Here is a 57671-nt window from a genome sequence, read left to right on the forward strand (position 1 = left end):
ACCGCAGTCAGCTCGGTTTTTTATTGGAAATCGTCGCGGGCTTAATTGCTTATACATTCCAACCTAAAAAACCGAGCTTGAATTTACGGGATTGTGATATCGCTATTTTTAAACGAAGCTGAGGTTAACTAATATTTACTCCCGTCATCCTTACGATGTGATCCGCGCAGATGTTGTGATTGAACGTATGGAAAAGATGGCTAACCGTAGCTGTGGCTGCTATATGGATTATCTGCTCAAGCTTCCCCTGAAAGACCGCCCGACTTTTATCGGAGCAGCCAGCCGGCGCGGGATCATGCTCACATTGGCAGAAGAAGAAAGCTGTCACCGCGCTCGCAGAGAACTAGAGGCCGAACTGGCCGCCGATTACTGATATTCTGACGTACTGACACTTTTATATCCTCTGCCATGACACGCCCTTATCAATGCTAACGTATGCGTACATTAGCATTGATGCATAAACTGAACAAGGTAGGCCATGCGCTAAACATACAATAATTTCCGATCTCCAAGCTGACCCCTTATTGAATTGGTTGGTGAAATATTATTTTTGTTAATATAATATAGAACTCAATCGTATACATAGAATGATGTCTGTATTTTATGGTATTATAATTTCGTTATGAGGTAATTAAAAATTTTATTTTTAATAAATTTCAGATGAGATATCAATATATTTTGTTTTTATCAGAGATAACATCGTGGAAATAAGTTTGAGTTTGTTAGGGAAAAATGGAAGTTCATCAAGTAGATATATGGTTTCGGTTGATAAATCTTTGGGCCTTAAATGTGATTATATCGTTGAATTCAGAACAAGCCCTGAAATTATCGATTATTTATCTGATTACTACTCTGACCCGCAAGAATTAAATAATTTGTATATGGTTGATTTTTTCGATTTAGCCGCATTGACTGATACAAGCAGTAAAGGTCAATTCCATCACTATACAGACATGAAATATACACCGGACGAGTTGGAAACATTTTTTATCGATGGCATTGCTGCTGTTATTATTGACTTTGTGGAAATGACAGGTGCAAAAATTATATTCAGCGCGCCAGTCGATGAAGTGTTGGCAAGATATTACAACAGGTTGTTGAGAAAGTACGCACATACTGTAAACTATGTTTATCGAGAAGATATCAAAGATGAGGTTGGTTTCTATGTCATTGAAACAGTTTGAACGAATCAGGATAGGAATAAATTTTGATAAATCAGATGCTTATGAAAGAAATTTGAGGATACATGAGCAATGGGAAGCTGAACTGAAACAAGAAATAAAAGCTACCGGCTCTTTAGGAATGCCAGTGCGAGTTGTTCAACGGAGATTAAGCACAAGGGAATGATAGGCATGGCATTTTGTCACTTGTGTAACATCTCTTCTGGCAGCACTAAACTACACAATAAACCCTGGCATAAAGCCGGGTTTGTTGTGGTAGCTAAATTAATTAAAAAAATTAATATTTCCAATTTGTCTGGTGAACTTACGGAAAAAGACGTCAAAAAAGCCTTATAGAGAATTAGCCTTAAAATATCATCCTGACCGTAATCCAATTGGTTTGGAGTGGGAATATTAAGTAATTCTTATTAATTTTTGATGGAAAATATTGATAAAATAAATGAATATCAATCATATGATCCAAAATATCATTATATTTATTGCTCATATAGCAAGGAACTAGAGGAGGTTTTAAATAGTCTTAATGGTTTGTCGGACATTAAGATAGGCGGACGGAATGACGGACAAATGAGGCAAAATGGCACTGATTGGCTATGCGCGGGTATCGACGGCGGAACAGGACACCGCCTTGCAGACGGATGCGTTGCGCAAGGCGGGTTGCGAGAGAATTTTTAAAGACACGGTTTCCGGGGCCAGGACCGACCGCCCAGGACTGACTGCCGCGCTGGCCTGGCTACGCGACGGGGATGTGCTGGTCGTCTGGCGGCTGGACAGACTCGGTCGCTCGATGGCACACCTGATTGAGACAATCAGTGCGCTGGAGTCGGGAGGTGTCGGCTTCCGGTCGTTGACCGAGAGTATCGACACCACCACGCCAGGCGGGCTACTCATTTTCCATGTGTTTGGTGCGCTGAGCCAGTTTGAGCGTGACCTGATCCGCGAGCGCACCCGGGCCGGGTTGACCGCTGCTGCTGCTCGCGGGCGAAAGGGCGGGCGCAAGCCTGTTGTCACTGCCGACAAGTTGCAGCGGGCGCGTGAGTATATTGCCACAGGTTTGAACGTCCGCGAGGCCGCTACACGGCTCAGAATCAGTAAGACAGCCCTGTATGCTGCATTGCAAAACGGGAGTGAACAATGATGAGTCGCAAGCAAAGCAGTGCCTTCGTCACGACCAGAAAGGGCTTCTGCTATCTCGCGGTCAAAGTTGGCAGAAGCAATTCTAACATCATGCGTATTCGGAACTATACGCTTACGCCGCAGGACAAGCGTGACATGCGGCGGTTGTATCCCGACTATCTCTTTGACTGGAAGAAGATCAGCCAGCAACTTACTGAAAAGAGAGAGGTATGCAGAGCGTATCGCTCCAGGCGGCAAACTCCGCGGAGTACGGAACGCGCGCATCAGTCCCTTTTGTCATGGTGTCTTATGACCCAGGGACGCGCACGGTTTACGCATCCGACACCTGCGATTCATTGCCATTGCTTGACGCCGTCCTGCACATAGCACGTTCACGAAAGAAATAGTTCCGACAAGCAGTGGGAAAAGGCTAAAAATGTGTCCGGAAGTTCTTGACCGCTACAATTGAGGCAGCAACGCTGCCGTGCTCGCCCCGCAGGGGCGCTACGTTCATTTATTCAACAAAGCCCACCACCGACTGTTTGCAACAGTGCCCAAAATTTTATATTCGCACTTGCTGGATGTGGTGAGTATGTCTATATACTTAAGTATGGTAGCTATCAGCTTAACTGACGGAGTTTCACTAATATGCCTAAATATATTGAATCTTGGCCTGTTAAAATGGAAGAGCGCAAGCCAAGATTTCGGCCATCCTTAGATTTTATTAATGAAGATGCTGATATCAACAGGGTTATAGTCAGAGAGAGTAGAGACTCCCCGTTATCCGGTGTAAGGCAGAATGAGGTGGATCTGAGTTCTGTTGTTAATGGCGTTGAGCTGGATGAGTTACAAAGAGAGCTCCTGACTCATAATAAAATGCTCGAGGCGAAAATATCTCTAAGTATCATGGATCATCCGGGTAAAATTGGTGATGTCCTTGATCGTTATTCGGGTAAACTTTCTCAGGTATTTTCAGTTTTGAGAGACAGCCAGGAGATCCGTGACCAGCCGGTGACATTCAACAATCAACAAATGTCCCTGGGCGATGTGTTCGACAGAACTACATTCAGACCTCTTCATCCCTCTTCCGATCAGATAGGAAGGATGTCCGGAGGTAATCCGAGTGAAAATGATGTCAAAAACTGGTTAATAAAGTCGCTGAAACCGGATCCGAAAAACAGTGAGGACAAGCGCTGGAAATTATTTTTAACTAAGGTAAAGGGATTAAGTTCTTTCGGTACCACTGTATGGCAATTATTTACTAAACAAACTCCTAAGGCCAGAGCAGACAACCGGCAGGCCATCCTAAACCTGATTTCTAAAGCGGGTTTGGGAGGAACAGGAAGCGTCACAACAATGGAACAGGTACTCGATAACCGTTTTCAGGAATTCAGGGATAAAACACGTTCAATACTGTTTGACGATCCAATTAGCCGAGCCAGAAGCGAAAGGATGCCCTTAGGTAATGATGGTAATCCCATCCGCGGAAAATACTCAGATGCGAGCGACCTTGGCATGGGGTTTGGCCAGGTGGTACAGGAAGCAGAGAGCAGTAAAGTCACATTTTGGTTGTGGGATGTACTGGATGAGGGAGGAATAAACCAACAAATTAACGCTATCCCAAGGCAGGGGGCACCGATTGAAGATTTAAACCGGCCATTTATGCTTTCCCGAAATGAATTTGATGCGATACCGAAAAAATATCCAAAATCTACTCTTAAGGCGGCGATAGAAGATCACTATTTTAACCACGGAGTAGGCATTAACCGGTGGCAGCCTTATGGTATCTACGGCATGGATGCAAACCGCAATGGCTATCCTTCCGCGGGAGCGCAGTCAGGAGGTACCACCGACGTCATGCTGGGGCTAGCTATGCTCAATCTGAATGAGAGCTCGTCCATTTATGGAGAGTGGAATCGGGAAGCTTCCCGGCATGAGAACAAGAAAAAAGATGATGTGTTATGTATGACAACGGCAGTGGCGGCATTTATGAATTATGGTGGCTATCATACCTTTTCGGAAGTGCTGCCTATAGGGCAGTCTATTGCGGAAAATACAAAATTCGTTCCTACCGATGTGTCCAGAAGTTTTAAATATGGCAATCTTTATAAGGATATAATGGAGCTATATAAAACGTATGGAGACAAGGGCGAATATAAAAATCTAGAAAAATTTGAAGCGCGGCATCGTATGCCGACCCTGCCACTCCGATATAAAAATAGAAATAATATATCTCCTGATATATACCAGCCAGTCTATACTGAACATTATGGCTCGTGGAATGATCGTGGCTAATAATATTTTTTATAGGACGGAAGGTGACGTGTTTTCATAAGTCCATCCAGATAATATGATAACCTCGGGAAATAATAGTGCGTCTGGTAAACACCAGAGTCGCTGTCAGCGCTCTCTGTGATTGTTTATATTTTATTTCAACCAATCAATGTGGAGTTATATATGGGGTCGATTAACTGTGGTGATGTTCCTGGTCTCTCTCCGTTTGGAGCACGTAGAACGGTTCGTCGCATTGTTGCTGAGTCTGAGGTAAGTTCATGGATTCAAAAATCTATCTCTTTTGAGTTGATTGAAAATATTGGTGTCGTATCATCAGCCGGAGCCGGTCGATGCATCAGAATCAGTACCGCCGGACCAGTGATCAATACGGCCAGCTATCGTGGTGAAAAGGCCATTCCAGCGGACCCTCTTGCCAGGAAGCTGGCAGATCAACTTGCATGGTATAAGGAAGAAAAGCATAAGGCTTCCATAGTAGACAACCAGATGGTTTTTGATGATGCCCATCTGACAATTGAAGTAACGACCCCACAGGGGGGGAGACTGCTATTAATGGCGGGAACGACTGGTGCCTAATTGATTTATCACCAATAACAAAAAACAACGAAACCGATGTCAGTACATCTACGACGCTTGGAGCCAGTATTGGTATGTTTGGCAATGTTCCAACCGTGGGAATGGACTTCTCAACGACGACTTCCCATCAGTGGGCTCTACCTGACTACGGATTGTTCGCGATGGGAGGATTGAGTGGCAGCCGTGAGCCACGAGCGGTATGGCATGTTAAACGTTCCGATAACAAGTCAGATCCTAATATTGCCAGATCGTCTTTCGAGCCGCATTTTGAGGCGATTTTTGGTCTCCGTCACGGTGTGATGCCGAAAAGATATTCATCGATTTCGGTTATGCTGGATGTATCATTTCTTCAACATGTTGATCGTACCCCTATAGAAGATAAAATAAAGTCACTTCCTTTTGGTGGATTTTTCTATTTTCTTGAGCAATCATCGATAGAAAATGTCATACTTACGCATGTTGAAAAAGCTGTTATTCCTCCTCCAAAATTTACCAGACACTCTTTTATGATGACGTTTATAGTTGACTGGAAGCTTGGCACAGTCAGCGCGTGCGTACCCGATAGCCATATAGAAATCCTCAACCGTGGGATTACACCATTATGTAAGATTATCAATGTTGATGATCCGGATCGAAATAATAGTAACTGGTTTTTATCTTCGGATGAGGCCCAGGAATTACTGGCTCCTGCTATACAACCTGAAAGCGCTTTTACCGATCTCAGGCTGGAGTTTACTGAGGGCTCCGCAATTGGTGTTGCAAACCCTAGTAATCCATTTTACAGGAAAATGAATGAGCAGGAAAATTATGACATCCTGTTCCCAATTAGAGTATTGGCTGGGTATTCGGAAACGTTCTCTGTTTATCAGGGGTATCCAATTGCAAAAATCATAGAAGATGTGCAGTGGTTTCCGTTTAAACGTGCTGCCAGAATTAGTGTTATGGAAAGCACACAATCTGATGGCCATGGCTTAATTTGGTCAGCGCCGCACGGTTATAACAGGGACAGTGTCTGGATAAAAGGGGATGTATCCACAGGTGATAAACCGTTCCCGCATATACAACCTTACCATTATAGCTCTCAGGATCAAATTGGGCTTCCCGAGGTGCCGGACAGCTATTATCGATATAAGACTAATGAGAATGGTGTCCGTGAATGTATCTCTTTTAGAGATCGTATCTATCTTATTGACAATTCTGGTATTACAGAGTTTAACTCTTGCTTTAGCTTCCTCACAAGCGCGGTTTTCACTAAGGAACTCTCTTTGGGTATCTCTAAGGGGTGTTTTGTTATGTCAGCTGATAGCTTCAGAACGTCGCTCACAGAGAAGGATCTGAAAAATTACAAAACGAACGATGACCATAGCCTGGTCAGAGAAATAAACGATTTTATCTATGGCTGTTCGAGTACATGGATGCTGAGAATACATGATGCCATTTTAATATTTGCCGACGACATGGTCGCAAGAATATCTATTCCTGTTAAAAATAAAAAGCAGGATATTGATTATATGTCGTGGCAGGAGCTGATCGGTTTATTTATTGATGAAAATAGTAATCTTAAAAGTTCTCCTGTTATTATATCCAGTTTCAATATGCTCGCCAAAGTCCTGTCCCGGACTGGGGTGATAAAGCCAATAGCAGGATGGGTGGAGCCTGGTCTTCAAGGTTACTGGATAAAGGACACCAGAGAGATGTTATTGCAGAGAGAATTTTGATTAACCGTTAATCGACGAGTTTGCTTATTGGATGAGCAACCGAGAGCATAAAAAAGTGTGGGGCATTTATGTGGCAAAGCAGCTAAAGAAGCCACTTTAACGTATAAGTATTCATGGGCCGATAATGGGTAATAGCCCGGTTGAGTTGCCCATTTTACCGCTAAATAATTCAAGTGCCCCACAGATTTTTATGCTCTATATGAACGCATCCCGTTTGCAAGACAAAAATTACTCTGACATCGACGGTAGGTTGCAGCTCTATATCCGGCCTTATTACAGCCAGAGCTGCGGGCCTCGATGTAATCCGCTGACTGGCTCCTCACTCTCCTAACGAGCTTTACGCTCAGAGCATAAATCAGGTTTAGCAAGTCACGGTCTTACCTGTCTTTGTCATCATTATCATTGCCTTAGCAATCTTTCTACATTCATCCTTGTAGTTAAAAGTGAAAGTTGATCAGTGAAACACCTCAGTAAGGTCTGACACTGACGTAATCTTTTTGATATTCCTGCTGATGGGCGACCCATGCCCAAACGGTACGAGCCAGCTTATTGGCCATCCCCACTATCACTACACAGACCGGACGGCGTTTTTTCAGCTCCGTCACCCACGGCAGCGGTGTTTTTGTCAGTAAGGTGGCCACTCTTGCACCGTGAATAAACAGGGTTCTCAGATAGGTATCTCCCCGTTTACTGATGCCCAGTAATTTGACCCGGCCTCCCGTTCCCGTTTGTTTCGGCACCAGGCCCAAATAGGCCGAAAATTCCCTGCCCGACCGAAACGCTCTGGGATCGCCCATCGTTGCGATGGCGGCTGTCGCAATTAAGACACCGACGCCGGGAATTTTCATAATTCGCTGACAATCAGCATTCTGCTTTGCCCACGTCGTCAGTTGTTTTTCCACCTGTTCAATTTGTTCATCGATTTCGTTCAAACGGTGGTATTGCTTTTCAAGCAGATTGAGTAGGAATGGTGCCAGTTTTTCCTTTAGTCGCTCAAGGACTTCAGGCATGGCTTTATCCAGCGAGGTTCTGCCCTTATGGGGTCGTTTGGCGAAAGGGAAATTAAAGTACGCTAAGCAAAAAGTGTCAGGTTAAACTATACCCTATCCTGATGTCAGGTGCCTTATGGAAAGCGTGTCAGAATAGAATCTATTTTTGAATTTATTGACACTAATCATTAAAGGTCATAAAGTCTTTCCTGACATTACACAGGGGATTTTATGACCGGACAACGTATTGGATACATTCGCGTCAGCACTTTCGAGCAGAATCCGGAACGGCAACTGGATGGCGTCAAATTTGATCGAATTTTCACCGACAACGCTTCAGGCAAAGATATCAAACGTCCGCAACTGGAAGCGCTGATGAATTTTGCCCGCAGTGGCGATGCAGTGGTAGTACATAGCATGGATCGTCTGGCGCGAAACCTCGACGATTTGCGCCGTATAGGGGTTCCGTGGTCATTTCTGCAATAACACCCGCTAAGCGATTTTCACCCTGACGGAAATCACCTGTTTTTCGTTCAGGGACTAACGAGATGAATATTTTCGTCCAAATCCGGCGTTTTTGTATGCAACAAACACCGTCGGATAGTCGAATGGTACGACAAGCTGACTTCTGACGTTTTCCGTACATTTCAGATTCAGTATAACCTCGAATGTTTGGGAACGGTTGGGCTAACTCCTTGAATTTCTGCGAGCCAGCTTTTGTTACCGTGTATTGTTGTAGAAATTCCCACGGTGCCCCTACAGGCCCGTGGCGTGAAGCTGGCTCTCGGTGCCAGCCTCTATGATCCGGCTGACCCGATGGGCAAAATGTTCTTCAATGTGCTGGCGACCTTCGCAGAGTTTGAGGGGGATCTAATTCGTATGCGCACCCGCGAGGGAATGGCGATTGCGCGGGCGAAAGGAAAACTGCGGGGGAAGCAGCCAAAACTGTCTGATAAACAACAAAAAGAGCTGTGCCGGATGCATGAAACCGGTCAGTACTCAATCAGTGATCTCGCTGAGTTATTTTCAGTATCACGGCCAACAGTTTATCGGACTCTTTCCCGAGTAAAAAAGATTATTCAGCTTACAACCCTTGTGTAGAAAAAAATTAAAAGGCGGTTTACTTCATGAGTGTGACTATATTTAGAAAAATGAGAGGTCGAACTGTTCCTATTACTATTGATGAAGAGTATGCTTCTGAATATTTGGCAAAAGAATATAAAAAAACACCGAGACATCAGGTCAGCAGGAGTAAATTCGATACAACTATTTCTTTTACTGTACCTAATGCAATTTGCCAGAGTTGTGGCAAGAATGTTTTTTATTATGAAAATTCATATGGCTCACGCGTTCTATTTGACTCTCTGGGGCCTCCCTGGCCTATTCACCCGTGTTATAGCATGGAGACAATAACAAAAAATAAAGACAGTCATACTATTCCCTCAGATTGGGAACCTGTTTTTGTTGATAGGGGGGTTATCACATCTAATGGAGGGCTACGTGTTCAGGGGGAATTAGGTGGTGAAAATATAAGATTTTTATTTGAATCATTTGTTTTTTCAAAAATGAAAATCAATGTTAGTGATGTTTCCGGCCTGATTGTATTTGCTTCAAGAGCTAAAAGGAAAGTGCAAACACATAACGGGAAGAAAATTTTCATGAGTCGCTATGAAGTAGTCCCTGACACTGGAGTTAATGAAACTAAGGTACCAGAAAATAAAAATAGTTATGCAATAATTCAAGAAGCAAAGGGGGATGATTTCTCTATTCAGGTGGTTGAAAATGGAATTCCCGTTGTTAAATATGTTTTACCTCATGAGTCATATGAAAAATACTTCATAAAGAACAGTAAGTTAATCGTAAAAACCATCTTCGATAAAGAAATTAGAATCGATAAGGTTCGTTCTGATTCACACGGGATGTTTATTACACTGAATGAAATATCAAAGGATATACAATTTGCAAATAGTGAAAATAATAGTCAATGTAAAATTAACGAAAAGTCGTCTCATTTAGTAGGTATTTTGATAATAAAAAGCATTGAGATTGTTGTTGGTGATAATGAAAGAATGACTGCCATTGTTAATGGCAGTTTAAACAAAAAATTTAGAGTTACATACATTTTATCTGATGATTCCCAGGTTAATGAGATTTTTGAAGTATTTAGTGAAAGTTCATTTCCTGGCTTGATAAAAAAATGTTTCGTAAGAGACACTGAAGATAATATAACCTTAGAGGTGCCTGTTAGTGATGATAACAAATCACTTGCAGTATTTAATGTGCGGTATGTAAAAAAAAGTGTTGTTGATAAAATGATCCGATTAAAGTCAGAGGTTGATTTTTCAGAAAGAAATAAAACACTTGTCATCCATAGAAAGAAGAGAGAGGTCTCTCTAGAGGAACATATTGATAAGCTGGTAAAAACGATAAATTCATCTATGGCGGATGCTTTCTTTAATGCTAAGAAAAAATAGTATAACTGTACCCCCTGAAATTAAATATTATATTTGTATTTTCATGATTTATATTCTCGATTTGGATTTTTGATATTTTCATGTATTTTTAACACCTCAGCCCTTCAAATCCCTAAGTCAATTTAAGTTTTAGTCTGATTCAACGCCAAAATTTTGGCGGCTTCCCGCTTACAACCCCGATAGGTGACGGTTTTTGGCGTGTCGTGGCGCTGATCGGTAAACGTCTGGTCATAGTCAAACCCCGTCAGTTCCGCGGCGCTCAGCCAGGAATACCGGGGTTTGGGGAGCAACGGAACAGTAAACGCTGTTAAGCGGTCATTTTAAATAACCAAAAATAAACCAGCCAATTTACATCGCCGATTGCCATTTTTAGCTACCTCCTTTACGATAGCCAAATTAACTATACTCATCTTGGACGTATATTCATAATAGGTAATGTAAAACTCATAATTATTTGATTTTATGAATATTAGCCATTCTATTTAACCACTTATCAGTACTTATGGTTCCGTTGCTCCTCAAACCCCTTGAACCGCTGTGCGTTGGTCTTTATCATCAAGCGCGGCAGCGGATGGGAAAAGTACTGTGGCTGCTACGCAGCCACGCTCACGCCGTAGGCGTGCTACTGTTTTCGGAATTTATCAAAGTATCTCATACTCACATCTGTCAAGGTGGTTTTTAGATCCTCATTTAAGGGGTCCGCTTGGAAAACGGAAAATATCCCACGCTAAGACTGTTTTTTATACAAATCGATATCAACAGGGCGTAATGGCCGGTATTTTCCTACCCCCAGTTTGACATTATTACGCCAGACATAATCTCCACTCAGATTGATATGCTCCCATCCTAGAGGCGAAAGATGTGATACCAGGTGCTCATTAATCGAAATTCCTTTTCGCTTCAGAGAATCAATCGCTCTTTCTATATATACCGTATTCCACAGTGCGATCGCTGATGTCAGTAACGTCAGCCCGCTGGCGCGATAACTTTGATTCTCCAGCCCACGATCCCTGATTTCACCTAGTCTGTGCATAAAAACGGCACGGGAAAGCGCATTACGGGCTTCGCCTTTATTCAAACCCGCCTGTACGCGTCGGCGCAGACTGGGGTCGCGAAACCAATCCAGCATAAACAATGTTCGCTCAATGCGACCAATCTCTCTCAGCGCTTTGGCCAGTCCGTTTTGCTTCGGATAGCTGGCTAACTTTTTCATCATCAGGGATGCTGTGACTGTCCCCTGTTTAATCGAGCTTGCCAGACGCAAGACTTCATTCCAGTGTGATTCTATATCTTTGATGTTCAGTCTGGTTGTGGATATCAGTGACTGAAGCCCTGGATATTGTTCTGTTTTTCCGGGAATAAACAGCCTCTTGTCATGGAGATCTCGGATCCTTGGTGCAAAAGCAAATCCCAGCAAATGCATCAGCGCAAAAACATGTTCAGTGAAACCTGCCGTGTCAGTGTAATGTTCTCTAATTTCCAGGTCGCTTTCGTGATACAGCAGGCCATCAAGCACGTGAGTTGAGTCTCGTACTCGGCTGATTACTTTGGTGTAGAACGGACTGTATTGGTCTGATATATGGGTATAAATTTGCACTCCCGGCTCCTGACCATATTTAAGATTGACCTGCCCCGCATAACGTCCATGGCTGCCGACCCGAAAGTTCTGCCCGTCTGACGACGATGTTGTCCCATCGCCCCAGAAAGCGGCCAGAGGTCGCGTTTTCTGAATATTGACCAGCTCGGCCAGTGCAGATGAATAAGTTTCATCCCTGATGTACCATGCCTGGATACCTTCGAGTGATGATTTTGTTGCTCCAGGGCAGGACTCGGCCATTTTTGTCAGCCCCAGATTGATCCCATCAGCCAGAATGGTGGTCAGCAATAGCTTTTTATCTTTTGGTCTGACGTTATTATTTTTGAGATGCGTAAAGTGATGAGTAAAACCGGCCCAACTGTCTACTTCTTCCAGTATCTCTGTAATTTTCGGATGAGGAAGCATCCCGTAAACTAGATCGGCAAAAGGTGAGGCCTCGGAAGGAACACTGTTCTCTAATGGCGTGATTTTCACACCTTTATCGGATATTTCAACATCGGGCAACTCACCGGACAGTGCCATTGCATTCACTTCCTCTAAACGCGATGCCAGAAGAGTGAGCCGAGCCTGAAGGTATGATTGGCAGTCGGTCTGAACGGCCAATTGTAACTGATTATCGTGTCGGAATTTTTCAAACTCAGTTGCCGGAATGAGATAATCATCAAAATTTCTGTAGCGGCGAGATCCCTTTACCCAGATATCACCGGACCGCAATGCGCCTTTGAGCTCATTAAGGACGCAAAACTCATAGTATTTTCGGTCAATGCCCGATGGCGTCAGTACCAGTTTACGCCAGCTTTCAGGAATAAATCCAGTTGGTGCTGCTGCCGGAACTTTGCGAAGCTGTTTACGGTACATTTCCCTTATGGTATCCAAGGCATCACTGAGAGCCTGTGCAGCAGGCGCCGCTATGAACTGTAATGCCGACAGCATACGCGGTGCATATTTTCGCAGCGTACTGTATTTTTCAGTGATCAGGTGAAGCGGGTCGAAATTATCCTTACGGGACAGAAACCGCGTTTCTTCCAGGCTATTAATGAATTCCTGCCAGGGAAGGACATCTTCTATCGCCGCCCAGGGGTCTTCACCGGACTCTCTGGCCTGAAGCAGTGCCTGACCGACAGTAACATATTGCTTCAGCTTGTTTTGAATGAGTTTTCCAGTCAGCTGAAGCTTTTCGGCCTGAGTGCGTTTTGCCCGGCTGAACAGACTGCCAATAATGCGTTCGTGCAGCTCAATAATCTCGTCAGTCAATGTAGCCCGAGCTTCCTGAATAACACAAACCAGCGTGGCGTAACGTCTAGTATCGGCAAATTTTGTCAGGTCTCTGCTGCTCATTTTCCGGCCCTCACGTGCCAGTTTAAGCAGCCGGTTTTGGTGAACGGAAAGTGTAATACCTTCAGGTAATCCCAGCGCTGAGATAGCATTAAGCCGGTCTATATGTTGCAGGACGTTTTTACCGTTGATTTTACCCGGCGGCTGAAGCAGCCAGGCCAGACGGGAAGGTTGTTCCCCCTCAGATATAAGCAGGCTGTCCAATGCTAATTTATGTTTTTCTTCAAGCGATGCAGTGAGTGTGGAAAATACAGATCTGTCAGCGAGTGTGACAACTTCAGCAAGCGTTCGTTCTATCACCTCAACAGAGGGAAAAATAACATTATTGCTATGCAACCAGCTGAGCATTTCTTCGGCAAGCATAAATCCTTTATCTGTACGCATGGCATAGGAATGCAGATGTCGGATGCAATCTTTTTGTCGTGTTTGATTGAACGGAGATAATTTTAGGTAGCGATAAAGCTCGGTTAAGTGTTCCCAGCGGGTTTGTTCTCTCGATGCATATTCATGCCATAAATCAGACGAAACTTTAAGTTGGGAAGCTATTCTGGATACAACACCATTGTGAGGAGCATTGTTTTTGTCCGGCAGAAACCCGGGGCCACGTAGATAACAAAGTAATACAGCAAAGCCCAGGCGGTTTGCTGGCCGGCGGTGTTTATTAATGAGTGCAATATCATTTGCATTCAAAAAACACATTCTGGTCAGAATAATCTCATCATCCGGAATAACCAGTAAGCGATCCTGTTCTTCATTACTCAGTATCTGTCTCCGTGGCATAATGTTTAGCTCCCATATAGTTCCATGCGTTGTAGATTTACAGTGACCAAAATCGACCGGTTTCGTACACTGTCTAACAAACATGTACGAAAGTGAGTAAAATTAATTTCGGACATGCATTATAATGTGTACACTTATTTCGTACAGAAAATTTCATTATGTCACGAATTTTTGCCTATTGTCGGGTCTCTACTCTGGAGCAGACCACCGAAAATCAACGTCGGGAAATCGAAACCGCGGGTTTTAGCGTCAGATTCCAGCGAATAATCGAAGAACAAATCAGTGGCTCGGTAGCGGCCTGTGAACGTCTAGGTTTTAACCGGTTGCTTGACCGTCTGGAAAATGGTGATGTATTGATTGTCACAAAATTGGATCGTCTCGGTCGTAATGCGATGGATATCAGGAAAACAGTGGAGCAACTGGCCGAATTAGGCATTCGGGTGCATTGTTTGGCATTGGGTGGCGTTGATTTGACCAGTCCAGCAGGAAAAATGACGATGCAGGTGATTTCAGCGGTCGCTGAATTTGAACGTGATCTTTTACTCGAGCGCACTTATTCGGGGATAGCGAGAGCGAAGGATGCAGGAAAACGCTTTGGACGCCCACCGGTATTAAATGAAGAACAAAAACAGAGGGTACTCGAACGAATTCAGTCTGGTGTAAGCATAAGTGCAATTGCCAGGGAATTCAGAACCACACGGCAAACAATTCTGAGAGTTAAAGCAAAACAGCAAATACCTACTGTTTAAAAAATGGTCTTAACGTGGGATATTTTCCGTTTTCCAAGCGGACCCCTATTAGAGCCACAAATACACCTCTTAAGTTTAAATTTTATAGTTAAGAGACTTTATTATACCTCTTATTTTACTAAAATCTGATAAATCCACCGCTGATGATTCACGATATTTAAGGAAAAACAGAGACTGAGGGACGAGAATGATGTGGTTTTATCGGGATTTGACCACCCGGGACATCTCAATATGTTTCAAACAGTTCATGAATCTGGTTTATTCGTGTTGACCTCCTTAAGGATTTACTATCATACTTACCTATACATCAAATTTTAAAATGTGAGGTAATATGGCAAAACATCCTGTAGAACAATCACCTAAACTTAATTTTTCAAATTTAGATTTTGTTAAATTCGGGGAATACCTCAGTGAATATAGTATTGTTGATAAACAAGGAAGATACCTTCATTGGAGTCAGCTTAAGTGGCGAGTTCCTAGTAAAGAAGCTGAACACATCTGGTATGCGGTAAAGTTCTGTAGAGATCAGGTAAAAAAAAGTACGGGCTTATTTGATAAAAGCGGGAATGAGTTTAGTTTTTGTATACATGATGCACTAGAACCAAAGTTGCACAAAATTGTACAACTTGGTGCCGGTAAAGTAGCTGCAATTGCAGGATCTCAAGCATCAGGTAATATTCAACAGAATTACTTAGTATCATCTTTACTGATGGAAGAAGCCATCACCAGCGCTCAATTGGAAGGTGCAGCAACTACCCGAGCTGACGCAAAAAAAATGCTAGAGGAAGAATTAGCGCCCAGCACTCCTGATGAGAGAATGATTCTGAATAATTATATGTTATTAAAGCTAGCGGATAAAAGAAAACAAGAACTCCTTACAAGGGATCTGATGCTTGAATTTCACAGAATAGCGACTAATGGCGTATCTGAAAACGAAAATATACCGGGGGAATTTAGATGCAGTAATGATATCTACATTGGAAATGATGACAATCCATTATTTTACCCGCCAAACTATAAGGAGTTAGAAAATAGGTTAGAAGAATTATGTGCTTTTGCTAACGAAAATCATAATGGAGAGGATGGCAGGAAATTTATACCACCAGTAATAAAAGCGATTATTCTTCATTTTATGATGGGGTATGAACACGCATTTAGAGATGGGAATGGCAGAACTGCAAGGGCAATATTTTATTGGTATATGCTAAAGAATGGATATGATATTTTTGAATATATTTCAATAAGCAAGGTTATCAAGGAGCACGCTAAGGACTATGGTATGTCATATCTTTATGTTCAAAAGGATTATGGGGATTTAACTTATTTTATCGATTTTAATGTTAATGTTATTCTAAACGCATTTGATGAATTACAAGAGTATTTAAAAGTAAAAACAAAAGAATTTTATGAAATTGTCGATGTATTGGAAAATTCAAAGTATAAAAGTAAGCTAACCTTCATTCAAAAAGATTTAATTAAAAAAGGTGTAAAAGAACCCGGAAGATTGTTTAAAGTGAAATCGGTTCAAAATGTATATGATGTTAGTGAAAATACAGCCAGAAAATTACTTAGAGAGCTTGAGGCAATGAATATATTTCTTCCTATAAAAATAAGACGGACAACTTATTATATTGCCCCCGCAGATCTACGTAGTAGGCTAAATAAGATATCAAAATCGTAGGATGTTTTTTCTTACTCCTCACGGCGCGAGGAGTAAGGCTGGATTCCCATATAATGATAGCTTGATCGAGCAACGTTTCTTCGGATGCTAATTGCGCTGTTTCCAGTATAGATTCTGTATTATTCTTAGAGTTATGTTTGTACGGTATTTTCTGACAGAAGTGTTCGTTCTCGTAATAATTCCTAGCGCAGAATTAACACAGTTTAAAATAAATAAGGCGAGAAAACATTTCTCGCCTTAATTTAGTGTTTCAAGTAATACAAAAACCTTTTAATTATCTATCAATAAGAAAGGTGCTATGCCGATAATTTTTTCTGTTATGAGATTATGATGTAGATTTACTGCAATAATAGAATAAATAATTGCTCCATCCGGCGTGAGAGTCGCCGATCGTTTAGAGCGTGAAAGAATCACCGTTGCTTGTAGTTTGGGTTCATAACCACCGCCAAGACCGGTATCATGTACTGATTTCATATTTATTCTGTTTAATTCTTCACGACAGGCAACAAAGGTTATTTCATCATATTTTGCCATCCTTTCATCGGTTTTCAGCAGCGTAAAAATATCGGACAATTTTTTACGATTCCCCGCTTCCGGGCTGACTAATAGTGCGTCATATTTATTGATATTCGTACTGTCTGTTCTATTTTTCCATACTGCCGCCTTCACTTCCTCATCAGGCATTTTCTCATAATATTTGATACCGTAATTTCTTACCCTGCTATGATTAACTGTATTGGCTTCTACTCCAGTGGCTAGCCGATAATTTTCAATATCATTAGTAGCCATATTCTGAATATCGTTCATGGTAAACGTTTTATCACCTATTCTTACATTAGCCAGACTTGCTGTGTTGCCTGCTTTAATTGTTGCATAAGGTTGTACAGTTAAGCCGCTATTACCTAATGTAACATCAAAGGGAGAATTCAATAGATTTTCCGGTGATTCCAATAATGTCTGACCGTGAGGACCAAGAAATTGAATCGTTTTTCCCGCGGGGACTTGCGTCGTTGCACTATCAGAGAAAAAATATCCATGTGAACTCAGCATTAATCTATTCGCCGGTTCATTAGGTACTGTCCATAATTCGAATGCACCGCCAAGCTCAATTTTTTGTGGTTCAAGTTGAGGATATTCTTTTTGTAAAAGTCCAATTCTGAATTGTGCTTTTCTTTTTCTAATATCAGCTGATCCAATATCTATATCCATCCCTGGTTTTTTATTCTCTTTTCGCCATTCCTTCACTCTATTACGGTAATCAGTAGCTGATTCACCGGGCATTTTTTCAGGTTTTCCACTACCCACACCCATGACATTGCGATGTGATTCATTTATGTTTATTTCGATGTCTGTCAATGGAATTTGACTATCGCCTTTACCATAATAAGGTTGAATAACATACTCGCTTTCACCTTTGAATATGGCATATTCTGTTCTGAATCTATTTTCAGTCAATAAGGCTGAATTGTTTTCTAATAAATAGTCGGAATTACTGAAATCAAATAACGTATTTTTATCATTGGAGTAATATTTTGTTCCCACAATGCGTGATTCTTCCAGTAAAGAAAAACCGCCACTGACTTTTTGATCAATTATTTTATTATCGATAGAGGTAAACCATGTTGGGTAACGATTATAATAGATATGTAGCATCTCATGATATAAAGCGATAGCAGGTTCACGGGAACGCCAGGGCTCCTCGACAAGTTTTTCTTCTGTGCCAATCAGGTGATTCTCTGGATCAAAGGCAATACTGCTACCGGCACTATTACGGGCATAAAATTGACCATCTTTTTCGCGTACAATGGCACTCATCATTGGAGGTTGTATATTTATACCCTGTTTTTCCAATTCCTGAATAACGATATTTCCGGAAGGGATTTCACTTATTTCATCTAGTACGTGAGTGACTTGATTAATAAATAGATCATTACCTGTTATTGTGATCCCGACAGGAGGAATATCTACACGGTTACTCTCTATGGATGTGTATTGTATAGTTTTTGGGATATTACCCGAAGAGTATTTTGGCATCGGTGTGCTAGGTATTTCTTCAATAGCTAGGGCAATTTTATTGATTGCTGATGCATTAGGTAATTGATTTCCAACAGGATAGATTTCTCTCAATAGATAAGGCAGTTCGGTTTTGATGGCATTAATTTTTTCAGCCGAAATACTGAGGTTTTTTGGTAATGGATTGTTTTGTAATGGTAAGGTGACTTCACGTATCCAGGCTTGTTGGATATTCACTATCTCTGTGTTGAGTAGGGCTTGTTTATTTCCAAGTTTTAGGGATTTCTCCAAGAAATGGGTTAATGTGTCAGTAATATCTGATAGTTTATCGATATCATACTTTTCATGATCTTTGAATGCGGTATTGATATGAATAAATGCATCCAATATTTTATCATTATTAATATTACTGCGTGCTGCTTCAAGTTCCTGATCTATTTTTTTACTCTGCTCCAGGATAAGAAATTTATTAAATACATCGGTATGAGTAATCCAATGGCCATTTTTATCTAATTTCACCGCAGGCCAGTAACTAAATTGTTCTGGATAAGCCGGGTTGGCTACTCGCCAGGTGTGGTTTGCTTCATCCCATTTGACTTGATAATTAGCACCAGATTCCTTTATATAGTAGTTCTGTTTAATTGCTGTTTCCACATTAGCAGGGTGTATTGAATAGACCCCTTTATATATTCCCTCATTTGCATGAGGGACCATTTCGTCGAGTGAAATATTGCTGACTTTCCATTCATTTTTAAGTTTACCAATCCCTCTGGTACTTTTGCTAAAAATATCGGCGAAACTTTTCTCAAGTTTAATGCTATTTTTTATCACACCTACTGCGCTTACAACTCCTCGGTAAGTTAAGGTCAGTGTTGATCTAATCGGTAAAGGCTCGATTAAATCAATTAATCCGCCGAGCAGAATGCGAGAAGATTGACGCAAAGTGATTACGCCATGCTCTGGTAATGTTCTGATAACCGCTGTAATTAAAGCTCTTCCGGTTAGACCGGCTTGTCTGAGGCGCAATGTGGTCTGTGTGACTTTTGCGGCCATTGATTCAGTCAATGACATACCTAGGGTAGCAACAACTAACAGCACATTTGCTGTATCAAAGACAATGGAGCCAATATCCTCTCCAGTTAATTTATATTCACTATCGGTTGTTGCTTTATAGATAACATTATAGAAAGGAATAAGAATGGTTGCCGCGATATGCCAACCAGAGGTAATATCCAGCGCCTGTTTACTTTTTATTGCAATATCGTTTAAGCCTTGCTGTATTATTGTTGTGGTAACAGAAAGTAAGTTCTCTTCTTTATGAAAATTAAATTTAGGTGAACCTGTGAAGCTAATTCCGACATTCATTCCTGAAGTTATACCGTAATAATCATTCCAAAATGCGTCGTAAGAATATTTATATCTGTTTGTTTCTGAGAAACCACTCAAGGTTTTGGCCCGTACATAGCCAATCGGGAAAAGTCTTTTTCCTGTACGAACCATTCTATTTGCCATTAATATCCCCATACCTATCTCTATTTTTTGCTCAATTAAAAATAGTGCATTGGGTCTAGACATAGCACGTAAGGTGGGTTGGCTATCAACTTGTTGTTGGGAATATTTTTTTGCTTTCACTCCTCCTTGTATTGTTGAGACAACCAACCAATTACCCTGATACATTTTTATCATGGCGACATTTCCCATGCCGTGTTCGACTGAATAGAGAAAGGCTTCTTCTGGTGGATTAACAATTTCTTCGGCAGTTAATTGCGCAGCCGGAGATGAAAGTATTAACTTACTGAGTGAAATGGATTCATAATGACTGTATTTGTTTTTATAAACATTAAATTGCTCATTAAAATTATATTGTGAATCAAATTTATCTCTCTTTTTGAAATCAATAAAAGAAAAATATCCTGCTGGCTTTACGTTGCTTTTATTGAAAGGATTAAGTTTTTGCTTGTCATTTTCAAATAATTTTATTGTTTCTAATGTAGAATACTTAAATGCTTGTTCCTCATTGGAATTCTCTTTTCTCATTCGATAAATGATTGCGGCTGTTAAAATAATACAGCCTTCCATTTCAATATGTTTTGATTCTTGAGAAAGAACATGATCAGTATCATAGTGAATATTATGTTTTTTAAATAATAATTCAGCCTGATCTTGGGCAAAAATGATATCGCGATAATCACCATGACCTTGAGTCATTTTTCCGATTTTAGGGGCAATCTGATATAATAGGGCACCTAATGAAGATAAGACTAATAAATGATACTTAGCAGCTTGTAGAGTTTGCAGTTCAAAAATATCTTTCTGACTATACTCGGTACGATGTTGTTTTTTTAATGCTACCTCTTCTTTGGCTAGTAGAGCTAATAGTATGTCATCTCCAATGCTGATACTTTGGTTTGTTTCTGGATGAGTAATCGGAATGCCTGGATTAATATTATTAGCAGAAATTAAACTATTCACCTTTTCAATGCCTTTTTTATAGGATTTGAAAAGATCTTCTTTATCTTTGATTCGTTGGTTATAATCTGATTTTTCTTTATCACTTAACGTTACATTGCCATCTGACATAAAAGTTAGCAATACATCTGAATAGACCTCATCATCGATTTCTCCGGTAGAGAATGCCTGACGATATATTTTTAGTAAAGGTTCTTCCGCATTGATACCCAGTTCCTGCCATATATCGGCTTTAGTTTGATCTGAATTGACTTTATTTTTATTTATGCTTGCTAATTTTTCATGAATTTCTATTTTTGATATTAAAATATTGATTGCTGTATCGATATCAGAACTATCATAATTTTTTATGAAAAAAAGGTTGAATATATTGTTAATGTTATGCAGTAACTCAGAGTATTTTATTTCGGAATATTCATTGAAAACGGCGTTCACAGCTTGTTTTAAAGTTTGTTGTAATTTAGTTGAGTATTTATTATAAGAAAATAAATTTTCTATGATATATAGACTCACTTTTTTAATATCAGAGGTTATCCAAGTTGGATAGTCTTGATTGCCTTTTAATAGGTAAGTAAAAATATTGTCACTATTTTTATAATTTTTCGTATTATATTTAAAATACTCTCCATTGACCACGGTATATTCATTTTCTTTTGATTGATAGGCATCGTTTTTATTTTCTACATCATATTCAAAATGTGACATATAACCCTCCAAGTTGATTAAATTTATTTAGCTATATAGCTACCGTATCCATCTGATTTATAGAAATGATTGCTCATATAAAAATATTATTTTTTGATTTTAAAGTCACAATCGTAAGGCAGGGTAATTATAGTTAATATCAGTTAATATCAAATACCAATTAATAACATTGTAAAATTATTAATTAGTATAACTATATATAAATATTTATTTATAGTTTTTTATAATATGGTTAAATATAAGACAATGTATCCGTTGAGGAGTGGGCTGATAAGGTCTCTGTGGTTAATACGGGGTATTTATTAAAAACACTCTATAGCGAGTAGTAAACAGTAGAAATAGTAAATATTTGTAAAGAAGTGGAAAGGGAAATGTTATCACTGTGAGGGGATAATGATAATGGTTCAATATAGTGACACCTCGTATCGAACAGAACGAGATGTAAGGTTAGAACAAACTACAGCGATTAAACTGTAGTTTGACTCAGAAAGGGTTCAATTAAGGGAAATCAGGCCGTAGGGCGGGCGACAATATTACGCGTTTCCATTCTGACTTCATCAATACGAACATCAAGAATATCGTTCAATTGGTAAGCGACTTCACCTTTGATAATCACTGTACCGGTCTCTTGGCTACATTGCAGCTCATCACGCACGGCATGTAGGAATGGTGCCGGTATAAAGGCCACTGCACCGTTATCGACCAGTCGGACACGTAAACCACCACGGGTGATATCAATGACTTCTGCGGTAAATCGTTGTTCTGTTCCTGCGTGTGGTTGCAGGAAGCGGGCATACAGCCAATCCCCTACATCTCGTTCAGCCATACGATTCAGTCTGCGACGTTCAGCCAGTTGTAAACAGGTTTCTTCTGAGGGTTGTTTCACATCCGTTTTTTGAATAATCGCTTTCAGTAAACGGTGGTTAATCATGTCGCTGTATTTACGGATCGGTGACGTCCAGGTGGCGTAAGCATCAAAACCGAGACCAAAATGAGGGCCGGGTTCAGGTCTAATTTCTGCGAAAGTCTGGAAACGACGAATGCGACTATCAAGGAATTGTGTTGGCTGTTTATCCAATTCACGGCGTAATTTGCAGAAGCCGTTTAAGGTTAACAATTCTTCTGTGTTAGCATCGACACCATTTTCTTTCAGTAATTCAACCACTTGTTCAATTTGCAGTGGCTCAAAACCCATATGGACATTGTAAATACCAAAACCTAACTTATCGCGTAGTATTTTTGCGGCGCACAGGTTAGAAGTGATCATGGCTTCTTCAACAATACGGTTAGCTGTGCGGCGTTGTTCTACTACGATATCCAGTACGTAACCATTATCATCGAGGATGAAGCGATAATCAGGACGATCTTTGAAAATAAGCGCATTTTGGTGGCGCCATTGGTTACGGCGATCACTCATTTCCTTCAGGAGCGTGATTTGAGCCTTAATCGCTTCGGAAGCAGGTTCCCAAGTCCCGGTTTCTTCCAGCCAGTCAGAAACTTCGTCGTAAACTAATTTAGCTTTTGATTCAACCCAGGTAGAGAAAAACGCAATATCATCACTCAGTTGACCATCTTCCAGAATAGAAACTTGACAAACCAATGCCGGACGACGAGCGTTAGGGCGCAGAGAGCATAAATTCTCTGACAGGTCGCGTGGCAACATGGGGATATTAAAACCCGGCAGGTAGTTAGTGAAAGCACGTTGATGGGCGATTTGATCCAGTTCGCTGTCAGCCGCAATATAAGCTGTTGGATCAGCAATGGCGATGCTGAGTTTCAGGCTACCGTCATCTTGCTTAGCAATATGCAAAGCATCGTCCATATCTTCCGTGGTTGCACTGTCAATAGTGACAAAATCCAGCGACGTTAAGTCAATGCGCTCAAGATCGCCATCGTTCATCTGGCAATCGGTAGCCATAGCGGGAGCATCACGTTCCAGGTTATGGCGAGTGAGTGTTACCCACCAAGGGGCGTAGTGATTGTCGCCTTCAGTGATATAGCCGGTAATTTCTGCATGAAAACCACGGCTGCCTTTCAATGGATGATGACGCATTTCAGCGACAGCCCAATCACCATGTTGAAATGGATGAGTGACCTGATTGGTCGGCCGGCAAGGGATAGCATCTTTTAGCAGTGGGTGATCAGGAATGATCCATAAACGGTTATCATTTTCTTTTTTCTGGACACGGCCAACGAAGCGACTTAGAAATGGTTCGACCAATGTTTCTGGCTCGGCGATCTCTCTTTCTTTATCAGTATGAATAGCGGCAGTCACTCGATCGCCATGCATAACTTTTTTCATGTGTGGGGGAGGAATAAAATAACTTTTTTGCCCATCGACTTCTAAGAATCCGAATCCTTTTTCGGTACCTTTGACCAAACCTTCTACTCGAAGTGTTTGGGAATGAAGTTGCTGTTTTAGCTGTGCAAGCAGCGGGTTGTTTTGAAACATAATATCCGCGGAGAAAGTTGAGGGTTATTATCAGATAGTTTTTTAGAATAACAGTTTTACGCGAATTGATGATGTCGAGCAAGCAACATCTGCAAAATAGCGTAAAACAGTATGGAAATTGCAATGAAAATTACAATAGTTACTCAGGGTAAATTTTTTCTTTAAATTCACATAGATCTTCAATAATACAGGAACCACAACGAGGTTTACGGGCTATGCAGGTATAACGACCGTGTAAAATAAGCCAATGATGACAATCAACTTTAAATTCAGCCGGGACAACTTGTAGTAATTTATTTTCGACTTCATTGACATTTTTACCGGGCGCGAATTGAGTACGATTACAAACGCGAAAAATATGGGTATCGACTGCAATAGTCGGCCAGCCGAAAGCGGTGTTTAATACCACATTGGCTGTTTTGCGGCCAACACCTGGCAATGCCTCCAATGCAGCACGATCTTCGGGAACCTCGCCAGCATGTTTTTCCAGTAATATCTGGCAGGTTTTAATTGTATTTTCCGCTTTGGTGTTATACAGACCGATAGTTTTTATATACTCTTTCAGCCCATCTACACCAAGGTCAAGTATTGCCTTGGGGGTATTAGCAACCGAATAGAGTTTCGCTGTGGCTTTATTAACGCTCACATCTGTTGCTTGCGCTGAAAGCAGTACTGAAATAAGTAACTCAAATGGTGTTGTGAAAACTAATTCAGTTGTTGGCTTTGGGTTGTTATCCCGTAAACGCGTTAAAATGTCGATACGTTTCTGCTTGTTCATATCAAATGGAACTGTCCTATTCTGGTAACATGGTTATTGCACGGCTTTTTTCTTTTATTGCCCTAGTTTTCATTTTTTCGTCAATAAGATATTTCGCTGCCAGCATTAATCCCAAACCGATAAAAGCGCCGGGTGGTAAGATCGCTAACAGGAAAGGGGAATCCATATGAACGATTTCTATTCGTAATACTTTAGCCCAATTACCCAGCAGTAAATCAGCGCCATCAAATAGGGTTCCATTGCCGAGAATTTCTCTAATAGCACCAAGAACAAACAGGGCAAAAGTGGCTCCTAATCCCATTGCTAAGCCATCAATCGCAGAGGGCATAATTGGATTTTTCGCTGCATAGGCTTCAGCACGGCCGATAACAATACAGTTAGTCACAATCAGTGGAATGAAAATCCCCAATGATTCATACAGACCAAAAGCGTAGGCGTTAATCAACATCTGGACAGCACTTACAACCGAGGCGATGATCATAACATAAATTGGAATACGGATCTCATTGGGTACCCAACGACGCAAGCTGGAAACCGCAATGTTGGTACAGACTAGAACCAGTGTCGTTGCCAGCCCTAAGCCGAGCGCATTGGTTGCAGTGGAAGATACGGCTAACAGTGGGCACAATCCTAGCAGTTGTACTAAAGCGGAATTGTTTTTCCATAGCCCTTGGATAAATAATTTTTTGGTTTCACTCATGATTTTTCTCCACAGGATTCTAGAGAAGAGAGATGTTTAGGTATAGTTTGTAAATAAAGTGTGGTTCGTTTGACTGAGTTTACCACGGCGCGTGGGGTAATAGTGGCGCCGGTAAATTGATCAAATTCACCGCCATCTTTTTTCACTGCCCAGTGCTGGTCATGATTTGATGTGATGGTTTTCCCTGAGAATACATTAATCCAGTTTGAAATCCGGGTTTCAATTTTATCCCCTAGTCCTGGGGTTTCATGATGTTCTGTAACCCGTACACCAAGTACTTTTCCCGAGAAATCTGCGCCAACCAGTAATTGAATAGCACCGGAATAACCATCCGGTGCAGTACTTTCTAACGCTGCCGCTACGGGTTGACTATTTTTACGGGCTAGATAGAGACGATGAGGCAAGTTATTGCCCAGAGCATCCGCATTGACTAGATAACACTCGTTTTGTATATCATTGTCGTATAGGGCAGGCGGAATAACCTGATCAAGCAGCGACTTGTGCTGTAGTGCGGCTTGTTCTGCGATAGTACTTTTGGTGAGTGAATTCACGACAGCCGTCAACCCGGTGGTAATTGCAGCAAAAATGGCTAGTGTGATGCCGTGACGTCGCATGGTTTCTAACATAACGGCTCCTTATTTATGCCCGTAAACGCGGGGTTGGGTGTAATGATCAATGAGTGGCACGGTGATATTCGCCAATAAGACCGCAAATGCTATGGCATCAGGATAACCACCATAAACACGGATAACCCAGACTAATAAGCCGATCATGGCACCAAAAACCAAACGACCTTTGGGTGTCGTGGAAGCACTGACGGGATCGGTTGCAATAAAGAATGCACCTAGCATGGTTGCACCGGAAAACAGTTGTAATAATGGTGGCGAATAATGAGATGGATCAATCAACCAGCTAATGAGTGCGCATAAGCCTAATACCAGGATAAATGCCACAGGAATTTGCCAGGTTATCACTTTTCTGTTCAGCAGAATCAACCCACCAACAAGATAAGCAATGTTGACCCATTGCCAGCCAATGCCAGCCAGAGATCCTTGCAATATAGGTTGGCGAAGAACGTCATCAATATTGTGAGTCAATAAACCGGTTTTGAAACTATCCAGCGGTGTAGCCTGGCTAATTCCATCGAAACCTTGTTGCAACTGCTGTAATGTTGTGCCATCGGGAGTATGACCGCTGAAGATCACCATCAGACTGTCTAGCGGTGTGATTTGTGTTGCCAGTAAATCCATAGGAGGCAACCAGCTGGTCATTTGCACTGGGAATGATATTAGCAGTACGACATAACCGACCATTGCCGGATTGAATGGGTTTTGACCAAGGCCACCGTATAAGTGTTTGGCAATAATTACCGCAAAGGCAGTTCCCAATACAATCAGCCACCAAGGAGCCAGTGGTGGAAGGCTGATCCCTAAAAGTAAACCTGTCAGTAATGCAGAATTATCCTGCAAACGAGGCATAATTGCCTGTTTACGCAAAGATAGGGCAAATGATTCTGCAAGTAGGGCGGTAATCACTGCAAGCAGGAGCTGGAACAAGGTACCGTAACTAAAGAAGTAAGTTTGTACTGCAATACCGGGGATCGCTGCCAGCACAACCCACAGCATAATGCGGCTGGTACTTTGCTGATCGTGTGTAAAAGGCGAACTTGCGACTTTTAGTTTTTTATTGTCAATTTGAACGGGTCTGAATTTCATTTATAACAATCACTATTCTATTGAAATTTTCTGTTGTTCCTGAGCGTCTTTTTTGGCCTTAACCCTGGCAATAGCGGCGGCGACGGCAGCTTTACGTGGATCGGTTTCTTCCGCTGACGGTGTTTCTGCCTGAGTTTCAGTTAATTGCTGTGTTTGGACTTTCTTGGCTTTGACACGAGCAATGGCAGCGGCGACGGCAGCTTTACGTGGATCGGTTTCTTCCGCTGACGGTGGCTCTGCTTGAGTTTCAGCTAATTGCTGTGTTTGGACTTTCTTGGCTTTAACACGAGCAATGGCAGCGGCGACGGCAGCTTTACGTGGATCAGTTTCTTCCGCTGGCGGTGGTTCTGCTTGAGTTTCAGCTAATTGCTGTGTTTGGACTTTCTTGGCTTTAACACGAGCAATGGCAGCCGCGGCGGCAGCTTTACGCGGATCAGTTTCTTCCGCTGGCGGTGGTTCTGCTTGAGTTTCAGCTAATTGTTGAGTCTGAGCTTTCTTGGCTTTGACACGGGCAATAGCGGCAGCGACCGCATCTTTATGAAGATCTTGTTTTTCACTAGCGGTAGTTTCTGGTTCTCTCGCTTCTGGTGATGGTGTTACTTCTTGATTTTGAGCTGCTTTTTTCGCTTTAGCTCTGGCAATTGCTGCTGCTAATGCGGCTTTGCGTGGATCTTCTGCACTTGGTGGTTCAGATGGAGCAATACTAATATTTTCCACCGCCTGTTTTTCCGCTTGACGAGCGCGAAGCTGCTCTTTTCTTGCCTGACGAGCAGCTATTACTGCGGCATTATCAGGTATTTGCCCCGGTTCTATAGCAACAATTTTACCCGCGTTAGCCTGTTTTTCCTTCACGCGGGAAAGCGCATCTTGTACAGCGCTCTTATCTTTATTATCAATTTGGACGGTCGATTTTTTGTGCCTTTCCTCTCGGGCCAGTTTTTCTCGTTCCATGCGCGCCTGCTTAGCTTCGAAACGAATTTTGGCTTCGGTTGAACGGCGGTTTTCCTGATCCAAGGCCCGAATTTCGGCTTTCTCTTGGCGATAATATTGCACTAGAGGAATATTGCTTGGGCAGACATAAGCACAGGCGCCGCATTCAATACAGTCGAACAGATTGTGATCTCTGGCTTTTTCGTGCTCTTGTCCCCGACTGAACCAATAGAGCTGTTGTGGCAATAAACGGGCAGGGCAGGCTTCCACACATAATCCACAACGGATACAAGCTTCTTCCGTTGTATTTGAATCCATTTCCTGATGGGATGGAGCCAGAATACAGTTACTGATCTTAACGATGGGCACGTTGAGGTCAGGTAGCGTAAATCCCATTAAGGGCCCACCCATAATGACCATCTGTTCTGATTGTGGCGCAAAACCGGCTAACTGGAGAAGAAATTGTACCGGAGTACCGAGCCGCGCCCAAAAGTTACCCGGCGAGGTGATGGCTTCGCCAGTAATTGTGACGATGCGCTCAATCAAAGGTTCTCCATCAATAATGGCACGTTTGATTGCAACCACTGTACCTACGTTCTGCATCAGTACACCGATAGTAGAGGAACGGCCACCGGAGGGGACTTCTTTACCGGTCAGTATCTTGGTCAGTTGTTTGGCGCCGCCAGAAGGATATTTGGTTGGGATAACCCGGACGATAATCGATTTATCGCCCTTTAGAACGGTTTTGAGTTCTTTTATTGCTGCTGGTTTATTATCTTCGATACCAATCAGGATCTGCTCCGGTTTAAGCAGATGTTCCAGAATACGAATGCCCTCAATAAGTTCGCCGGCATGTTCCTGCATCAGGCGGTCATCCGCGGTAATATAAGGTTCGCATTCTGCGGCATTAATGATCAGTGTCTTAAGACCATGACGGCCGCTTTGTAGTTTGGCTGCGGTAGGAAAGCCGGCTCCACCTAAACCTGCGATACCGGCCCGATGGATTCGGTTAAGAATCGTATCTGCATCCAGTGATTGATAATCCGGTGCTTGAATGCGTTCACCCCATTGATCTTTCCCATCAGGGCACAAACGAACGCATAACTCTTTCAACCCGGATGGGTGCGCTGTAATACACGGTTCAATGGCAATGATTGTGCCGGAAGTCGATGCATGCACCGGTACAGTACGACCAGTGCCAAATGTCAAAGGTTGGCCTTTAAGCACTTCATCACCCACTTTAACCAGCAACTCGCCTTCCGTACCCAAATGTTGTTGCAATGGGATGATTAACTCTTCCGGTAGTGGCGCAATGCGTAAAGGGGTCTGGCTGGATTGCAGCTTCATTTCAGGTGGATGAATACCACCGGCGAAATCCCAGATTTTATTTTTATTGAGCAAATTAAATAAATTAAACATGGTGTTCAGCCTCAATATTTTTGACCGGGGTACTTTTAATGGAAGTGGCGAGAGGTGGCTGAACAGGAATATTTCTAACTGGAATAGCTTTTAAATCCCATTTCCAGTTGGAAGTGGTTGTTGCTACAGGGATCATCGTAATACAGTCTGTTGGACAAGGAGCAACGCACAGGTCACAACCGGTACATAAATCTTCAACAATGGTATGCATGGCGCGTGTAGCACCGACGATAGCGTCTACAGGACATGCCTGAATACATTTAGTGCAACCAATGCAATTTTCTTCATCAATAAAGGCGACTTTGCGTGCAGGGTTTTGTATGTTTGCATCACCATCTAATGGTTGAGGATCGATACCGAGCAGCTCTGAAATTTTCAGCATGACTTGCTCACCACCCGGTGCACATTTGTTAATCATCTCGCCATTATTCGCTACGGCTTCAGCATAAGGGCGACAGCCTGGGTAACCGCATTGTCCACACTGGCTTTGCGGCAGAATATCATCAATGTTTTCAACAATGGGGTCCTCTTCCACCTGAAAACGGCGGGCAGCAAACCCTAGGATTAACCCAAAAATTAACCCTAGCGCACTGAGTGCACCAATAGCAATCCATAACGATGTCATCAGAATTTCACCAAACCACTAAAGCCCATAAAAGCCAAGGACATTAAACCCGCAGTAATAAGACCAATAGATGACCCCTTGAAAGGGGCGGGTACATCAGCAACAGCCAGACGTTCGCGAATAGCGGCAAACAATACCATAACAAGAGAGAAACCGGCGGCAGCACCGAAACCATAGATAGCGGATTGTAAAAAATCGTGTGATTGATTGATATTCAGCAGCGCCACACCCAGTACAGCACAGTTAGTCGTAATCAACGGCAAGAAAATACCCAATAACCGGTATAACGTCGGGCTGGTTTTGCGTACAACAAGCTCTGTGAATTGCACCACGACTGCAATGACAAGAATAAAGCTCAGAGTACGCAAATAGATTAAGTCCAGTGGTAATAAAATAAAGGTATTCACCAGCCATGAACATACAGAGGCTAGTGTCATAACAAATGTTGTCGCAAACCCCATCCCGATGGCAGTTTCCAGTTTTTTAGATACGCCCATGAAAGGGCATAAACCGAGGAATTTCACCAAGACGAAATTGTTAACCAATACGGTTCCAACAAATAAAAGAAAATAGTCAGTCATTGCTGTGCCTGAAAATGAGTTTGTTGACTTTTTATTAAATTATAAGTATGCCCTCGTTTTACCAGGGGCAATCTATTGTTAATGATAACAACCAAAGAAAGTTGAGGTTATCGATCTTGTGTGAAAGTCATTTTGACTCGATGAGAGCGTTTAATGTAGGGGACAAAAATAGCAGTTGCCAATAGTGGCCATGCTAATGCACGCAAAGCTATTTGATCAGGAATAGGGGAGAAAGCGAAAGTTTTCAATGCAATTAATACGGTAACAATAAGCCAAATAATAAAAATTTGGGGAAATCTTTTTGATCGAATGAAAAGCAGTTTCAATACCCATAGGGTGTAACACCACATTACCGCAGTAATGGCAACAGAAAGAAACCACATTAAAGTAAAGTGATTATTCCCGGCACTCAATGCATTGTTTTGACTAAAAAATGCCACAATATATAAGGCGAGCATTATACTGGCGCTGAGAAAGGTCATAATCAGATAAGCCGCCGGAGCCAGAATCCAACCATTAATTCGATGGTAATCATTGGTTTGATACATAAATCATTCCACTTGAAGCTATATGAAAAAAGAATAATAGGCGATTCTGATAACTTAGGAAATAGATTGATTGAAAGATCTTCAAGAGTAGATTCAGAGATAATTTGCGCAGCGGTCATCACCGATGATATTTTTTACGGATGCTGAATTGCTGCATATTATTAATGAGTTTGAGAGGCTGTTATGCGTGAGCTGTTAAAGGTTGGGCTGGTGGGGTATGGTTATGCGAGTAAAACGTTTCATGCACCATTAATTGCTGGCACTGCTGGTGTTAAATTGGCCGCTATTTCCAGTAGTGATGCTGAGAAAGTGAAATCAGATTGGCCAAATATCCCGGTGATATCCCGCACTGAGGATCTTTTTAATGATCCCGACATTGACTTAATCGTTATTCCGACACCTAATGATACGCATTATCCTCTAGCACAGAAGGCATTGGCAGCGGGTAAGCATGTTGTGGTGGATAAACCGTTTACTATCACAGTTGAACAAGCTGAATCTTTAAAAGAGCAGGCAGAAAAAGCGAATTTATTACTTTCTGTATTTCATAACCGCCGTTGGGATTCCGGTTTTTTGACGATAAAGTCGTTAATTAAAGAGAATCGTTTGGGCAAATTAAAATATTTCGCATCCCATTTTGATCGTTATCGTCCGGTTATACGTCAAAGATGGCGTGAAGCGGCAGGGCAAGGAAGTGGCATTTGGTATGATTTAGGCCCTCACTTACTCGATCAAGCGGTTCAACTGTTTGGTAAACCGCAATCTATTACGGCTGATTTGGGAATGATTCGCCCACAAGCGGAAGCGGTGGATTATTTTCATGTATTGCTGAATTACCCGGATATCAAAGTAGTTCTTCATGCAACAACTGTGGCGGCGGCTGAATCTGCTGTTTATACGTTGCATGGTATGGAAGGTAGTTACGTAAAATATGGTCTTGATCCTCAGGAAGAGCGATTGAAAGCGGGGGAAAGGCCACTGCATGCCGATTGGGGATATGATATTCGTGACGGTGTTATGACACTGTTAAGTGGAGAGGAGTTAGTGACTGAACATGTGCCGACTTTGCCTGGTAATTATTCTGCTTATTATGCTGCTATCCGTGATGCGATTACGCTAGGTAAACCTAATCCAGTCACGGCAAGTGAAGCCATTCAAATTATGAAATTAATTGAAGCCGGTATTCAGTCGGCAAAACAACAACGAACAGTCATTATATGAAAACGTTAATACTGTGTGATGAGAAGATTGGACGTAACCAGTTTACTGGAAAGGTAATTGAAAACAGTAAATTCCTTAACTGCGATTTTTCAGGGGCCGATCTGAGCGAAACGCAGTTTATCGGTTGTCAGTTTTATGACCAGGAAAGTCAGATGGGGTGTAACTTTAGCCATGCTGTGCTAAAGGACGCCAGCTTTAAAAGCTGTGATCTGTCAATGGTTAATTTCAGGAATGCTAACGCCCTTGGTATAGAGATCAGGGAATGTAGGGCTCAAGGTTCAGATTTTCGTGGAACCAGTTTTGTGAATATGATTAGTTCTCGTGTCTGGTTTTGTCGTGCGTACATAACCAAAAGTAACTTGAGCTATGCCAACTTTTCTAAGGTTATTCTTGAAAAGTGTGAGTTATGGGAAAACCGTTGGAACGGTGCGAATATTCTTGGTGCAAATTTCAGTGGCTCCGATCTTTCTGGTGGTGAATTTGCCGCTTTTGATTGGCGTGCAGCAAATTTTACACACTGTAATCTAACTAACTCAATGCTGGGTGAACTCGACATTCGTAGCATTAATCTGGAGGGCGTGAAAATCGATACCTATCAAGCGTCGGAGCTGATGGAACGGCTTGGTATCGTGGTGATGGAATAAACTCCCGCAGAATTTCTTAAGATTTGTCTATTTTCAGCTATTTAATTCTTAGTAGTTAGCTTGGTAAACCGGGCTAACTATTTGCAAAGCAAGGAAAATAACTAATGACTTGGTGGCAAAAGATAAGAATAGATCCTTTTTTGATGATATTAGTGACGGTAGTCGTTATTGCGACATTCTTGCCTTGCGAGGGAGAAATTAAAGTCTGGCTTCAACGGCTAACGACGGCTGCTATTGCTTTGCTGTTTTTTATGCATGGAGCTAAATTATCCCGTCAGGCCATTATTGCCGGCATGGGACATTGGCGGCTTCATTTAGTTGTTTTTCTCAGTACTTTTGTCTTATTCCCAATTATCGGATTAGGGTTGAATTTGCTAGTACCCGAAATCATGACATCAACGATTTATTGGGGATTCCTTTATCTTTGTGCATTACCGGCTACGGTTCAGTCAGCTATTGCTTTTACCTCTGTTGCTGGTGGTAATGTTGCCGCTGCCATTTGCAGTGCTTCGGCGTCCAGTATTCTGGGCGTGTTTTTATCGCCAATATTAGTCGGGTTGATGATCCATACACAAGGCGAAGGCAGCCCCGATACGCTGGAAGCAATAAAATCCATAATTCTTCAATTGATGGTTCCTTTTATTATTGGGCATTTGTCGCGGCCATTGATTGCCCGTTGGGTAGAAAAACATAAAAAACTGGTTAATATGACTGACCGGTCATCGATTCTTTTAGTGGTTTATGTGGCTTTTAGTGAGGCGGTGGTAGAAGGTATCTGGCATAAAATTGATGGTTATTCGCTACTGATGATTGGGGTGGTTTGCTGTGTTTTATTGGCGGTTGTGTTGGTTATTAATACTTATATTGCCCGTTGGTTAGGTTTTAATAAAGAAGACGAAATTACGATTGTTTTTTGTGGTTCGAAAAAGAGTCTGGCTAATGGCGTGCCAATGGCAAATGTTTTATTCCCCGCTACGACGGTTGGTGTAATGTTGTTGCCGTTGATGATTTTTCATCAAATTCAGTTGATGGTGTGTGCAGTATTGGCGCAACGTTATGCCAAGGGGTTAAAATAAAAATAGATATAAATCTATGGTAGGGAATGATTCAATTATCCAAAAAGATAGTTAATATGACGAATTGAGGCGACTAGGGTATATAAAAAATCATTTAACAATAAACCTATATTGTAGGCACTAACAGCGATTTTTCTTCTGAGGCAATCCGTAATGATATACGGTCATGGGATATATCCTTTAAATTGAGTAATTAGCAAGTTGTAAGCAAACCATTAGTCTAACTAAATTGACTAGACCAATAAAAATAACTATGCTTAAAGTATGTACAACAAGAGGTCATTTTATGGAAAAGGTTAACATCTACGACGCGAAAACTAACCTGTCCAGAATTATCCAGGAAGTCGCTCGCACCGGTGAGCCCGTAGTGATCGCCAAGAATGGTCATGCATTGGTTAAAGTCATCGCATACAGAGAAGATAAACCTAAGCGCAAGCTTGGTTTTCTCAAAGGCAAAGGTAGCGTCCCCGCCAATTTTGACGATATGAACAGCACCGAAGTTATTGATATGTTTGAAGGAAAATACTCCTAATGGATTTGTTGTTAGATACCAATATCCTGCTGTTCATGGCATATGAACCGGAAAAATTGAAAGCAGATATTGTTGATATACTTGAAGATACCGACAAAACTCTTTGTTTTAGTGCGGCGTCAGTATGGGAAGTGGTCATCAAAAATAGTCTCAACAAGCCTGATTTTTCCGTAGATCCCAAACAGTTCAGGGATGGGTTGTTTGAGGCTGGTTTGATAGAAATCCCCATAAAAAGCGAGCATACGCTTGTTGTGAGCGATTTACCTGAAAAACTACATAAAGACCCGTTTGACCGGTTAATTGTCGCTCAGGCGAAGCACAACAAGATTCCACTGATCACAAGTGATAGTAAGCTGATAAATTGTGTCAGTGATTATATAACCGTGATCCCTAATAAATAGCCAAAATAAGTCAGGAATGGAATCTCCATTCCTGCACTGTTTATATTTAACGACTTGCTGCTTTCATACGTAATGCCTGTTTTTCTGCATCACTGATAAAAGCGGTTTCCAGCCCATTTATCTGAGCCTGGCGAATTTGAGCAATAGATAAACCCGCGGCAGGTGCGGCAACTTCATATTCGTGGCGGATATCGATGCCTTCAACGGCCGGATCATCGGTATTAATGGAAGCAAGAATACCTTTTTCCAGGAATCGTTTCAGTGGATGGTCCAATAAAGAATTGACGGTGCTGGTTTGAAGGTTTGAGGTTAAACAGGCTTCAATACCAATACGGTTTTCAACCAAATAATCCATCAATACGGGATCGGTAATGGCTTTTACCCCATGACCAATACGAGAAGCTCCTAATTCCCTAATTGCTTGCCAAATACTTTCAGCACCAGCGGCTTCGCCGGCATGAATGGTTATATGCCATCCAGCATCACGGGCTTTGGTAAAATGAGATTGAAAAAGATGGCCGGGAAAACCTAACTCGTCACCCGCGAGATCCAATGCAGTAATATGTTGCTGGTGAGCCAGCAGGCTAGCTAATTCCTCAGTACAGGCTTGTTCACCAAAAGTTCTGCTTAAAATTCCGATAAGACGGATGTCGATATCGTTATTTTGACGGGCAGAACGGATACCATCAATAATCGCTTCAACGACCCCTTCAACCGGCAATCTGTGGTTCATCGCCATGTAATAAGGGGAAAAACGTAATTCAGCATAATCTAGCCCAGTATTGATGGCATCTTCAACATTTTCGATAGCAACACGACGACAAGCGTCCAAATCAGCTAATACTGCCACACCCCAATCAAGTTTTTGCAAAAAACTTACTAAGCTTGGTTCATTTTCAATAATTTGTACGTGAGGGAGTAGTGATTCCAGATCATTTGCTGGAAGCTGAATATTATGCTGGTTGGCAAGATCTAAGATAGTCTCCGGTCGGATATTTCCATCGAGATGGCGGTGTAAATCTGTTAGTGGGAGTTTTATGTCAATCACATTCCAGTCCTTTTTTATATAAAAAAGCCAGTCACATACGTTGACTGGCAATTTAACAAAACGTTTATGGGCGCGTTTTATTGCACAGGTTTCACAGTACCTTCTGCTTTCACTTTTCCATTGTCGTGGGGGGTGTCGCCTTCTGGCACTATTTGCTCTGGTGCTTCATCATCAGAAGGGTCGGATAAATTGTATTCAGACATGAACTGATGTAAGGGCATTTTCTTACCATTCATTTCTACATTACCGTCTACATAGTTGAATTTAATGCTGATAGCATCTTTATCAACCGTGGTAATTTTAAACAACTGTCCTAATTGTTCAAACTGTTTTATCTGTTGTTCAGCATTATGTTCAGCTTTTGCTTTATCCACACCATTCATTATCATCGACTGAGTAGCGAACTCAATCATCATAGGTTTTGGTAATGTGACATTCAGAGACATGTTTTGAATTAAAGTGCGAATAGCTTCTTCTGTTTTCATTGAAGACAAGCTACTTTTATCTTTCGGCAAGCTCTTCAAACCCACTTGGTAATTAATGGTGCTTTCACCTTTAGTATTCTTCCAGGTCAATGGCTCAATACCAAATTGTGGATTGTTTTTCAGCAAAATAGGCAGGTTAGAAAATACCGCGTCAATAATCGCTGTGTTTGCCGCATCGGAAGAGAGATCACCAGACGCGAGGGATTTAGCTGTGGCATCATTATATGCTTGGGTGAACTTACGGACAGATTCACCATCCAGACGATCCGCAGTAATTGCAAACTTACCAGAACCAAAATCAATGTTTTTCAGTTTAAGACCATCTAAACTATAAGTGATTTTTCCTTTCAGATTAGTTTCATCTTCACCGATATTTGAATCTATTTTAACTCCGGAAAGCATCATATCTTCATTGCCGATGCCTTTTAGGCTGATTTCCTGAATTTTGATGCTTTGATCGCCAATATAGATATCAAATTTGCCTTTTTTGTTAGCTAGGTTTAAATCAATACCTTTGACAAGGAAATTTTCGTCATTTTTATTGATGACTAACTGGTCACTCTTGATTGCCAGTGATATCTCTTTCAGATCACGGCTGAGATCGGAAGTCAGTTTGGCGCCGGAAAAATTGAACTTAGCACCATTTTTTTCAAAATCGACAGGGACGATATCAACATCAGAAATAACAGAACCACTATAACTGACACGTGAATCAGAAGTGAACAGTGATTTTCCTTTAGTGATTTCAAACAGGGGTTTTAAAGATTCATTATTTTCCAGCTCGGAATGTACGGAAGCCATACTAGGAATTAAGGTTAATTTTTTCACTTGTGCAAGTGGGAAAGGCCCGTGATCAATCACCGATTTAATTGAAATCTCTTCACCGGGTTTGATTTCTGCGTTTTTAACGCCGTCTTTAGCTGTCAGAACAAGACGGACATCAGAACTGAACACGCCACGGTGGAAATCTTTACTCTGTAACATCAGACCTGTTTCAGGGAAGGCTTTTTTCATCTCAGCATTGGCGCGGGAAATAGATTGATCTATACGTTGTTCAATCTGTTTACCTGTATACCATGAAGCTCCAGTCCAGGCTGCTCCCAAGGCAACAATAATGCCTATTGCCACTAACGATTTTTTCATAATGCAAATCCATCCTTTTAATGCATATTTTGCAGGTAATATGCATTCTCTTGGTATAAAAATGGCCGTTAACACAACTTGGAGTGTAAGTAGTGCTTAACAGCGCCTGTGAATAAGTTTTAGGCCCAGATTGGTATTATTAATTAAAAACCCGGGCGGTAAAACCATCACCGTGAATTATCACAGCCTTTTCGGCAGCAGATATGAATACTGACTCACCTGGGAAAATTCTCAATTGGTGTTCGCCAGATTGTATAACTGTTTGACCTTCAACACAAAAAACAATCGATGCTGAATTGTTATCAAGCGTAATTGACTGTTCCGATAGAGAATAAATAGAAAATGCAAAATCATCCACTGGAATATGGAAATTTTTAGCTGTTTTTTCCTGTCTTGGTAGCATAAATAAGGTGTTTGTTGGTTTTGAAATAAAGTCAAGGTTTGCCATTAGCTCAGGAATATCAATATATTTGTTGGTTAAGCCCGCTCGTAGGACATTATCTGAGTTTGCCATCACTTCAAGAGCAACGCCTTCCAGATAAGCGTGAGGCGTGCGGGCGCATAGAAACATGGCTTGACCAGGTTCAAGTTCGATGACATTAAGTAAAAGTGGAATAAATAGGCCATTGTCGTCAGGGTAAAATGCCGTCATTTTTTTGATGGAATCCCAAGGTTCTCCGAGCCGACTATTCAATGCTGATTTCAATACGCCAAGAGCTAACTGCTTTTGTTTACCACTCATATTCAGTAATTGGGAAAATAAGCAGGCAAGATTCTGTTCATTTGGTGTCTGAATAAAGAACGGAATTTTGGGATGGGCCGCAGTAATAAATTTCAGTAATTGCGCGATTTCGTTTAATGGACGGAACCCATTCATTGCCCGGAAAGGGGTAAGGGCATAAACCAATTCGGGCTTATGGTTATCATCTTTGTAATTTCTTTCCGGGGAATCCAACGGAATACCGGCGATATTTTCTTTGGCAAACCCCTCTTCTGCGGATTTTTTATCAGGATGAACCTGAATTGAAAGAGGTTGAGCGGCGCACAATACCTTAAATAGGAAAGGCAAACGGTGAAATCTATCTGAAACTTTTTTCCCCAGATATTTTTCCGGATCACTGGCTATTAATTCATTTAAGGCAATGGGTTTTCCCGTTTCTGGATTGACTACAAGTGAACTGCTTTTAGGATGGGCACCCATCCATAATTCAGCCATTGGCAGATTATCTGGATTTTCAACACCATAAATATCCATCAGGGCGGTTTTGCTTCCCCATGAATAGCGCTGGATCTGATTTATCATCTTCAACATGGCCGTTACTCTCTTTTTAAAAAAATCAATCTATTTCCTTTCTACCACAATACGATAAATACGACTTGGTTGGCATAATCAGGAACTAATATGTGGCATGATAACAGAATGCTAATCAGTTTATCTGCAAAGACTGATTATACCCTATTGATTTCAAGATGCATCGCGACGGCAAGAGAGCGAATCCCTGGGAGCATAGGTAACTATGTGACCGAGTGCAGCCAACAAAGAGGCAACTTGAAAGATGACGGGTATATGCATATTCGATTATTCTGTGTGTTAAGGAGAGATAGTAATGGCAGCCACTCGCATTGAAAAAGACTCAATGGGGCCTATCGAAGTACCTGCTGACCAATTGTGGGGAGCGCAAACTCAACGCTCACTTGAGCATTTCCGCATTTCGCAGGAGAAAATGCCGGTTGCATTAATTCATGCTCTGGCATTGACCAAACAGGCTGCGGCCGGTGTCAATATGGATTTAGGCCTTCTGCCGCAAGAACGTGGAGAAGCAATTATTGCTGCTGCGAAAGAAGTGCTGGAAGGTAAACATCCGACAGAATTTCCGCTTGCTATCTGGCAGACCGGTTCTGGAACACAAAGTAACATGAACATGAACGAAGTGTTGGCGAACCGTGGTAGTGAGATCCTTGGTGGGGTGAGGGGGAATGAACGCCTTATCCATCCTAACGATGATGTCAATAAAAGTCAGAGTTCTAACGACGTTTTCCCAACAGCAATGCATGTTGCCGCTGTTATCGCGTTGCGTGAACACCTTATTCCTGAGCTGAAAATATTACAAAAAACATTGGCTGATAAAGCTGAAGCTTATAAGGATATCGTTAAAATTGGTCGTACCCACTTGCAAGATGCGACGCCATTGACCCTTGGTCAGGAAATTTCTGGTTGGGCTGCAATGTTAACGCATAATCTGAAACACATTGAAGACAGTATTCCCCATGTTTGTGAACTGGCGCTAGGGGGAACTGCGGTTGGCACCGGTTTAAATACTCATCCTGAATATGCTGTTCGTGTTGCTAAAAAATTGGCTGAATTGACCAATCATCCGTTTGTTACTGCACCAAATAAATTTGAAGCACTGGCGACTTGTGATGCGCTGGTTCATTCTCATGGGGCATTAAAAGGTCTGGCTGCATCCATGATGAAAATTGCAAACGATGTTCGTTGGTTGGCTTCCGGCCCTCGCTGTGGTATCGGCGAAATTTCAATTCCTGAAAACGAACCGGGTAGTTCAATCATGCCAGGTAAAGTTAACCCAACTCAGTGTGAAGCGGTGACAATGCTTTGTGCTCAGGTGATGGGTAATGATGTTGCTATTAATATTGGCGGTGCATCTGGCAACTTTGAGCTGAATGTGTTCCGTCCAATGGTGATTAATAACTTCCTGCAATCTGTTCGCTTGCTGGCGGATGGTATGCGTAGTTTCAATGAACATTGTGCAGTTGGTATCGAACCTAACCGTGATCGCATTACTCAGTTGCTGAATGAATCTCTGATGCTGGTAACAGCGCTGAATACACATATCGGTTATGACAAAGCCGCAGAAATTGCTAAGAAAGCCCATAAAGAAGGGCTGACATTGAAACAATCGGCGATGAAACTGGGTTATCTGACAGACGCAGAGTTTGATGAGTGGGTTCGTCCGGAAGATATGGTTGGCAGCTTGAAGTAATTGTTGTTTAGACATGAAAAACTGACCGGAGACGAGTGCTCCGGTTAGTAGAATGTACGGGAGCATTCTGGAAAAATATCATGCGTTCATGCAGATGCTGGAGCAACCGCTTTCTGACACCCTCGCACTGGACAAGGGTTTACGGCGGTTTTTGCTAAATCTCACGATATAAATGTAGCCTTGGAATAATCAATTCCAGTGGTTTGGCTTTGGGTTTATAACGATGCACTATGGCATTGGCATCGTAGTTGGCAAGTCTACCTATCTTTGGTTGGTTATCGCCATAGTTAACATAAAATGCAATTATTGGCAGGGGACAAGCATACTGCACCTGTTTTTGTTGTTCCGCATACCAGACTCGTGCAATGGGCTGCACTTTCACTGGACGTTTGATTTTTAAAACCACATCATTAGGTAATTTTTTTATGTCGATAATTTCTTTGGCGACTAATGCTGCCCACTGTTCACGAGAATAGGGGGAAACTGCTCGTCCAGCGTTATAGCTTTTCTCTAAACGTTGTAGAATTTGATCTTTTGTGACTTTATTGATGATATTTTTATTTGCCCAACCAAAGCGAACTGAATCGGGATTGATAAGGGGAGTGATGGTTCTGTAAGCGTTTAAAGTTATCAAACCATGTAACTGACTGTGAACAAACTCAAACCGTTGTTCTTTATCCACTCCTGATTGCACAGTTACGATATGTTCAAGTTCTGCTTTCAACTTATTAATTTCCTCAATCAAAAGTAAAGCAGAGCGATATTGTTGTTGGTTCACAGAAAAACATAATACACCGGGAAGACGAACGGCAGCTTTACTGCTGATATTTTGGTTGTTGTGATATATAAATAGCTTCTGGTAATGATTTAACCCTATATTTAATGCGTCATTATCCGTCGCTTCATTAACAATTATTTTCGTTACTGGCTCATGTTCACTGCCTTTTTCTACATCAGGCAGAATAAACACATGAGCGGCCAACAAAGAATAGCTATTTAATTGTTCATACAGTTGTTTCAACTTATTCTCTTGTCTTTGAAAACAACTATTCAAATCTTCAATTGATAAATATTTACTCATTTGAATAACACAATTAGTTACAACATACTTTTTATTATAAAACAAAAGGAGCAAACATCAAACTCAAATATGTCAAATGCACATTCAACCACCTATAAAATTTGAAGGCAACAATGTGGTCAGGAATGTCACTGAATGATACCACTGAGAAAAAACACAAAATATCAATGCATTGAACGTTACTATGAACAAGACTGTTTGGTGGAAATGTTCATTTCAGCAGCACAGAAACAATACTCGGGGTGGGGCGAAGGCGGATTTTTACTGTCACCTTTGTGCCATACGCCACACAAAGCCATCGAATATTAAAATTCAAATAAACAATAAAAGTTATAATATCCTTGTGTCGAAATTCATGGTTGGATTGTAGATGTCATTTATTATGAATTTTTTAGATATTTATATATCAGGATACTGATGTTGATTATTGAGCTTCATTAAAAAGACACAATAATTAAAATATCTACCTAAATGAATGTGAATACCACATAAACTAACGAAGAATGATTATGGGAATACTCACAGGCAACGATACTCCGATCCCAGGAAAATCCTATATTATTCATCCGTATCCAGCGGGTGATTACGCGACTGCTGTAACGGTGGCTAGTAAGTTTCATGCAGCGCCGGGGAGCGTGTCATTGGCAATATGGGAGAGCACTATACCACACCAAAAATTTGAGTGCGTCTGGGAAGGAAAGAGGGGAAGCTACCTTGGCTTTATTTGCCGGGCCTCCCCTGTAAGTGATCACGGGGCTTACCTTGGCTACAACGCTCACGAGATACTTATCTGTAAAGCTCAGTACCAACAAAAATGGGAAGATATGGCTGTGGTTAAGCGTTCGTCTGGAGGATTCGAGTGGTGTATGAGAAAGGATGACCATCTTGCATTTGTTGGAATTCAGGGCAACATACAACTGAAAATACTTAGAGACTTTACCACGACATGGGGCTTCACCGAGTGGTTCTGACCTCTAAATCCAGCAGTTAAGTGCTGGATTTAGAGGTCAGAACATACTTGTTCGGGTTATCTCATCGGTGCCCACGAATATTAGGGAGGCTTAGGCATAATCTGTTTTTGTTTTGATTATATTAATGATATGTTAATTAATTTAATATATAAGGAAGGGTGATGAAACGAAAAACAGGGTTTTTCTTTGATGAACATTGTTTTTGGCATAGTACTGGCGCGTATGTAGTTACTTTACCTGTCGGTGGTTGGGTTCAACCTACTTCTGGAACTGCACATGCTGAATCGCCGGAAACAAAAAGGCGGCTAAAAAATTTGATGGATGTATCGGGCTTGAGCCACTCTTTGCACCTTTCTTCGGCATCGCCTATTGATGAGCAAACACTACGTAAAATTCATCCGGAAGAGTACCTGAAGCGGTTTAAGCAAGTCAGTGATAATGGTGGAGGAATGCTTGGTATAGAAGCCTCTCTGGGGCCGGGAAGCTATGAAATTGCTAAGCTTTCAGCCAGCCTTGCTTGTGCGGCGGTGGAAGCAGTGCTTAGCGGTGAGCTTGATAATGCTTACAGCCTTTCTCGACCACCAGGTCATCACTGTTTACCTGATAAGTCCATGGGATTTTGTTTTCTAGCAAATATCCCATTGGCAATTGAACAGGCAAAAGCACGTTTTGATTTAAAACGAGTTGCGGTCATTGATTGGGATGTTCACCACGGTAATGGTACTCAGCATATTTATTGGGAGCGTTCTGATGTTTTGACCATCTCGATACATCAGGATGGTTGCTTCCCTCCAGGATACAGCGGTGAAGATGATATTGGGGAAGGTGAAGGAATAGGTTATAACCTGAATATCCCATTACTTGCTGGAGCCGGACATAATAGCTATATCTATGCAATGACACAGATAATACTTCCAGCGCTTGAACGTTTTAAACCGGAACTGATTATTGTTGCCTGTGGCTATGATGCGAATGCGGTGGATCCTTTGGCCAGGATGCAGCTCCATAGTGAAAGTTTTCGGGAGATGACCCAGCTAGTGCAACAGGCAGCAGATAGTTTATGCGACGGAAAACTAGTCGTTGTTCATGAAGGCGGGTATGCGGAGTCTTATGTACCATTCTGTGGATTGGCTGTACTTGAACAGATGAGCGGCATTCGTACGGAAGTCAAAGATCCAATGTTAGATTCTATACGCTTGCAGCAGCCAAGAGCTAAGTTTGAGCTATTTCAACAACAACAGCTTGATAAACTTAAAGAAAAATTCGGTCTTTGAGCTTTGTTGCGTAGGTTTGTTCCACATAGTTTGGGAGCAAACCTATATTAATTGAGTTCAATAGATGGAACAAGAAGTTCGATAAACAGGAACAGCATCATGCTGTTCCCGATAATAGTTATTTTATAATCAAGCAGGGCTAATTGTTGTGTCAATTACTTGGTAAAATGCATTTAGGGTATCTGAGATTGTCCAAATACCCAGTATAACGTGATAGCCTTGATAACCCTCTGGTAAGGTACATTTATTAATAACTCGGTTGCCCGGCATTTTTTCCTGATAATCCTCAAAGCAGAAAGGTGTACTATTAAATTGCTCTCTGGTTAAAGGTTTATTGGGATCCCAATTAGGTTTGGTAATAAAATATTCCCAACTTGAGGTTTTGTGTTGAATCATAATTTCCCACTGAAACTCAATATCACCGGCAGTAATAGGAATTTTTCTCCAGCGATCTTCAGTTTGAACATCCAATGAGCCAAAATGACCAATGCCAGCGCTAGCAATATGGCCATCTTCCGGACCAGTTTGCGGAAAGCCTTTCTTAGCTTCAAGAGATTGAGGCTCATACTTAACTAACCCACAATCCGTATTTTGTTCATTTCCCTGTGCAGAACAAAGGAATGCACGACTTCCTGGACTATCAATATAACCATGAGCCCATGCGCCATTAAATAAAGCTGTAATTATCGTAGCGGATAAAGTCATCACTTTCACTTTATGTTTATACATAATAGTGTCCTCCATTTTACAGGATAATTTATCTACGACAAATAAAGCCCCAGGACTTAGCTATCAATTCTAGATAAATATAATATGATTATCCATTTCATAAATTGATTAACAATCTAATTATATTAAGTTATTGAAATTTTGTTTGAAATATGCCTGTTACTATTTTTTGTAATATAAAACGATATGATTTTTCTAATTTATTCGATATGGTTCATATAATAGACAGTTGATGCATCTTAGGTAACGCCCGCTATCTTAAAAACACTTATTTATAGTTATGGTGATATATTTTCATCAGAATATTCCTATTCAGATAATTAAAATAAAAAATTATCGATATATGGTAATAAAAACAATTGATTAAAATATTAAATCATCTCATATCTCATATTACGGTTTAAAACAACCAACCTGTCCAAAACCGTAATATCTACTTAAGTACTATAATAATATTCTACTAATGTTTAATAACATAAAGATCTTTTGTCGACACAAAACCCAATGGGCTCATATAATACCCACCAATATAAGGTTTGACTAATCTGACACCGATATAGTAATAAACAGGAATTGCTGGTACATCTTTTGCCAAAATATCTTCTGCTTGCTGAAAATATTTTCGATCATTTGTTGCTTTAGCTTTATTTATCAAATCATCATAAGTATGATTGCTATATAAGAATGTATTATTAGAACTATCAGTAACAAAATTATTTAAAAACGAGGCAGGATTATCGTAATCAGCGATCCGTGCATATCTCACCATCTCAAAATTACCTTGATGAATAACATCCAACATAGCTTTTCGTTCTTGGTTCTGCAAAATAATATCTACATCCAGACTTTTTTTCCACATTGAAGTCGCCGCAATAGCAATCCGTTTATGCTCTTCTGACGTATTATAAAGAAGTTTAAATTTCAATGGGTTACTTCTATTATAACCCGCTTCATTTAATAACTTCCTAGCTTTCTCAATTCTTGCTTGTTGTGTCCATGATGCATAATCAGGTTGCCCTAAATTCATTCCTCCAGTATTTGGTGGAGTATGATTATAAGCAGGTTCTTGACCTTGCCCCAAAACTTTATTCGCTATAATCTCTTTATCTAAAGCCAAATTTAATGCCTGCCTGACTCTGAAATCATTAAAAGGTGGTTTTTTATTATTAAAATCATAATAATAAACACCTAATGCTGGTGTGATATGAACTTGATTACCTAATTTTGTCTTTAAGGATTTAAATAAAATCGACGGGATATTCTTGGTGATATCAATTTCTCCGGCTAGATAACGATTGATATCTGCCGTTTCTGATGCTATTGGAAGGTAGGTGACTTTATTAATAACAGTATGAGCACTATCCCAATATTGTGAATTCCTGATACCCACAACTTTCTCATTAACAACCCATTCGGATAACTTAAATGGCCCACTACTGACAAATACATCGGAATGAGTCCATTTTTCGCCATACTTTTCAACCGCTTTTTGGCTTATAGGTACCATAACAGGGTAGGCCAACATCTGTAAAAAATAGGATACGGGTTGTTCTAACGTCACTTCCAAAGTTAAATTATCCAGCGCTTTTACACCTAATTCATCGGTTTTTTTCTTGCCAGCAACAATATCTTTGGCATTGACTACATGCATGTTTCCAAGATAACTGCCATACGGAGAGGCAATTTTGGGATCAACTAAACGTCGCCAGCTAAAAACCACATCATGGGCAGTAATAGGGGAGCCATCAGACCACTTTATTCCTTTTCTTAGATGAAATAACCACACTTTATGATCTTTGGCTTCCCAACTGATCGCTAAATCAGGATTGATTTTTCCATCACTGCCCGCTCTGATTAATCCACTAAAAAAATCATGAATAATATTAAATTCAACATCATTTTCAACTTTATGAACATCAAGAGACACAGGTTCTGAACCATTATTGCGAACGATATCTTGATTAACTGACAATAATGTACCTGCTGGAATAATTGCGGCATGAGATAATGCCAGATTGCCAAATATAATACCTGTGAATAAGGATATATTCCTTAATGTTTTATTCATCGTTTGTTCTCCAAGAGAATTTCATTTTGGGGGTATCTATTTCAGGGAAGTCAATTTTTTGATAATTAAGGTTTTTATATAATTTTGCAAACCAAACCTCAGAATGTTTATGACTATTTAAGATATTAAGTTAAAATTACGTGATTCTATTGAATACCCTATTTTGAATGTAAGAGGTATAACTATAATTAAGTATTAGCATAAAATACTTAGGGCTACTTCATCAATATCATGAAATTTAAGCAATAAATCTAATTTATTTTTTAATTATACACCTTGAAATATTCACTTATCACATGAATTATTTTAAGGCATTCATTTCAGCGTTAATTTATTAATCAGATTTAGCAAAAATTTTCAATAAAATGTGATCTATACCCAATGGATTTCAAGATGGATCGCGACGGCAAAGGAGCGAATCCCCGGGAACATAGCGAACTATGTAGTGCAGCCAACAAAGAGGCAACTTGAAAGATAACGGGTATATCAGCATTTAAACCCTTTTTCCTAAATAACATTCAACGGATGAGATGCAATGTGGAGGCTAATATGAAACATAAAAAAATAAGTGATGAAGCCGATGAACAGAATAATGACCTGAGGGCCAGCCGTCGTCGTTTTATTCAAGCGAGTGCGGCGCTTATATCTATTCCCTTTGTTTCTACCCGCCAAACAACCGCCGGCGAGAAAACAGACCAGAGCTCACTACCGATTAATGTTATTGATACAAGTGAAACGAAAGTCATACCCACCTGTAGTACATTTGATTGTGGAGGAAGATGCGATATCCGAGCACATGTCCGAGAAGGCGTTGTCACCCGTATAACCACCAGACCTGATCATGAACTTGATGAAGCAATGCCGATCATGCGAGCTTGTGTCCGCGGCAAGGGCTATCGCAAATTTGTTTATCATCCTGATCGTTTAAAATATCCGATGAAACGAGTTGGTAAGCGGGGAGAAGGAAAATTTGAACGAATCTCCTGGGATGAGGCGACAACCATTATTGCAGATAAGCTAAAAAGCATTACTGAGAAATATGGCCCAGCTTGCCGCTATGTTAGCGTTAATACCGCGATAATTGGCGGTGTATCATCAGGTGATAAAATGTTACGTCGTTTACTCAATATTACCGGCGGACATTTACAATATTACCATTCCGTGAGTATGGGCAATACCGCGGCAGCCACGCCCTATACCTACGGTGTGGCAACTTCGGGTAGCACACTGGATACCTTAGAAGATACCCCGTTGGTGATCCTTTGGGGCCATAATCCGGCTGAAACTATTTTTGGTCACACCAATCACTATTTCCAGAAGATGAAAAAAAACGGCACCAAATTTATTGTTGTCGATCCCCGTTATTCTGATTCTGCTTCCTCGTTGGCTGACCAATGGATTCCTTTACTGCCAACAACTGATAACGCATTAATGGATGCAATGATGTATGTGATTGTCAGTGAAAATTTGCACGATAAAGGGTTTATTGATCGCTATACGATTGGTTTTGATGAAAACAACATGCCGGATGGCGTTCCTGCCAATGAATCTTTGGTTGCTTACCTGACAGGCGCTAAAGATGGCATTGTAAAAACACCGGCATGGGCTGAAAAAATCACTAAAGTGCCGGCAAATATCATTCGTCAACTTGCCCGCGAATATGCCGGCACGAAACCCGCGGCTCTGATTCAGGGATGGGGGCCACAACGTCATATCTGTGGTGAACGTGTTGCACGTGGTTCAACAATTTTAGCCACAATAACCGGTAATGTGGGTAAAAAAGGGGGATGGGCAGCCGGTTTCGGTAGTGTTGCGGGTAATAAATATCTTTACGGACTTGATCTTGGTAAAAACCCGGTAAAAGAAAAAATCTCTGTAATGAACTGGGTCCAAGCAGCCGATGATGCCAGTAAAGTTACTCCGGCAGATGGTTTAGTTGGTGCAGATAAGCTGAATACCAATATCCGTATGTTATTCTCACTGGCCGGTAATTACCTTGCAAATCAAAACCCGGATATTAATCAGGCAGTAAAAATATTGGCAGATGAATCTAAAATTGAATTTATTGTCTCCAGTGATCTTTATCTAACACCAAGCACCCGATATGCCGATATTTTATTGCCGGAAACCAGTTTTATGGAACGCTGGAATATTGCCTATCCTTGGGGCACCGGCAGCTATTTCATTTTGTCATCAAAATTGATTGAACCTGAATTCGAACGGCGTTCTGATTATGAATGGATACGTGAAGTGGCCGCAAAGCTGGGAGTTGAACAGGAATTCAGCCAAGGTCGTGACGAAAAAGCGTGGATAGCTCATATTATGGAATCTAATCGTCGAGCTATGCCAAAAGAAAATTTACCTACTTTTGAGGAATTACAACGGACAAACAAACATCTTTTCAAAATACCGCCTTATGTCGCTTTTGAAAAAAATATTCGTGACCTAGAAAATCATCCATTTCCAACACCCTCAGGAAAAATAGAGATATTTTCTAAGCGTCTATACGACATGCAACATCCTGAAATCCCTGCATTGTCACATTATATACCTGCATTCGAAGGGCCGGAGGATAAATTAACTGAAAAATACCCGTTGCAATTAATTACCTGGAAAGGGAAAAACCGCTCTAATTCAACCCAATATTCAAATCCTTGGTTAAAGGAAGTACAAACCCAGAGGTTATGGATTAATCCATTGGATGCGCAAAAACGCAAAATTAAACAAGGGGATTTAGTTCGGGTATTTAATGATCGCGGTGTTTCTATGATCCCGGCGGAGGTAACTCAACGTATTATTCCCGGCGTAGTGGCAATGCCGACCGGCGCATGGTGGCAACCGGATAAAAATGGTGTTGATTGGGGAGGTTGTGTCAATGTGCTGACATCATCCCGTAAAACCCCGCTTGCACACGGAAACTCTCATCAAACATTATTGGTTGAGGTCAATAAAGCATGAGTGAATGTATATACCCGTCATCTTTCAAGTTGCCTCTTTGTTGGCTGCACTCACTCACCCCGGTCACATAGTTCTCTATGCTCCCGGGGATTCGCTCCCTTGCCGCCGCGATCCATCTTGAAATCCATAGGGTATAGAATAATAAGGCTCGTCGCCGTAGTCGCAGTTAAAAGGCTGCGACTTCAGTCGCGAGTTATTTAACGTAATTTCTCTCAGACTTCGTTTTTTAATATTGATGTTGCAAATTGAGCAATCTCTGATATTAACTCGATTGTAAATAATCCTGCCGAGAAATAGCCCCCAAACCTTTTCTTTAAGTTAAAAAAATCATCGATCCTGCTCACAGATCGGCATATTTTCCTGAACAGGAGTGTCGAGAGGTACATCTATGTATCTAATTACTCTTTTATTTTTGTTTTTTAGTTGAAAAATTAACATCTATATAAAAATTGAACATATTAAGTTATAGGTTATATTTTATGTTATCCCATCTATCAGGAGGTAACCATGGCGGTACCAACGCTCAGGCATTTCATTAATAGTCAGTATGTTGAATCTAAAGGCTCCGAATATTTTGACCTAGTAAGCCCGGTCACAGGTGAAATCTATGCGTGTTCTCCTAACGCGACTGTAGCGGATGTTGATGAAGCTTATGCATCGGCTAAAGAGGCATTCAAGATCTGGAGGCGCAGTACACCGTCAGCACGTCAGCAGGCGTTGCTGGCATTAGCCGATGCGGTGGAAAAAAACTCTGAACGTCTGATCGAAGCGCAAAGCCGCAATACAGGGCAGCTCAAGCATCTGATTGCCTCTGAGGAAATTGCGACTTCAGTGGATCATATCCGTTTCTTCGCTGGCGCCGCCCGTTTTCTGGAAGGTAAAGCGACTGCTGAATATCTTTCTGATATGACGACCAGCATCCGGCGCGAACCACTGGGCGTGGTGGGGCAAGTCACGCCGTGGAACTACCCGCTGATGATGGCAGTATGGAAGATAGCGCCTGCGCTGGCAGCGGGTAATACCGTGGTACTCAAACCGAGCGATACCACGCCGGAAAGTACTCTGTTGCTGGCTGAACTGGCCGCTCCGTTCTTTCCTATAGGTGCATTCAACGTGGTGTTGGGTAATGCCAGCGCGGGTGCTTTGGTCGTTTCACACAAAACGCCAGCTATGGTTTCCATCACGGGTTCCGTGCGCGCAGGTTTGCAGGTTGCCTCTTCGGCGGCGGCTAATCTCACCAGAGCACATTTGGAGCTAGGTGGCAAAGCGCCAGTGGTTGTTTTCGCCGATGCAGATATGGACAAAGCGGTAGAGACCATTGCTACCGCGGGATATTTCAATGCGGGTCAGGATTGTACGGCAGCCTCGCGTGTGCTGGTGCATGACTCTGTTTACGATACCTTCGTCGCCAAACTGGTGGCGGCAGCTAAAGCTACCCGCTTTGGCTATCCGGAAGATGAAAAGGCGCTGTATGGGCCGCTCAATAATGCTCGTCAGCTGGAGCAGGTCAAAGGGTTCATTGCACGTTTGCCCGCGCATGCCTGTATCGAGACCGGAGGCCGTCAGGCCGAACGTTCGGGTTACTACTTTGAACCTACGGTAATTACCGGTCTGGAACAGCACGACGAAGCAATCCAGACCGAGATTTTCGGCCCGGTTATCACGGTGCAGAAGTTCCGCGATGAACAGGAGGCCATAGAGAAAGCTAACGACGTGAAATACGGACTGGCCTCCAGTGTCTGGACCCGCGACCATGGCCGCGCGTTGCGCCTGTCACGTGAACTCGATTTCGGTACCGTCTGGATTAACACCCATATTCCTCTTACGGCAGAAGCGCCGCACGGCGGCTTCAAGAGTTCCGGATATGGTAAAGATCTGTCGGCTTATGGCTTCGATGAATATACGCGTATCAAACACGTGATGAGTTCCAACGACTGACACAGGACATCCGCAATGATTCAGAATAGATCTCCACGCGACTTGGTGTCGCGTGCGCACCACGAGCTGTTTACTAACCGTGATGTAGGGGCGCTTGAGCGTTATTTTGCGCCGCATTTCATCGAACATTCCCCGTTGGTCAAAGAAGGCCTTGCCGGATTACGTGAGCTGGTCTGGACACATCCCGAACTGCGCCACGAAACGTATCGTGTATTGCAGGATGGTGATCTAGTCGCCATCCATGGTCGTTTTACGGGATTAGACGACTGGCCGTTGGTTGGTTTCGATCTGTACCGGGTTGCCGACGGCTTAATCGTAGAGCACTGGGACGGCCTGGTGCCGCAGGCTGCACCTAACGTCAGTGGCCGAACTCAGTTAGACGGCCCGACTGAAGCAGGCCATGACCATGACCGAGAGAAGAATCGCGAGCTGGTGGTCAACTTTTTTACACGTACCCTGATCGAGGGTCACTACGAAGAGCTTGGAAACTACACTAATGGTGAATTGTTTCGCCAGCACAGCCCCGATATTCCCGATGGTACGGCGGCACTCATCTCGTTTCTTGAGCAACTCAGGGATGAGGGGCAGGGCCTGCATTACGCTAAAATTCACCGTACGGTAGCCGATGGGCAGTTTGTTCTGACCCATTCGGAGGGGAGTATCGTCGGAGCGCGTCACAGCTACTTCGAGCTATGGCGCATTGAGAACGGCAAAGTGGCCGAACTTTGGGATGCTATCACCCCGGTACCGGAGGATGCAAAAGCGCTGCATCGCCACGGTATTTTTTAGAGTTGATCGATACCCAGCGCGAAGCTTGCGGTAGCGCCGCAACCGGATGCCCATACACAGGCAGATATGCTGGTTTCGACGCTGGATCGGTTACTTTTACCAGCTTTGGATAGCTATTCACATCCGGCGTCTGTCTGTTGAAGCTCGCTTATTTCAGATTGCTGAGGAGTTTTCATTTATGACTGAATCTATGCTAGCCAAAAGACGCAACGCGGCTATTGCAAAAGGCGTGGGCGTGACCACACAAGTCTATGCGGAGCGTGCAGAAAACGCTGAAATTTGGGACGTTCAAGGGCAACGTTATATCGATTTTGCCGCCGGTATCGCCGTGGTGAATACCGGCCACTGCCATCCGCGCGTCATCGCGGCAGCCAGAGAACAAATGGAACAGTTTACCCACACCTGTCATCAGGTGGTGCCCTACGAAAATTATGTAGCGCTGGCCGAACGTCTGAACCGTTTGGTGCCTGGTAATTTTGCGAAGAAAACCGTCTTTGTCACTACCGGGGCCGAGGCAGTGGAAAATGCCGTGAAGATCGCGCGTGCCGCTACCGGGCGCAGTGGCGTGGTAGCTTTCAGCGGCGCTTTCCATGGCCGTACCTTCCTCGGTATGTCATTAACTGGCAAAGTTGCACCGTACAAAATGGGGTTCGGCCCATTGGTTAACGACGTTTACCATGTTCCGTTTCCGGTCGGGCTGCATGGCATTGGTGTGGAACAAACGCTGAATGCGCTGGAAAATCTCTTTAAAGCCGACATTGAGCCCACGCGCGTCGCGGCCATCATCATCGAACCGGTACAAGGCGAAGGCGGTTTCTATCCTGCTCCTCCCGAGCTGCTCAAAGCGCTGCGTGAGATCGCCGATTGCCACGGCATTGTACTTATCGCCGATGAGATCCAGACTGGTTTCGCGCGTACGGGCAAACTGTTTGCCATAGAGCATCATGAGGTTGTTGCCGATCTGACCACTATGGCGAAAGGTCTGGCGGGCGGTTTGCCGCTGGCGGCTGTAACGGGACGGGCAGAGTTGATGGACGCTGTAGTGCCTGGTGGTCTGGGGGGAACTTATGGCGGTAACCCGGTGGCGATTGCAGCCGCCCATGCGGTGCTGGATGTGATCGAAGAAGAAAAGCTGAATGCGCGAGCGACACAGCTGGGAGAGCAGCTAAAACAGCGTCTGCATGAACTGCGACCGCGTGTCCCGCAGATTGCTGACGTGCGAGGGCTCGGGCTGATGATTGCGGTGGAGTTTAACCATGCGGACAGTCAGGAACCCAATGCCAGCTTTACCAACGCGGTACGTCAGAAAGCGCTGGAGCGTGGTCTGATCCTACTGATGTGCGGTGTACACGGCAACGTGATCCGTTTCCTTCCGCCGCTGACCATACAAAATAACGTTTTTCATGAAGCGCTCAACATTCTGGAGTCTGTGCTGCTCGATCTGACTGAACAATAGATAGAATCTGCTACCTCACAAGAGGGGATAACAATGCACTGGTATTTAAATGTATTAAAGAACTATGCATGTTTCAGGGGGCGAGCCAGGCGTAAGGAGTTCTGGTACTTTTTTTTGTTCCAGATCTTGGCTGTATTTATTATCTCTTTCCTTGAAAGCTACTTTGCCGTTGCCAATCCTGAAATTTATATGGGCTGGTTCAGCGCTGTCTATTTGCTGCTCACGTTTTTGCCCACGCTAGCAGTGAATGCCCGCCGCCTGCACGACATCAACTGTAGCGCTTGGTGGTTACTGCTGCATCTCATACCGTTTATCGGCACTGTTATCCTGCTGATTCTCGCCGGCCTGAAAGGGAGCCCTGGCAGCAATAAATACAGCTCAGAGAGCCGGACTCACTCATAGGGAAACTCTCCAGACCAAGTCAGCAGGTGATTTCAAGATCATGACAGGAGTGTTGAAATGACAATGAATAGAAGAGACTTTATTTCTACCGTCGCGACGCTCGCGGGGGCAGGAGTGCTTTCATCCGTATTTCCCAACTTATCCCTGCTCGCCAGGACCTTAACCGCGGCCGATGCTCCCGCCGTCAATGTTGATAAGCTCCGGCCAACACTGTTGAAGGATGCACAGCATAGAGCCAGCCGGTTGGGGCTGGATCCGCGCATCTGGAGCTGGCATAAAGACGCTGCTGCTGGCACCATGCCAGCCAATTATTATGAAGCTTCTTTGGCTGACTGGCCCACTTTTGGAAGCCTGCCTGAAGACCAGAACTGCGAGGTTGTGGTTATCGGCGGTGGGTTGCTGGGTGCTTCCACGGCATTGCATCTTGCTGAAGAGGGAGTGGACGTGATTCTGGTTGAAAAGGATAACATTGGTTCAGGCGCTTCTGGCCGCAACGGGGGACAGATAACCCCTGGGCTTGCACGCTGGGAAGCTAAGACCATACTGGAAAAACTTTCATTCGATGAGGCTAAACGCTTATGGCGTTTTGCCTCTGTTGAAGCGATGAATCTCGTGGATGAACTCCGTGAGCGTTATAGTTTCGAATGTGACCGCAAATATGGTCATATCACTGTTGCGGTGCACGCAGGCCACATGGGGCCGCTGGTGGCTAATGCCGATGCCCGGCGTCAACTGGGAGACACGGCGATGAAGGTTATCGGACCGCACGAATTGCAGGAAGAGTATGTGCGTTCGGGCATCTACCATGGAGCAAATGTCGACAGTATCGGTGGGCAGGTTCATCCTCTGGCACTGTTGCGTGGCCTGGTTTATGGTTTCGCCAGACTGGGTGGGCGAATCTATGACAGCACGAAAGTAAAGGGCATCAGGCAGGATGCTGGTGGTACAGTCGTAGAAACTGAGCGGGGAACTATCAGGGCAAGTAAAGCTGTGGTGTTGGGTGTGCATGTCTCCACGGGTGAGTTTATCTCTGGCCCTTCCACCACGGTGCCTTTTTTCTCCTACGTAGCGGTAACGCCGCCGTTGCCAGTGGATGTCAAAGAGCTGATCCCGTCGAATCTGCCGGTCTACGATACACAGTTACAGGTCGACTACTATCGTGCGGTGCGCAACAACCGCCTGCTGTTCGGTGGACAGGGTACTGGCAATTCTTGGTCACCGCGTGATGTGAACAACTATCTGCTTGAGCGTATCAGAACCGTGTTCCCGCAGTTGGAAAAAGCCGAACTAGAATATTCTTGGGGCGGGATCAGCGATCTGACCCTAAACGGTGCCACCGATGCCCGCAAGAGCGGCGACAGAGTACCCGTGTATATGGTACATGGCTGGAGTGGTCATGGCGTGGCGCAGACGGTGCGCATTGGCAAAGCTATCAGTGACGATCTTACCGGACGCAACGACGACTTTACCATGCTTACCTCCATTGCCCACGCGAGTATCCCGCTGGGTTCCTATCTCTCTCCGGTAGCCATTCCGTTGGCTAAAGGTATTCTGGGAGTGATAAGTACGCTTAATCCGGCAGAGATAGTTTCGTTCTGAGCAACAGGGCGTAGGGTTTCGGGAGCCAATGTCGGTTATATTTGCATTGGTTAATGATTATATGTGTGTTTTATACCCGTCATCTTTCAAGTTGCCTCTTTGTTGGCTGCACTCGCTCACCCCGGTCACATAGTTACCTATGCTCCCGGGGATTCACTCCCTTGCCGTCGCGATGCATCTTGAAATCCATTGGGTATATGCTGCCCCATGATCTGGGTCAATAAATATCTCAAATAGCGCCTGTGATAACGCGATACTAATGAGGAACATCAAATGGACCGTATGCTAGAAGGTAAGGTTGTCATTGTCACTGGCGGCGCAAGTGGCATCGGAGCAGGCATTGCTTTAGCTGCGGCGCGTCATGGCGCAGCAACCGTAATTATTGGCGATATCACTGATCAGCCTCGAGAGGGAGGAACACCAGTGCTTCAGCGTCTCAATTCGCTTGGTACAAAAGCCATATTCCACCGGTGTGATGTCACCTCGCGAAGCGAGATGGATGCATTGGTCGATGTCGCTACACCGTTCGGCGGTGTTGATCTGATGGCTTGCAATGCAGGAATTGCATTAGCTACCGATGGCCCACAGATTAGTGCAGATGATTTTCACAAGCTGCTTACGGTCAACTTGGATGGCGTTCTATTTGGCGCACAAGCTGCTGCTGAACAGATGATAAAACTAGGTAAACGCGGAAGTATTGTGGCAACGTCAAGTATGGGGTCCATTAGAACAGGACAACTTACAACCGCCTATTCCACTAGCAAAGCTGGCGTGAATATGATGGTGGCTGCACTGGCCGATGCCTTCGGGCCGTCAGGTATTCGTGTTAATGCAGTCTGCCCAGGACTGATCAATACAGCACTTCCTCTTTCCTCGCCGGAAGTGGCGAAAATGTTTGATGGGTTACGGGAAAGGATGCCTCTCCGAAGATTGGGAGAGCCGGAAGAGGTAGGAAATGCGGTCGTATGGTTAGGATCGGATCTCGCATCGTTTATAACCGGCGTATCACTGCTAGTCGATGGCGGACAAACGGTAGTACTGTGAGAACACGCATTTTTGAGCAGTTGATATATTCCAAAGGAGGGTAGGGTAAAATGGCTGTTTTTCAATTATACCCGTCATCTTTCAAGTTGCCTCTTTGTTGGCTGCACTCACCCCGGTCACATAGTTATCTATGCTCCCGGGGATTCGCTCCCTTGCCGCCGCGATGCATCTTGAAATCTATAGGGTATATATGCTGGAATTTTTTATATAGAATCAACAGAACCGAACATTTTCGCCAGTTTTACCAATTGAGCAATTTCATCATTGGAGGCGCCATTTCTGAGGATATCCAGTACCATCGTGGATTCAGCCAGATCGATACCAAGATTAAATGTCTTGATTTTACGCAGGAAAAAACCGCACTTTTTTACACCACTGACTGGACCT

General features: G+C 42.6%; 45 protein-coding genes and 4 pseudogenes (1 of these 49 running past the window's edge). 29 read left to right on the forward strand and 20 right to left on the reverse strand.

Features of this window, described 5'->3' with window-relative positions; all coding sequences use genetic code 11:
- The 9 genes and pseudogenes from AACQ83_RS24660 to AACQ83_RS14520 all read left to right on the forward strand — a co-directional run.
- Positions 1–122 (forward strand): annotated as a pseudogene (locus AACQ83_RS24660) (IS982 family transposase); the annotation flags it as partial.
- The gene (locus tag AACQ83_RS14485; RefSeq protein ID WP_112878176.1) at positions 119–373 is read left to right on the forward strand and encodes a hypothetical protein; all 255 of its coding nucleotides are present in this window, start codon (positions 119–121) and stop codon (positions 371–373) included. The pseudogene AACQ83_RS24660 and the gene AACQ83_RS14485, both read left to right, overlap by 4 nt.
- 340 nt (positions 374–713) lie before the next feature.
- A complete protein-coding gene (locus AACQ83_RS14490) occupies positions 714–1184 on the forward strand; it encodes a hypothetical protein (RefSeq protein WP_146747901.1) in 471 nt (156 codons plus the stop codon).
- A complete protein-coding gene (locus tag AACQ83_RS14495; protein ID WP_112878178.1) occupies positions 1165–1347 on the forward strand; it encodes a hypothetical protein in 183 nt (60 codons plus the stop codon). Before AACQ83_RS14490 ends, AACQ83_RS14495 begins: the two co-directional genes overlap by 20 nt.
- Before the next feature lie 5 nt (positions 1348–1352).
- Positions 1353–1517 (forward strand): hypothetical protein, encoded by a 165-nt coding sequence (locus AACQ83_RS14500; RefSeq protein WP_158537782.1) that lies wholly within the window; start codon positions 1353–1355, stop codon positions 1515–1517.
- A gap of 241 nt (positions 1518–1758) precedes the next feature.
- Entirely contained in the window at positions 1759–2319 is a 561-nt protein-coding gene (locus tag AACQ83_RS14505) for a recombinase family protein (protein WP_112878179.1), read from the forward strand.
- 626 nt (positions 2320–2945) lie between these two features.
- Positions 2946–4592, forward strand: a complete 1647-nt coding sequence (locus tag AACQ83_RS14510; protein ID WP_112878180.1) for a hypothetical protein — start codon at positions 2946–2948, stop codon at positions 4590–4592.
- Between the two features lie 162 nt (positions 4593–4754).
- Positions 4755–5165 (forward strand): hypothetical protein, encoded by a 411-nt coding sequence (locus tag AACQ83_RS14515; RefSeq protein ID WP_112878181.1) that lies wholly within the window; start codon positions 4755–4757, stop codon positions 5163–5165.
- 74 nt (positions 5166–5239) lie between these two features.
- On the forward strand, positions 5240–6883 hold the full coding sequence (locus AACQ83_RS14520) for a hypothetical protein (RefSeq protein ID WP_112878182.1): 1644 nt from the start codon (positions 5240–5242) through the stop codon (positions 6881–6883).
- 467 nt (positions 6884–7350) lie between these two features.
- Here AACQ83_RS14520 and AACQ83_RS14525 read toward each other — a convergent pair.
- Positions 7351–7938 (reverse strand): annotated as a pseudogene (locus AACQ83_RS14525) (IS110 family transposase); the annotation flags it as partial.
- A gap of 165 nt (positions 7939–8103) precedes the next feature.
- Between AACQ83_RS14525 and AACQ83_RS14530 the strand changes: the two are divergent.
- From AACQ83_RS14530 to AACQ83_RS14540, 3 genes and pseudogenes are all read left to right on the forward strand, one after another.
- Positions 8104–8331, forward strand: a pseudogene (locus tag AACQ83_RS14530) (recombinase family protein); the annotation flags it as partial.
- 297 nt (positions 8332–8628) lie between these two features.
- Positions 8629–8973 (forward strand): annotated as a pseudogene (locus AACQ83_RS14535) (recombinase family protein); the annotation flags it as partial.
- A 26-nt stretch (positions 8974–8999) separates the two neighbouring features.
- Positions 9000–10346, forward strand: a complete 1347-nt coding sequence (locus AACQ83_RS14540) for a hypothetical protein (protein ID WP_112878183.1) — start codon at positions 9000–9002, stop codon at positions 10344–10346.
- Between the two features lie 122 nt (positions 10347–10468).
- Here the strand turns inward: AACQ83_RS14540 and AACQ83_RS14545 are convergent, their stop codons facing one another.
- Positions 10469–10636 (reverse strand): hypothetical protein, encoded by a 168-nt coding sequence (locus AACQ83_RS14545; RefSeq protein ID WP_158537783.1) that lies wholly within the window; start codon positions 10634–10636, stop codon positions 10469–10471.
- 437 nt (positions 10637–11073) lie between these two features.
- A complete protein-coding gene (locus tag AACQ83_RS14550) occupies positions 11074–14058 on the reverse strand; it encodes a Tn3 family transposase (protein ID WP_112878184.1) in 2985 nt (994 codons plus the stop codon).
- Positions 14059–14216: 158 nt separating this feature from the next.
- Between AACQ83_RS14550 and AACQ83_RS14555 the strand changes: the two genes are divergently transcribed.
- Positions 14217–14807 (forward strand): recombinase family protein, encoded by a 591-nt coding sequence (locus AACQ83_RS14555; protein WP_112878185.1) that lies wholly within the window; start codon positions 14217–14219, stop codon positions 14805–14807.
- A 331-nt stretch (positions 14808–15138) separates the two neighbouring features.
- Complete coding sequence (locus tag AACQ83_RS14560; protein WP_112878186.1) at positions 15139–16488, forward strand: Fic family protein; 1350 nt, start codon at positions 15139–15141, stop codon at positions 16486–16488.
- 270 nt (positions 16489–16758) lie between these two features.
- On the opposite strand, the gene AACQ83_RS14565 is transcribed toward AACQ83_RS14560, so the two are convergent.
- The 10 genes from AACQ83_RS14565 to AACQ83_RS14610 all read right to left on the reverse strand — a co-directional run bounded on the left by AACQ83_RS14565 (position 16759) and on the right by AACQ83_RS14610 (position 31423).
- Complete coding sequence (locus AACQ83_RS14565) at positions 16759–21675, reverse strand: putative adhesin (RefSeq protein WP_112878187.1); 4917 nt, start codon at positions 21673–21675, stop codon at positions 16759–16761.
- A gap of 508 nt (positions 21676–22183) precedes the next feature.
- A complete protein-coding gene (locus AACQ83_RS14570) occupies positions 22184–24127 on the reverse strand; it encodes an exoribonuclease II (protein WP_112878188.1) in 1944 nt (647 codons plus the stop codon).
- A gap of 139 nt (positions 24128–24266) precedes the next feature.
- Entirely contained in the window at positions 24267–24905 is a 639-nt protein-coding gene (nth, locus tag AACQ83_RS14575) for an endonuclease III (RefSeq protein WP_112878189.1), read from the reverse strand.
- A 16-nt stretch (positions 24906–24921) separates the two neighbouring features.
- Positions 24922–25605 (reverse strand): electron transport complex subunit E, encoded by a 684-nt coding sequence (locus AACQ83_RS14580; protein WP_112878190.1) that lies wholly within the window; start codon positions 25603–25605, stop codon positions 24922–24924.
- Positions 25602–26231: an electron transport complex subunit RsxG gene (rsxG, locus tag AACQ83_RS14585; RefSeq protein ID WP_112878191.1), complete on the reverse strand. Its 630-nt coding sequence runs from the start codon at positions 26229–26231 to the stop codon at positions 25602–25604. Before rsxG ends, AACQ83_RS14580 begins: the two co-directional genes overlap by 4 nt.
- A 9-nt stretch (positions 26232–26240) precedes the next feature.
- On the reverse strand, positions 26241–27320 hold the full coding sequence (gene rsxD, locus AACQ83_RS14590) for an electron transport complex subunit RsxD (RefSeq protein ID WP_112878192.1): 1080 nt from the start codon (positions 27318–27320) through the stop codon (positions 26241–26243).
- Between the two features lie 12 nt (positions 27321–27332).
- A complete protein-coding gene (rsxC, locus tag AACQ83_RS14595; RefSeq protein ID WP_112878193.1) occupies positions 27333–29669 on the reverse strand; it encodes an electron transport complex subunit RsxC in 2337 nt (778 codons plus the stop codon).
- Positions 29662–30294: an electron transport complex subunit RsxB gene (rsxB, locus tag AACQ83_RS14600; RefSeq protein WP_112878194.1), complete on the reverse strand. Its 633-nt coding sequence runs from the start codon at positions 30292–30294 to the stop codon at positions 29662–29664. The genes rsxC and rsxB overlap by 8 nt, the downstream gene beginning before the upstream one ends.
- On the reverse strand, positions 30294–30875 hold the full coding sequence (rsxA, locus tag AACQ83_RS14605) for an electron transport complex subunit RsxA (RefSeq protein WP_011146612.1): 582 nt from the start codon (positions 30873–30875) through the stop codon (positions 30294–30296). The genes rsxB and rsxA overlap by 1 nt, the downstream gene beginning before the upstream one ends.
- Positions 30876–30982: 107 nt before the next feature.
- Positions 30983–31423, reverse strand: coding sequence for a DUF2569 domain-containing protein (locus AACQ83_RS14610; RefSeq protein WP_112878195.1), 441 nt, complete (start codon positions 31421–31423; stop codon positions 30983–30985).
- Between the two features lie 183 nt (positions 31424–31606).
- Between AACQ83_RS14610 and AACQ83_RS14615 the strand changes: the two genes are divergently transcribed.
- From AACQ83_RS14615 to AACQ83_RS14635, 5 genes are all read left to right on the forward strand, one after another.
- On the forward strand, positions 31607–32644 hold the full coding sequence (locus tag AACQ83_RS14615) for an oxidoreductase (RefSeq protein WP_112878196.1): 1038 nt from the start codon (positions 31607–31609) through the stop codon (positions 32642–32644).
- Positions 32641–33288 (forward strand): Qnr family pentapeptide repeat protein, encoded by a 648-nt coding sequence (locus AACQ83_RS14620; RefSeq protein WP_112878197.1) that lies wholly within the window; start codon positions 32641–32643, stop codon positions 33286–33288. The genes AACQ83_RS14615 and AACQ83_RS14620 overlap by 4 nt, the downstream gene beginning before the upstream one ends.
- A gap of 104 nt (positions 33289–33392) precedes the next feature.
- Positions 33393–34364, forward strand: coding sequence for a bile acid:sodium symporter family protein (locus AACQ83_RS14625; protein ID WP_112878198.1), 972 nt, complete (start codon positions 33393–33395; stop codon positions 34362–34364).
- A 286-nt stretch (positions 34365–34650) separates the two neighbouring features.
- A complete protein-coding gene (locus AACQ83_RS14630) occupies positions 34651–34896 on the forward strand; it encodes a type II toxin-antitoxin system Phd/YefM family antitoxin (RefSeq protein ID WP_112878199.1) in 246 nt (81 codons plus the stop codon).
- Positions 34896–35297 carry a type II toxin-antitoxin system VapC family toxin gene (locus AACQ83_RS14635; protein WP_112878200.1) on the forward strand — a complete coding sequence of 134 codons (402 nt, stop codon included), beginning with the start codon at positions 34896–34898 and terminating at the stop codon, positions 35295–35297. Before AACQ83_RS14630 ends, AACQ83_RS14635 begins: the two co-directional genes overlap by 1 nt.
- 46 nt (positions 35298–35343) lie before the next feature.
- Here the strand turns inward: AACQ83_RS14635 and add are convergent, their stop codons facing one another.
- The 3 genes from add to manA all read right to left on the reverse strand — a co-directional run bounded on the left by add (position 35344) and on the right by manA (position 39285).
- The gene (add, locus tag AACQ83_RS14640; protein WP_112878201.1) at positions 35344–36345 is read right to left on the reverse strand and encodes an adenosine deaminase; all 1002 of its coding nucleotides are present in this window, start codon (positions 36343–36345) and stop codon (positions 35344–35346) included.
- A gap of 77 nt (positions 36346–36422) precedes the next feature.
- Complete coding sequence (locus AACQ83_RS14645; protein WP_112878202.1) at positions 36423–37973, reverse strand: YdgA family protein; 1551 nt, start codon at positions 37971–37973, stop codon at positions 36423–36425.
- A gap of 139 nt (positions 37974–38112) precedes the next feature.
- Positions 38113–39285, reverse strand: a complete 1173-nt coding sequence (gene manA / locus AACQ83_RS14650) for a mannose-6-phosphate isomerase (RefSeq protein WP_112878203.1) — start codon at positions 39283–39285, stop codon at positions 38113–38115.
- A 295-nt stretch (positions 39286–39580) separates the two neighbouring features.
- On the opposite strand from manA, the gene fumC reads away from it, so the two are divergent.
- Entirely contained in the window at positions 39581–40975 is a 1395-nt protein-coding gene (gene fumC, locus AACQ83_RS14655; RefSeq protein WP_112878204.1) for a class II fumarate hydratase, read from the forward strand.
- Between the two features lie 154 nt (positions 40976–41129).
- Here the strand turns inward: fumC and tus are convergent, their stop codons facing one another.
- Entirely contained in the window at positions 41130–42056 is a 927-nt protein-coding gene (tus, locus tag AACQ83_RS14660) for a DNA replication terminus site-binding protein (RefSeq protein WP_112878205.1), read from the reverse strand.
- Positions 42057–42565: 509 nt separating this feature from the next.
- Here tus and AACQ83_RS14665 point away from each other — a divergent pair.
- Both AACQ83_RS14665 and AACQ83_RS14670 read left to right on the forward strand, forming a co-directional pair.
- The gene (locus AACQ83_RS14665) at positions 42566–43027 is read left to right on the forward strand and encodes a hypothetical protein (protein ID WP_240000809.1); all 462 of its coding nucleotides are present in this window, start codon (positions 42566–42568) and stop codon (positions 43025–43027) included.
- Positions 43028–43188: 161 nt separating this feature from the next.
- Positions 43189–44301, forward strand: a complete 1113-nt coding sequence (locus AACQ83_RS14670) for a class II histone deacetylase (protein WP_112878207.1) — start codon at positions 43189–43191, stop codon at positions 44299–44301.
- Between the two features lie 129 nt (positions 44302–44430).
- Here the strand turns inward: AACQ83_RS14670 and AACQ83_RS14675 are convergent, their stop codons facing one another.
- Together AACQ83_RS14675 and AACQ83_RS14680 are read right to left on the reverse strand one after the other, a co-directional pair.
- Positions 44431–45030 carry a lytic polysaccharide monooxygenase gene (locus AACQ83_RS14675; RefSeq protein ID WP_112878208.1) on the reverse strand — a complete coding sequence of 200 codons (600 nt, stop codon included), beginning with the start codon at positions 45028–45030 and terminating at the stop codon, positions 44431–44433.
- Between the two features lie 460 nt (positions 45031–45490).
- Positions 45491–47098, reverse strand: a complete 1608-nt coding sequence (locus AACQ83_RS14680) for an ABC transporter substrate-binding protein (protein WP_112878209.1) — start codon at positions 47096–47098, stop codon at positions 45491–45493.
- 549 nt (positions 47099–47647) lie between these two features.
- Here AACQ83_RS14680 and AACQ83_RS14685 point away from each other — a divergent pair.
- The 7 genes from AACQ83_RS14685 to AACQ83_RS14715 all read left to right on the forward strand — a co-directional run bounded on the left by AACQ83_RS14685 (position 47648) and on the right by AACQ83_RS14715 (position 57284).
- On the forward strand, positions 47648–50056 hold the full coding sequence (locus AACQ83_RS14685; RefSeq protein ID WP_240000810.1) for a DMSO/selenate family reductase complex A subunit: 2409 nt from the start codon (positions 47648–47650) through the stop codon (positions 50054–50056).
- Positions 50057–50563: 507 nt separating this feature from the next.
- A complete protein-coding gene (locus tag AACQ83_RS14690) occupies positions 50564–51994 on the forward strand; it encodes a gamma-aminobutyraldehyde dehydrogenase (protein WP_112878211.1) in 1431 nt (476 codons plus the stop codon).
- Between the two features lie 15 nt (positions 51995–52009).
- Positions 52010–52783, forward strand: coding sequence for a nuclear transport factor 2 family protein (locus AACQ83_RS14695; RefSeq protein WP_112878212.1), 774 nt, complete (start codon positions 52010–52012; stop codon positions 52781–52783).
- A 178-nt stretch (positions 52784–52961) separates the two neighbouring features.
- Complete coding sequence (locus AACQ83_RS14700) at positions 52962–54239, forward strand: 4-aminobutyrate--2-oxoglutarate transaminase (RefSeq protein WP_112878213.1); 1278 nt, start codon at positions 52962–52964, stop codon at positions 54237–54239.
- Positions 54240–54272: 33 nt separating this feature from the next.
- Entirely contained in the window at positions 54273–54641 is a 369-nt protein-coding gene (locus AACQ83_RS14705; RefSeq protein WP_112878214.1) for a DUF805 domain-containing protein, read from the forward strand.
- Positions 54642–54698: 57 nt separating this feature from the next.
- Entirely contained in the window at positions 54699–56240 is a 1542-nt protein-coding gene (locus tag AACQ83_RS14710; protein ID WP_112878215.1) for an NAD(P)/FAD-dependent oxidoreductase, read from the forward strand.
- Between the two features lie 273 nt (positions 56241–56513).
- Positions 56514–57284: a glucose 1-dehydrogenase gene (locus AACQ83_RS14715; protein ID WP_112878216.1), complete on the forward strand. Its 771-nt coding sequence runs from the start codon at positions 56514–56516 to the stop codon at positions 57282–57284.
- A gap of 203 nt (positions 57285–57487) precedes the next feature.
- On the opposite strand, the gene AACQ83_RS14720 is transcribed toward AACQ83_RS14715, so the two are convergent.
- Positions 57488–57671: the 3' portion of a hypothetical protein gene (locus AACQ83_RS14720; RefSeq protein WP_240000811.1), read on the reverse strand. Its footprint extends 500 nt past the window's final position; only the last 184 of its 684 coding nucleotides appear in the window; the start codon falls outside the window, past its right edge — the gene reads right to left on this strand; its stop codon occupies positions 57488–57490.

Source organism: Photorhabdus sp. S10-54 (assembly GCF_963878145.1).
Classification (GTDB): Bacteria; Pseudomonadota; Gammaproteobacteria; order Enterobacterales; family Enterobacteriaceae; genus Photorhabdus; species Photorhabdus kayaii.

What these genes read in the sequence shown, in the direction of transcription:
- AACQ83_RS14515 (WP_112878181.1), top strand. Translation starts at nt 4,755, where the DNA reads ATGGGGTCGATTAACTGTGGTGATGTTCCTGGTCTCTCTCCGTTTGGA.
- AACQ83_RS14690 (WP_112878211.1), top strand. Translation starts at nt 50,564, where the DNA reads ATGGCGGTACCAACGCTCAGGCATTTCATTAATAGTCAGTATGTTGAA.
- AACQ83_RS14715 (WP_112878216.1), top strand. Translation starts at nt 56,514, where the DNA reads ATGGACCGTATGCTAGAAGGTAAGGTTGTCATTGTCACTGGCGGCGCA.
- AACQ83_RS14570 (WP_112878188.1), bottom strand. Translation starts at nt 24,127, where the DNA reads ATGTTTCAAAACAACCCGCTGCTTGCACAGCTAAAACAGCAACTTCAT.
- fumC (WP_112878204.1), top strand. Translation starts at nt 39,581, where the DNA reads ATGGCAGCCACTCGCATTGAAAAAGACTCAATGGGGCCTATCGAAGTA.
- AACQ83_RS14560 (WP_112878186.1), top strand. Translation starts at nt 15,139, where the DNA reads ATGGCAAAACATCCTGTAGAACAATCACCTAAACTTAATTTTTCAAAT.
- AACQ83_RS14505 (WP_112878179.1), top strand. Translation starts at nt 1,759, where the DNA reads ATGGCACTGATTGGCTATGCGCGGGTATCGACGGCGGAACAGGACACC.
- nth (WP_112878189.1), bottom strand. Translation starts at nt 24,905, where the DNA reads ATGAACAAGCAGAAACGTATCGACATTTTAACGCGTTTACGGGATAAC.
- AACQ83_RS14500 (WP_158537782.1), top strand. Translation starts at nt 1,353, where the DNA reads ATGGCATTTTGTCACTTGTGTAACATCTCTTCTGGCAGCACTAAACTA.
- AACQ83_RS14665 (WP_240000809.1), top strand. Translation starts at nt 42,566, where the DNA reads ATGGGAATACTCACAGGCAACGATACTCCGATCCCAGGAAAATCCTAT.
- rsxC (WP_112878193.1), bottom strand. Translation starts at nt 29,669, where the DNA reads ATGTTTAATTTATTTAATTTGCTCAATAAAAATAAAATCTGGGATTTC.
- AACQ83_RS14625 (WP_112878198.1), top strand. Translation starts at nt 33,393, where the DNA reads ATGACTTGGTGGCAAAAGATAAGAATAGATCCTTTTTTGATGATATTA.
- AACQ83_RS14555 (WP_112878185.1), top strand. Translation starts at nt 14,217, where the DNA reads ATGTCACGAATTTTTGCCTATTGTCGGGTCTCTACTCTGGAGCAGACC.
- AACQ83_RS14635 (WP_112878200.1), top strand. Translation starts at nt 34,896, where the DNA reads ATGGATTTGTTGTTAGATACCAATATCCTGCTGTTCATGGCATATGAA.
- rsxD (WP_112878192.1), bottom strand. Translation starts at nt 27,320, where the DNA reads ATGAAATTCAGACCCGTTCAAATTGACAATAAAAAACTAAAAGTCGCA.
- tus (WP_112878205.1), bottom strand. Translation starts at nt 42,056, where the DNA reads ATGAGTAAATATTTATCAATTGAAGATTTGAATAGTTGTTTTCAAAGA.
- AACQ83_RS14670 (WP_112878207.1), top strand. Translation starts at nt 43,189, where the DNA reads ATGAAACGAAAAACAGGGTTTTTCTTTGATGAACATTGTTTTTGGCAT.
- AACQ83_RS14680 (WP_112878209.1), bottom strand. Translation starts at nt 47,098, where the DNA reads ATGAATAAAACATTAAGGAATATATCCTTATTCACAGGTATTATATTT.
- AACQ83_RS14565 (WP_112878187.1), bottom strand. Translation starts at nt 21,675, where the DNA reads ATGTCACATTTTGAATATGATGTAGAAAATAAAAACGATGCCTATCAA.
- rsxA (WP_011146612.1), bottom strand. Translation starts at nt 30,875, where the DNA reads ATGACTGACTATTTTCTTTTATTTGTTGGAACCGTATTGGTTAACAAT.
- AACQ83_RS14540 (WP_112878183.1), top strand. Translation starts at nt 9,000, where the DNA reads ATGAGTGTGACTATATTTAGAAAAATGAGAGGTCGAACTGTTCCTATT.
- manA (WP_112878203.1), bottom strand. Translation starts at nt 39,285, where the DNA reads ATGTTGAAGATGATAAATCAGATCCAGCGCTATTCATGGGGAAGCAAA.
- AACQ83_RS14610 (WP_112878195.1), bottom strand. Translation starts at nt 31,423, where the DNA reads ATGTATCAAACCAATGATTACCATCGAATTAATGGTTGGATTCTGGCT.
- rsxG (WP_112878191.1), bottom strand. Translation starts at nt 26,231, where the DNA reads ATGTTAGAAACCATGCGACGTCACGGCATCACACTAGCCATTTTTGCT.
- AACQ83_RS14710 (WP_112878215.1), top strand. Translation starts at nt 54,699, where the DNA reads ATGACAATGAATAGAAGAGACTTTATTTCTACCGTCGCGACGCTCGCG.
- AACQ83_RS14700 (WP_112878213.1), top strand. Translation starts at nt 52,962, where the DNA reads ATGACTGAATCTATGCTAGCCAAAAGACGCAACGCGGCTATTGCAAAA.
- AACQ83_RS14520 (WP_112878182.1), top strand. Translation starts at nt 5,240, where the DNA reads ATGTTTGGCAATGTTCCAACCGTGGGAATGGACTTCTCAACGACGACT.
- AACQ83_RS14695 (WP_112878212.1), top strand. Translation starts at nt 52,010, where the DNA reads ATGATTCAGAATAGATCTCCACGCGACTTGGTGTCGCGTGCGCACCAC.
- AACQ83_RS14510 (WP_112878180.1), top strand. Translation starts at nt 2,946, where the DNA reads ATGCCTAAATATATTGAATCTTGGCCTGTTAAAATGGAAGAGCGCAAG.
- AACQ83_RS14705 (WP_112878214.1), top strand. Translation starts at nt 54,273, where the DNA reads ATGCACTGGTATTTAAATGTATTAAAGAACTATGCATGTTTCAGGGGG.
- AACQ83_RS14685 (WP_240000810.1), top strand. Translation starts at nt 47,648, where the DNA reads ATGAAACATAAAAAAATAAGTGATGAAGCCGATGAACAGAATAATGAC.
- AACQ83_RS14615 (WP_112878196.1), top strand. Translation starts at nt 31,607, where the DNA reads ATGCGTGAGCTGTTAAAGGTTGGGCTGGTGGGGTATGGTTATGCGAGT.
- AACQ83_RS14645 (WP_112878202.1), bottom strand. Translation starts at nt 37,973, where the DNA reads ATGAAAAAATCGTTAGTGGCAATAGGCATTATTGTTGCCTTGGGAGCA.
- AACQ83_RS14620 (WP_112878197.1), top strand. Translation starts at nt 32,641, where the DNA reads ATGAAAACGTTAATACTGTGTGATGAGAAGATTGGACGTAACCAGTTT.
- AACQ83_RS14675 (WP_112878208.1), bottom strand. Translation starts at nt 45,030, where the DNA reads ATGTATAAACATAAAGTGAAAGTGATGACTTTATCCGCTACGATAATT.
- AACQ83_RS14550 (WP_112878184.1), bottom strand. Translation starts at nt 14,058, where the DNA reads ATGCCACGGAGACAGATACTGAGTAATGAAGAACAGGATCGCTTACTG.
- AACQ83_RS14495 (WP_112878178.1), top strand. Translation starts at nt 1,165, where the DNA reads ATGTCATTGAAACAGTTTGAACGAATCAGGATAGGAATAAATTTTGAT.
- rsxB (WP_112878194.1), bottom strand. Translation starts at nt 30,294, where the DNA reads ATGACATCGTTATGGATTGCTATTGGTGCACTCAGTGCGCTAGGGTTA.
- AACQ83_RS14630 (WP_112878199.1), top strand. Translation starts at nt 34,651, where the DNA reads ATGGAAAAGGTTAACATCTACGACGCGAAAACTAACCTGTCCAGAATT.
- AACQ83_RS14580 (WP_112878190.1), bottom strand. Translation starts at nt 25,605, where the DNA reads ATGAGTGAAACCAAAAAATTATTTATCCAAGGGCTATGGAAAAACAAT.